Source organism: Curtobacterium sp. MCBA15_005, from assembly GCF_001864855.1.
GTDB classification, from domain to species: Bacteria; Actinomycetota; Actinomycetes; order Actinomycetales; family Microbacteriaceae; genus Curtobacterium; species Curtobacterium flaccumfaciens.
This window is the reverse complement of sequence record NZ_MJGL01000014.1, coordinates 1-56,888: the sequence shown is the minus strand read 5'-3', so window position 1 is coordinate 56,888 and position 56,888 is coordinate 1. Positions and strand designations below refer to the sequence as shown.

At 71.5% G+C, this 56,888-nt stretch carries 52 protein-coding genes (1 of these 52 running past the window's edge); 22 read left to right on the top strand and 30 right to left on the bottom strand.

The genetic code is table 11. The features are described from left to right. From glmU to BIU89_RS09055, 8 genes are all read right to left on the bottom strand, one after another. Nucleotides 1-654 carry the 5' portion of a bifunctional UDP-N-acetylglucosamine diphosphorylase/glucosamine-1-phosphate N-acetyltransferase GlmU gene (gene glmU, locus BIU89_RS09090; protein WP_071245981.1) on the bottom strand. 774 nt of this gene lie to the left of the window's left edge, so 654 of the gene's 1,428 nt are visible here — the first part of the coding sequence; its start codon is at nt 652-654; the stop codon falls past the left edge of the window. 132 nt (nt 655-786) lie between these two features. Next, nucleotides 787-2,169, bottom strand: a complete 1,383-nt coding sequence (locus BIU89_RS09085; RefSeq protein WP_071245980.1) for an MFS transporter — start codon at nt 2,167-2,169, stop codon at nt 787-789. A gap of 234 nt (nt 2,170-2,403) precedes the next feature. Next, complete coding sequence (locus BIU89_RS09080; RefSeq protein WP_071245978.1) at nt 2,404-3,435, bottom strand: NAD(P)-dependent alcohol dehydrogenase; 1,032 nt, start codon at nt 3,433-3,435, stop codon at nt 2,404-2,406. After that, nucleotides 3,432-4,712: an ROK family transcriptional regulator gene (locus BIU89_RS09075; protein ID WP_071245976.1), complete on the bottom strand. Its 1,281-nt coding sequence runs from the start codon at nt 4,710-4,712 to the stop codon at nt 3,432-3,434. The genes BIU89_RS09080 and BIU89_RS09075 overlap by 4 nt, the downstream gene beginning before the upstream one ends. Nucleotides 4,713-4,864: 152 nt before the next feature. Beyond that, on the bottom strand, nt 4,865-5,914 hold the full coding sequence (locus BIU89_RS09070) for a sugar phosphate isomerase/epimerase family protein (protein ID WP_051596489.1): 1,050 nt from the start codon (nt 5,912-5,914) through the stop codon (nt 4,865-4,867). A 34-nt stretch (nt 5,915-5,948) separates the two neighbouring features. After that, nucleotides 5,949-7,061 (bottom strand): Gfo/Idh/MocA family protein, encoded by a 1,113-nt coding sequence (locus tag BIU89_RS09065; protein ID WP_083404277.1) that lies wholly within the window; start codon nt 7,059-7,061, stop codon nt 5,949-5,951. Continuing rightward, on the bottom strand, nt 7,046-7,753 hold the full coding sequence (locus BIU89_RS09060; RefSeq protein WP_071245973.1) for a ThuA domain-containing protein: 708 nt from the start codon (nt 7,751-7,753) through the stop codon (nt 7,046-7,048). Before BIU89_RS09060 ends, BIU89_RS09065 begins: the two co-directional genes overlap by 16 nt. Then, the gene (locus BIU89_RS09055; RefSeq protein ID WP_254791554.1) at nt 7,750-8,946 is read right to left on the bottom strand and encodes a Gfo/Idh/MocA family protein; all 1,197 of its coding nucleotides are present in this window, start codon (nt 8,944-8,946) and stop codon (nt 7,750-7,752) included. The genes BIU89_RS09060 and BIU89_RS09055 overlap by 4 nt, the downstream gene beginning before the upstream one ends. Nucleotides 8,947-9,043: 97 nt before the next feature. Here BIU89_RS09055 and xylA point away from each other — a divergent pair, with 97 nt between their 5' ends. The 3 genes from xylA (at nt 9,044) to BIU89_RS09040 (ending at nt 12,780) form a co-directional block, all read left to right on the top strand. Next, nucleotides 9,044-10,237 (top strand): xylose isomerase, encoded by a 1,194-nt coding sequence (gene xylA / locus BIU89_RS09050; RefSeq protein WP_071245971.1) that lies wholly within the window; start codon nt 9,044-9,046, stop codon nt 10,235-10,237. Then, complete coding sequence (gene xylB, locus BIU89_RS09045; protein ID WP_083404276.1) at nt 10,230-11,708, top strand: xylulokinase; 1,479 nt, start codon at nt 10,230-10,232, stop codon at nt 11,706-11,708. The genes xylA and xylB overlap by 8 nt, the downstream gene beginning before the upstream one ends. Nucleotides 11,709-11,790: 82 nt before the next feature. Further along, entirely contained in the window at nt 11,791-12,780 is a 990-nt protein-coding gene (locus BIU89_RS09040; RefSeq protein ID WP_071245969.1) for an acetylxylan esterase, read from the top strand. 13 nt (nt 12,781-12,793) lie between these two features. On the opposite strand, the gene BIU89_RS18765 is transcribed toward BIU89_RS09040, so the two are convergent. Both BIU89_RS18765 and BIU89_RS18490 read right to left on the bottom strand, forming a co-directional pair. Next, nucleotides 12,794-13,756 (bottom strand): helix-turn-helix transcriptional regulator, encoded by a 963-nt coding sequence (locus BIU89_RS18765; protein WP_071245967.1) that lies wholly within the window; start codon nt 13,754-13,756, stop codon nt 12,794-12,796. After that, a complete protein-coding gene (locus BIU89_RS18490; RefSeq protein WP_163343324.1) occupies nt 13,753-13,920 on the bottom strand; it encodes a hypothetical protein in 168 nt (55 codons plus the stop codon). Before BIU89_RS18490 ends, BIU89_RS18765 begins: the two co-directional genes overlap by 4 nt. Nucleotides 13,921-14,116: 196 nt before the next feature. Between BIU89_RS18490 and BIU89_RS09030 the strand changes: the two genes are divergently transcribed. The 3 genes from BIU89_RS09030 (at nt 14,117) to BIU89_RS09020 (ending at nt 16,393) form a co-directional block, all read left to right on the top strand. Continuing rightward, nucleotides 14,117-14,875, top strand: a complete 759-nt coding sequence (locus BIU89_RS09030; RefSeq protein ID WP_071245965.1) for a helix-turn-helix domain-containing protein — start codon at nt 14,117-14,119, stop codon at nt 14,873-14,875. A 103-nt stretch (nt 14,876-14,978) separates the two neighbouring features. Further along, the gene (locus BIU89_RS09025) at nt 14,979-15,356 is read left to right on the top strand and encodes a DUF7882 family protein (RefSeq protein WP_071245963.1); all 378 of its coding nucleotides are present in this window, start codon (nt 14,979-14,981) and stop codon (nt 15,354-15,356) included. A 110-nt stretch (nt 15,357-15,466) separates the two neighbouring features. Continuing rightward, nucleotides 15,467-16,393: a glycosyl hydrolase family 18 protein gene (locus tag BIU89_RS09020; protein ID WP_083404274.1), complete on the top strand. Its 927-nt coding sequence runs from the start codon at nt 15,467-15,469 to the stop codon at nt 16,391-16,393. Nucleotides 16,394-16,473: 80 nt separating this feature from the next. On the opposite strand, the gene BIU89_RS09015 is transcribed toward BIU89_RS09020, so the two are convergent. Then, nucleotides 16,474-17,097 carry a CGNR zinc finger domain-containing protein gene (locus tag BIU89_RS09015; protein ID WP_051596486.1) on the bottom strand — a complete coding sequence of 208 codons (624 nt, stop codon included), beginning with the start codon at nt 17,095-17,097 and terminating at the stop codon, nt 16,474-16,476. Nucleotides 17,098-17,161: 64 nt separating this feature from the next. Here BIU89_RS09015 and BIU89_RS09010 point away from each other — a divergent pair, with 64 nt between their 5' ends. Then, a complete protein-coding gene (locus BIU89_RS09010) occupies nt 17,162-18,451 on the top strand; it encodes an MFS transporter (protein WP_083404273.1) in 1,290 nt (429 codons plus the stop codon). 40 nt (nt 18,452-18,491) lie between these two features. Here BIU89_RS09010 and BIU89_RS09005 read toward each other — a convergent pair whose 3' ends face one another. Genes BIU89_RS09005 through BIU89_RS08990 form a run of 4 tightly spaced genes read right to left on the bottom strand, consistent with a single transcriptional unit; the run spans nt 18,492 to nt 24,191 of the window. After that, nucleotides 18,492-20,993, bottom strand: coding sequence for a glycoside hydrolase family 3 N-terminal domain-containing protein (locus BIU89_RS09005; protein WP_071245959.1), 2,502 nt, complete (start codon nt 20,991-20,993; stop codon nt 18,492-18,494). Further along, entirely contained in the window at nt 20,990-21,871 is an 882-nt protein-coding gene (locus BIU89_RS09000; RefSeq protein ID WP_017886791.1) for a carbohydrate ABC transporter permease, read from the bottom strand. Before BIU89_RS09000 ends, BIU89_RS09005 begins: the two co-directional genes overlap by 4 nt. Then, nucleotides 21,871-22,893 (bottom strand): carbohydrate ABC transporter permease, encoded by a 1,023-nt coding sequence (locus BIU89_RS08995; RefSeq protein ID WP_027464452.1) that lies wholly within the window; start codon nt 22,891-22,893, stop codon nt 21,871-21,873. The genes BIU89_RS09000 and BIU89_RS08995 overlap by 1 nt, the downstream gene beginning before the upstream one ends. 2 nt (nt 22,894-22,895) lie before the next feature. After that, complete coding sequence (locus BIU89_RS08990) at nt 22,896-24,191, bottom strand: ABC transporter substrate-binding protein (protein ID WP_027464451.1); 1,296 nt, start codon at nt 24,189-24,191, stop codon at nt 22,896-22,898. Between the two features lie 146 nt (nt 24,192-24,337). On the opposite strand from BIU89_RS08990, the gene BIU89_RS08985 reads away from it, so the two are divergent. Then, nucleotides 24,338-25,381: a LacI family DNA-binding transcriptional regulator gene (locus tag BIU89_RS08985; protein ID WP_071246046.1), complete on the top strand. Its 1,044-nt coding sequence runs from the start codon at nt 24,338-24,340 to the stop codon at nt 25,379-25,381. 13 nt (nt 25,382-25,394) lie between these two features. On the opposite strand, the gene BIU89_RS08980 is transcribed toward BIU89_RS08985, so the two are convergent. Next, nucleotides 25,395-26,378 carry an AraC family transcriptional regulator gene (locus BIU89_RS08980; RefSeq protein ID WP_071245958.1) on the bottom strand — a complete coding sequence of 328 codons (984 nt, stop codon included), beginning with the start codon at nt 26,376-26,378 and terminating at the stop codon, nt 25,395-25,397. 121 nt (nt 26,379-26,499) lie between these two features. On the opposite strand from BIU89_RS08980, the gene BIU89_RS08975 reads away from it, so the two are divergent. Beyond that, complete coding sequence (locus BIU89_RS08975) at nt 26,500-26,946, top strand: MarR family winged helix-turn-helix transcriptional regulator (protein WP_071245956.1); 447 nt, start codon at nt 26,500-26,502, stop codon at nt 26,944-26,946. A gap of 95 nt (nt 26,947-27,041) precedes the next feature. On the opposite strand, the gene BIU89_RS08970 is transcribed toward BIU89_RS08975, so the two are convergent. From BIU89_RS08970 to BIU89_RS08955, 4 genes are all read right to left on the bottom strand, one after another. Further along, on the bottom strand, nt 27,042-27,890 hold the full coding sequence (locus tag BIU89_RS08970; protein ID WP_027464448.1) for a carbohydrate ABC transporter permease: 849 nt from the start codon (nt 27,888-27,890) through the stop codon (nt 27,042-27,044). Further along, complete coding sequence (locus BIU89_RS08965) at nt 27,890-28,858, bottom strand: carbohydrate ABC transporter permease (protein WP_175474994.1); 969 nt, start codon at nt 28,856-28,858, stop codon at nt 27,890-27,892. Before BIU89_RS08965 ends, BIU89_RS08970 begins: the two co-directional genes overlap by 1 nt. Continuing rightward, on the bottom strand, nt 28,855-30,174 hold the full coding sequence (locus tag BIU89_RS08960) for an ABC transporter substrate-binding protein (RefSeq protein WP_027464446.1): 1,320 nt from the start codon (nt 30,172-30,174) through the stop codon (nt 28,855-28,857). Before BIU89_RS08960 ends, BIU89_RS08965 begins: the two co-directional genes overlap by 4 nt. Before the next feature lie 229 nt (nt 30,175-30,403). Further along, a complete protein-coding gene (locus BIU89_RS08955; protein WP_254791552.1) occupies nt 30,404-31,420 on the bottom strand; it encodes a LacI family DNA-binding transcriptional regulator in 1,017 nt (338 codons plus the stop codon). A 201-nt stretch (nt 31,421-31,621) separates the two neighbouring features. Here BIU89_RS08955 and BIU89_RS08950 point away from each other — a divergent pair, with 201 nt between their 5' ends. From BIU89_RS08950 to BIU89_RS08930, 5 genes are read left to right on the top strand one after another with little or no spacing between them, the layout of a single operon-like run. Beyond that, entirely contained in the window at nt 31,622-32,857 is a 1,236-nt protein-coding gene (locus BIU89_RS08950; RefSeq protein ID WP_071245954.1) for a sugar ABC transporter substrate-binding protein, read from the top strand. A 2-nt stretch (nt 32,858-32,859) separates the two neighbouring features. Continuing rightward, nucleotides 32,860-33,825 carry a carbohydrate ABC transporter permease gene (locus tag BIU89_RS08945; protein ID WP_071245952.1) on the top strand — a complete coding sequence of 322 codons (966 nt, stop codon included), beginning with the start codon at nt 32,860-32,862 and terminating at the stop codon, nt 33,823-33,825. Further along, entirely contained in the window at nt 33,818-34,705 is an 888-nt protein-coding gene (locus tag BIU89_RS08940) for a carbohydrate ABC transporter permease (RefSeq protein WP_027464442.1), read from the top strand. The genes BIU89_RS08945 and BIU89_RS08940 overlap by 8 nt, the downstream gene beginning before the upstream one ends. A gap of 32 nt (nt 34,706-34,737) precedes the next feature. Next, the gene (locus BIU89_RS08935; protein ID WP_071245950.1) at nt 34,738-35,586 is read left to right on the top strand and encodes a ThuA domain-containing protein; all 849 of its coding nucleotides are present in this window, start codon (nt 34,738-34,740) and stop codon (nt 35,584-35,586) included. Then, nucleotides 35,583-36,686: a Gfo/Idh/MocA family protein gene (locus tag BIU89_RS08930; RefSeq protein ID WP_071245948.1), complete on the top strand. Its 1,104-nt coding sequence runs from the start codon at nt 35,583-35,585 to the stop codon at nt 36,684-36,686. Before BIU89_RS08935 ends, BIU89_RS08930 begins: the two co-directional genes overlap by 4 nt. A gap of 140 nt (nt 36,687-36,826) precedes the next feature. Here the strand turns inward: BIU89_RS08930 and opgC are convergent, their stop codons facing one another. The 4 genes from opgC to BIU89_RS08910 all read right to left on the bottom strand — a co-directional run bounded on the left by opgC (nt 36,827) and on the right by BIU89_RS08910 (nt 42,760). After that, nucleotides 36,827-39,316, bottom strand: coding sequence for an OpgC domain-containing protein (opgC, locus tag BIU89_RS08925; protein WP_139178905.1), 2,490 nt, complete (start codon nt 39,314-39,316; stop codon nt 36,827-36,829). After that, complete coding sequence (locus BIU89_RS08920; RefSeq protein WP_071245946.1) at nt 39,313-39,723, bottom strand: ATP-binding protein; 411 nt, start codon at nt 39,721-39,723, stop codon at nt 39,313-39,315. Before BIU89_RS08920 ends, opgC begins: the two co-directional genes overlap by 4 nt. Further along, a complete protein-coding gene (locus BIU89_RS08915; RefSeq protein WP_254791558.1) occupies nt 39,720-41,675 on the bottom strand; it encodes a glycosyltransferase in 1,956 nt (651 codons plus the stop codon). Before BIU89_RS08915 ends, BIU89_RS08920 begins: the two co-directional genes overlap by 4 nt. Nucleotides 41,676-41,983: 308 nt before the next feature. After that, entirely contained in the window at nt 41,984-42,760 is a 777-nt protein-coding gene (locus BIU89_RS08910) for a TetR/AcrR family transcriptional regulator (RefSeq protein WP_071245943.1), read from the bottom strand. A 122-nt stretch (nt 42,761-42,882) separates the two neighbouring features. Here BIU89_RS08910 and BIU89_RS08905 point away from each other — a divergent pair, with 122 nt between their 5' ends. Next, nucleotides 42,883-43,806: an NAD-dependent epimerase/dehydratase family protein gene (locus tag BIU89_RS08905; protein ID WP_071246031.1), complete on the top strand. Its 924-nt coding sequence runs from the start codon at nt 42,883-42,885 to the stop codon at nt 43,804-43,806. A 73-nt stretch (nt 43,807-43,879) separates the two neighbouring features. Here BIU89_RS08905 and BIU89_RS08900 read toward each other — a convergent pair whose 3' ends face one another. From BIU89_RS08900 to BIU89_RS18485, 3 genes are all read right to left on the bottom strand, one after another. Beyond that, nucleotides 43,880-45,220, bottom strand: a complete 1,341-nt coding sequence (locus tag BIU89_RS08900) for a fibronectin type III domain-containing protein (protein WP_071245941.1) — start codon at nt 45,218-45,220, stop codon at nt 43,880-43,882. 319 nt (nt 45,221-45,539) lie between these two features. Continuing rightward, nucleotides 45,540-47,348 carry a DEAD/DEAH box helicase gene (locus tag BIU89_RS08895; protein ID WP_071245939.1) on the bottom strand — a complete coding sequence of 603 codons (1,809 nt, stop codon included), beginning with the start codon at nt 47,346-47,348 and terminating at the stop codon, nt 45,540-45,542. A gap of 91 nt (nt 47,349-47,439) precedes the next feature. Beyond that, nucleotides 47,440-47,904, bottom strand: a complete 465-nt coding sequence (locus tag BIU89_RS18485; protein WP_071245936.1) for a MarR family winged helix-turn-helix transcriptional regulator — start codon at nt 47,902-47,904, stop codon at nt 47,440-47,442. A gap of 96 nt (nt 47,905-48,000) precedes the next feature. Between BIU89_RS18485 and BIU89_RS08885 the strand changes: the two genes are divergently transcribed. Together BIU89_RS08885 and BIU89_RS08880 are read left to right on the top strand one after the other, a co-directional pair. Beyond that, nucleotides 48,001-50,175 (top strand): MDR family MFS transporter, encoded by a 2,175-nt coding sequence (locus BIU89_RS08885; protein ID WP_071245935.1) that lies wholly within the window; start codon nt 48,001-48,003, stop codon nt 50,173-50,175. 76 nt (nt 50,176-50,251) lie between these two features. Beyond that, nucleotides 50,252-50,839 (top strand): TetR/AcrR family transcriptional regulator, encoded by a 588-nt coding sequence (locus BIU89_RS08880; protein ID WP_051596480.1) that lies wholly within the window; start codon nt 50,252-50,254, stop codon nt 50,837-50,839. A gap of 312 nt (nt 50,840-51,151) precedes the next feature. On the opposite strand, the gene BIU89_RS08875 is transcribed toward BIU89_RS08880, so the two are convergent. Then, nucleotides 51,152-51,910, bottom strand: a complete 759-nt coding sequence (locus BIU89_RS08875; protein ID WP_071245934.1) for an SDR family NAD(P)-dependent oxidoreductase — start codon at nt 51,908-51,910, stop codon at nt 51,152-51,154. Between the two features lie 69 nt (nt 51,911-51,979). On the opposite strand from BIU89_RS08875, the gene BIU89_RS08870 reads away from it, so the two are divergent. Together BIU89_RS08870 and BIU89_RS08865 are read left to right on the top strand one after the other, a co-directional pair. Next, nucleotides 51,980-52,558, top strand: coding sequence for a TetR family transcriptional regulator (locus tag BIU89_RS08870; RefSeq protein ID WP_027464431.1), 579 nt, complete (start codon nt 51,980-51,982; stop codon nt 52,556-52,558). Nucleotides 52,559-52,606: 48 nt separating this feature from the next. Next, on the top strand, nt 52,607-53,017 hold the full coding sequence (locus tag BIU89_RS08865; protein ID WP_071245933.1) for a VOC family protein: 411 nt from the start codon (nt 52,607-52,609) through the stop codon (nt 53,015-53,017). A gap of 19 nt (nt 53,018-53,036) precedes the next feature. Here the strand turns inward: BIU89_RS08865 and BIU89_RS08860 are convergent, their stop codons facing one another. Then, nucleotides 53,037-53,306 carry a hypothetical protein gene (locus BIU89_RS08860; protein ID WP_071245932.1) on the bottom strand — a complete coding sequence of 90 codons (270 nt, stop codon included), beginning with the start codon at nt 53,304-53,306 and terminating at the stop codon, nt 53,037-53,039. A gap of 94 nt (nt 53,307-53,400) precedes the next feature. Between BIU89_RS08860 and BIU89_RS08855 the strand changes: the two genes are divergently transcribed. The 3 genes from BIU89_RS08855 to BIU89_RS08845 all read left to right on the top strand — a co-directional run bounded on the left by BIU89_RS08855 (nt 53,401) and on the right by BIU89_RS08845 (nt 56,213). Continuing rightward, on the top strand, nt 53,401-54,276 hold the full coding sequence (locus BIU89_RS08855; protein WP_035807701.1) for a DUF808 domain-containing protein: 876 nt from the start codon (nt 53,401-53,403) through the stop codon (nt 54,274-54,276). 43 nt (nt 54,277-54,319) lie between these two features. Then, nucleotides 54,320-54,754 (top strand): VOC family protein, encoded by a 435-nt coding sequence (locus tag BIU89_RS08850; RefSeq protein ID WP_027464428.1) that lies wholly within the window; start codon nt 54,320-54,322, stop codon nt 54,752-54,754. Between the two features lie 61 nt (nt 54,755-54,815). Next, nucleotides 54,816-56,213, top strand: coding sequence for an FAD-binding oxidoreductase (locus BIU89_RS08845; RefSeq protein ID WP_071245930.1), 1,398 nt, complete (start codon nt 54,816-54,818; stop codon nt 56,211-56,213). A 120-nt stretch (nt 56,214-56,333) separates the two neighbouring features. On the opposite strand, the gene BIU89_RS08840 is transcribed toward BIU89_RS08845, so the two are convergent. Then, a complete protein-coding gene (locus tag BIU89_RS08840; RefSeq protein ID WP_051596478.1) occupies nt 56,334-56,729 on the bottom strand; it encodes a hypothetical protein in 396 nt (131 codons plus the stop codon). Nucleotides 56,730-56,888 lie beyond the last annotated feature (159 nt).

The following is a 56,888-nucleotide window of genomic DNA, read 5'->3' as shown; positions in this document are numbered from 1 at the left end:
GCGCCCGCCGCGCTCGCTGATCAGCGCGGGGGCGTCGGTGATGTACTTCTCGCCCTGGGCGTTCGCCGTGGTGAGCGACGGCAGGGCCGCCCGGAGGTGTGCCACGTCGAACGCGTAGATGCCCGCGTTCGCCTCGGTGATGGTCAGCTGCTCGGCCGTCGCGTCCTTGTGCTCGACGACGCTGACGAAGGCGCCGGAGGCATCCCGCACGATCCGTCCGAGGCCGGTCGGGTCCGGGGCGATCGCGCTCACGAAGGTCGCCCCGTTGCCGCCACCGACGTGGGCGTCGACGAGGAGCCGGAGCGATGCGGCGTCGAGCAGCGGGACGTCGCCGGACAGCACCACGACGGCGCCGTCGAAGTCGGCGGGCAGTGCTTCGACCGCCACCTCGACCGCGCGGCCGGTGCCGGGGACGTCGTCCTGGTCGACGACGATCGCGTCGGGGGCGCGCTCGACGACCTCGGCCGCGACCAGGTCACGCTCGTGCCGCACGACGACGGCGACGTGCTCGGGGCTGAGCGACGACGCGGTGCGCAGGACGTGCCCGATGAGCGGCAGTCCGGCGAGCCGGTGCAGCACCTTGGGCGTGGACGACTTCATGCGCGTGCCCTGCCCGGCGGCGAGGACGACGACGGCGATGCGCTGGTCGGTCATGGACCCATCCTGGCGCACCGCAGCCCCGGCCGCCCGACGCGACCACGGCACTGTGCGGAACCGTGCGCAGAACCGCAGCCTGTGGACGGACCGGCACCGCGCCTCCAGGCCGCGCCGACGGCCCGCCGTGGATCAGACCCGCGCGCCCTGCGGTTCCCGCTTGACGAACGCCATCAGCACCAGCCCGGCGATGAGCACGACGACCACGCCGAGGATCCCGAACCGGGTCGACCCACCGACGGTCACCGCCACGCCGAACAGCGCCGGCGCGAGGAACGACGCGGCCCGGCCGGTGGTGGCGTAGAGGCCGAAGAGCTCGCCCTCGCGGCCGGGGGTCGCCAGCCGCGCCAGGTAGGCGCGGGACGACGACTGCACCGGGCCGACGAACACGGCGAGGGTCAGCCCGAGCACCCAGAACCACTGCGTCTCGTTGCCGGCGGCGAAGACCCCGACCCCGCACACGGCGAGGCCGACGAGCGAGACCATGATGAGCGCACGCGACCCGAACCGGTCGTCGAGGCGTCCGGAGACGAACGTCGCGATGCCGGCCACGACGTTCGCGGCGATGGCGAACAGGATGACCTGCGACGGCGTGAACCCGAACACCTGCGCGGCGACGATCCCGCCGAACGTGAAGACGGCCCCGACGCCGTCGCGGAACACCGCGCTGGCGAGCAGGAAGGCGAGGACGTTGCGCCGCTCGCGCCACAGCCGCGCGATGTCCCGGCCGAGGTCCGCGTAGGCACTGAACACGCCGCCGCCGCGGGTGCGGTCGGGCACCGCCTCGGGCACGGTGAGGAACAGCGGGATCGAGCTGACGGCCAGCCAGACGGCGGCGATGCCGATCGCGACGCGGACGTCCCACTGCCCGGTGGCGACGGTGGCCGGCAGCTGCAGGAGCCCGCCGACGACCCCGTCGCCACGGAAGTCCTGGATGCAGAGCACGAGCAGCACCACGAGCAGCACGATCCCGCCGAAGTACCCGGCCGCCCACCCGATGGCGGAGACCCGGCCGGTTCGTTCCCCGGAGGCGACCTGCCCGATCATGGCGTTGTAGCCCACGCTCGCGATCTCGTAGGCGACGGTGCCGATGCCGAGCAGGGCTGCGCCGAGCAGCAGGTACGGCTGGCTCGGCGCGACGAAGACCATGCCGCCGATCGACAGCGCGACGCCGATCGTGGCGATGAGGACCGACCGGCGGCGGTGCCCGGACGAGTCCGCGAGCCGCCCCATGGCCGGTGCCACCAGGGCCACGACGATGCCCGCGATGGTCAGTGCGGTGGACACGACGGCCGCGTTGTGCGCGAGCTCCCGCTCCACGATCGCCTTGCCGGCCGAGGACGTGTCGGCGACGAGCGCCGGGTCCACGAACGCCCGGCTGGCCAGGTACGTGCTGAACACGAAGGTGGTGACGACCGCGTTGAACGCGGCGGAACCCCAGTCCCAGAGCGCCCAGGAGACGAGCGCGCGCCGGTCGGTGCGCTGCGGCACGACGGCGGCCGGTGAAGCGGTCATGCGCGAACCGTAGCGCGTCCCGGTGACGCGGCGGTGGCCCCGTTCCGGGTCACGTGCCGGACGGGAGGCGCGGGGCGGCCTGGCCCCGAGCCTCCCGTCCGCCTTGTCCGCGCGCCCGCACCCCGCGTGCGCTTCCGCGGGTTCGCCCGCTCTGGTGCGAGGTCCCGCACTCCGTGCGAGGTCTGCGCGCCGTCACGGAGTACGGAACCTCGCACCGGACGACGCGCAGGTCGCTCAGGCCGGGACGCCGCCGGGGTAGACGACGGACTTGAGCGACTCCGGGTCGGTGTCGCTCTCGAGGGCCTCGCGGACGTCGTCGAGCCCGAAGCGACCGGTGACGAGCGAGTCGAGGTCGACCTGCCCGGACGCGACCAGCTCGATGGCGACCGGCCACGTGTTCGTGTACCGGAAGATCCCGGTGACCGTGACCTCGAGGTTCTGGATGTGCTCGACCGGAAGTGTCATCTCGGAGTTGCCGAGCCCGACCAGCACCGCGGCACCCGCCGGCCCGACCGCCTTGATGCCGTCCGACACCGCTCGGGGTGCACCGCTGGCGTCGATGAACGCGTCGACGGGGACGATGTCGGACGCGACGGACACGGCGGTGGGGTCGACGACCTCGGTGGCGCCGTACTCCAGGGCCCGCGCACGGCGCTCCGGCACCAGGTCGCTGACGACGATGCGCGACGCGCCGAAGGCCTTCGCGACCTGGGCGCAGATGATGCCGATCGGACCGGCGCCGGCGATGAGCACCGACGAACCGGGCACGATGCCCGCCTTGCGGACGGCGGCGATGCCGACGGACAGGGGTTCGAGGAGCGCGCCGGCCTCGAACGACACGGCGTCGGGCAGGACGTGCGCGAACTCGGCCTCGATGGTGACGAACTCGGTGAAGGCCCCGTCGACCGGCGGCGTCGCGTAGAAGCGCATGTGCGGGCAGAGGTTGTAGCGGCCTGCCAGGCACTGCGCGCAGCGGTGGCAGGGGCGCTGCGGCTCGATGGCCACGCGCTCCCCCACGCGGGACGGGTCGACGCCCGCGCCGACGGCCTCGATCGTGCCGGACAGCTCGTGCCCGAGGACGAGGGGCTCCTCGACGACGAAGTCGCCGATGCGGCCGTGGCGGAAGTAGTGCACGTCGGAGCCGCAGACCCCCACGGCGGCGACGCGGACGAGCACGTCGCCGGGGTCGACGGCGGGGACGGGGCGGTCCTCGACGGTGAGGTCCTGGGTGCCGAGCAGGACGCTGGTGCGCTGGGTGGAGGTCATGCGGTTCTCGCTTCCTCGGCCGCGTCTTCGCGGCCGGACGTGTGGGTGGTGGAGGGGTCGGCGGCGGACGCTGCGGGCGTGGTCGCCGGCGCCGGCGCCGGCGTTGGCGCTGGCGCCGCGGGCATGGTGGCGTCGCGCAGCAGCTCCGCGAAGCCGATCTCGGCGGCGCCACGGACCAGGACGTCGCGGCCGAGTGCCGCCGGGACGATGCGGAGCCGGTCGGTCATGGCGGCCATCGTCTGCGCCCGCACGTCGGTGTCGATCCGGTCGCCGACGTGTCCGAGCAGCGCACCGAGGAACCCGCCGAGCACGACGACCTCGGGGTCGACGGTGTGGATGGCGTTCCGCAGTGCGGTCGCGAGTGCGGTGACCTGTCGATCGACGACCCGCTCCAGCTCGGGGCGGCCCTCGGCGAGCGCCGCGGCGAGCGCGTCGAGGTCGTCCGGCGGGGTGCCGGTGACCGCGGTGAGTGCGGAGCGCGAGGCTTCGGTCTCCAGGCAGCCGATCGCACCGCAGTGGCAGCGGATCCCGTTCGCGGCGACGAAGGTGTGCCCGAGCTCGCCCGCGTACCCGTCGGCGCCGCTGAAGGGCCGGCCGGCGCTGACGATCCCGCCGCCGATGCCGCTCGCGCCGCCGTTGAGGTACACGAGGTCGTCGACGCCGCGGGCGCTGCCGTACAGCCGTTCTGCCCAGGCGCCGAGATTGGCGTCGTTCGCGGCCCGGACCGGCAGCCCCAGCCGTTCCGCGAGCGGTGCGGCGAGGGGTTCGTCACGCCATCCGAGGTGTGGGGCGTCGCGCACGGTGCCGTCCTCGACCCGGACGATGCCGGGCACGGCGACGCCGACCCCGACGATCCGGGCCGCGGGCCCGGTGCGGGCGAGGAGTGCTGCGAGGACCCGGGCGACGGCGTCGATCGCCTGCGCCGCGGTGGGCACGGTGGTCTGCGGCTCGACCAGCCGGTCGAGGACGGTGCCGTCGAGGCCGACGAGGGCTACTCCGACGGCGTCGATCTCGACCGTGACCGCGGCGGCGAGGACGTCGCCGGACGCCCGGACGACTCCGCTCGGCCGTCCGACACCGGTGCCGGGGGTCCCCGCGGCGGGGGTCTCCTCGTGCACGAGACCGGCGTCGACGAGTTCCCCGACGAGCGCGAGGATGGTGGAGCGGTTCAGGCCGGTGCGCCGGGTGAGCTCGGCGCGGGTGACGGGGCCGTCCTCGTGGACGAGCCGGAGGACGCGCGCGGCGTTGCCCGGCGTCGCCGTGGGCTGCCGTGCCATGGGTCCTCCTCGTTGGTGGGTGCGGTCGTGGGTGGGATTTCGGGCTGAGCGACGAGTTTCGCACCGGCGGGCCCGTGAACTGTCGCGCAGCGCGAAACCTCCGCGACCGCGACCGCGACCGGCCGCGTCGGCGACCGACCGCGACGGCCCGGTCAGCGCGACTGCGAGAACGCGGCGTCGAACGCGGCGTCCGGCGGCGCGATGGTACCGAGCTGCCGGACGAACGCCAGCGCCTCGGGCCCGCCGACGAGCCGGTCCATGCCGGCGTCCTCCCACTCGACGCTGGTCGGGCCGGCGTACCCGATGTGGTTCAGCACGCGGAACACCCGCTCCCACGGCACGTCCCCGTGGCCGGCGGTGACGAAGTCCCACCCGCGCCGGGGGTCGCCCCACGGCAGGTGCGAGGACAGCCGCCCGTTGCGCCCGTCGAGCTGCTTCACCGACTCCTTGCAGTGCACGTGGTACACCCGGTCGGCGAAGTCGAGCAGGAACGCGGCGGGGTCGAGGTCCTGCCAGACGAAGTGCGACGGGTCGAAGTTGAACCCGAACGCCGGCCGGTCCTGGAACACCTCGAGTGTGCGCTTGGCGGTCCAGTAGTCGTAGGCGATCTCGGACGGGTGCACCTCGAGTGCGAACCGGACCCCGACCTCCTCGAAGACGTCGAGGATCGGTGACCAGCGGTCGTGGAAGTCCTGGTACCCGGCGTCGATCATCCCCGGGGGCACGGGCGGGAACCCGGCGACGGTCTTCCAGATCGACGAGCCGGAGAAGCCGGTGACGGTGTCGACCCCGAGCGCCGCGGCGGCACGGGCGGTCCACTGCAGTTCCTCGGCCGCACGCTGCCGCACACCTTCGGGGTCGCCGTCGCCCCACACGTGCGGCGGGACGATGTCCTCGTGCCGCTGGTCGATCGGGTCGTCGCACACGGCCTGGCCGACCAGGTGGTTGGCGATCGTCCAGACCTGGAGCCCGTGGCGTTCCAGGATCGCCTTGCGCTCGGCGACGTACTCCGGGTCCGTCGCGGCGCGCCGGACGTCCAGGTGGTCGCCCCAGCAGGCGATCTCCAGCCCGTCGTAGCCCCACTCGCCGGCGAGCCGGGCGACCTCTTCGAAGGGCAGGTCGGCCCACTGCCCGGTGAACAGGGTGACCGGCCTGGAGGCCCGGGTCGTCTCCGTCGTGTCGCTCGCGTCCGTCGTCGTCATCGTCGTCGTCCTTCTTCGCGGTGGTCGGGTTCCGTCACCAGGATCCGGGTGCGGACCCGGCGGGGACGGTGGCGGGTCGCTCGACGCGCGAGTGCACGTCGACGACCGAGTGGTCTCGGGCGGCGGCGGAGACCGCCTCCATGACCTCGAGCACGTGGAACGCGAGGTCGCCGGAGGCTCGGTGCGGCCGGTCCGTCCCGATCGCGTGCGCCATGTCGGCGAGGCCGTAACCGCGGCCGGCGTCGGCGTACCCGGCGGCGACGGGCAGGTCGTGCCACGAGCGGTCGTCGGCGGTGGCGATCGACACGGTGTCCGAGAACCGGTTCGGGTCCGGGACGCCCAGGGTGCCGGCGGTGCCGTACACCTCGAACAGCGGGGCGCGGGTGGCCCACACCTCGAACGAGACGGTCACGGTGGAGACCACGCCGTCCTCGTGCTCGAGGATCGCGACGACGTGGGTGTCGATGTCGACCGGGATCGACGTGCCGGCGTTCGGCCCGGTGGCGATCGTCCGTTCGCGGGTGGAGCGGGTGGCGCTGCCGCTGACCCGGACGACCGGCCCGAAGAACGTGACGAGGCTGGTCAGGTAGTACGGCCCCATGTCGAGGAGCGGTCCGCCGCCCGGCTGGTAGTAGAACGCCGGCGCGGGGTGCCAGAGCTCGTGCCCGGGTGCGCTCCAGGCGACGGCGGCACCGACCGGGGTGCCGATCGCGCCGTCGTCGAGGGCTGCCCGTGCGGTCTGGATGCCCGTGCCGAGGACGGTGTCCGGGGCGCTGCCGACGCGCAGGCCGGCGGCGCGGGCGGCGTCGAGCACCGGTGCGGCCTCGGCGGTGGACATCGCGAGCGGCTTCTCGCCGTAGACGTGCTTGCCCGCGGCGAGCGCCCGGGTGGCGATGTCGGCGTGCGCGGCCGGGATCGTCAGGTTGAGCACCACGTCGACGTCGTCGGCGGCGAGCAGGTCGTCCACGGTGGTCCCGCGCACGCCCTGGGCGGCACCGACCTGCTGGGCACGGGCCACGTCGAGGTCGGCGACCGCGGCGAGCTCGAGGCCGGCCAGGGCCGGGAAGTGCTCGAAGTACTGCTGGCTGATGACCCCGACGCCGACCACGCCGACGCGGAGCACCCCCTCGTTCACCGTGCTGCCCACAGGAGTCCCCGTTCGATGATGGTGCGGACCGGCTGCGACTCGACGATCTCGATCCGGTGTCCGGGGGCCGAGACGAAGATCCGTCCCTTCCCCCACTGCCGGGTCCAGATCGCCGGTGCGGTGACCGGCCGGTTCCAGGGGTCCCACGAGCGGGCCTCCTGCGTGGTGGTGGCGAGGACGTCGTCGTACTCGTCGCTCAGCACCCAGTACTGCTCGGTGACGAGGTCGAAGTCGTCGATGCCCTGGGTGATGGGGTGCTCGTGCCCGAGGTCGGTGATGTGCACCGTGTAGGGGATGTAGTTGTCCGACTGCTCCCCGACCCGTTCGTCGGGGTGCTTGCCCGCGTGGTGGGCGAACTGCCCTCCGATCATGTGCAGGTAGTCGGCGTTGTCGCGGTACGAGTCCGCGATGCCGCCGTGCCAGCCGGCCAGGCCGGTGCCGTTCAGGACGGCCCGCTGCAGACCGGCGAACTCGTCGGCGGCGATGGTCGTCATGGTGTTCACCTGGACGATCAGGTCGACTGTGTCCATGTACTCCTGGTCGGCGTACACGGCGGGCGATCCCTCGACCCGGACCGCGAAGCCGTGGTCCTGCAGGAACGGGATGAACAGGTCGGTGGTCTCGACGGGCTGGTGGCCGTCCCACCCGCCGCGGACGACGAGCGCCTGGCGGGTCTGCTCGGCGGCGCTCACGAGGTCGCCGTCCAGGTGCTGCCGGCGGCCGCGCTGCGTTCGACCGCGTCGAGGACCCGCTGCACGTGCAGGCCGTCGGCGAACGACGGCGACGGGTCGGTGCCGGCGACGATCGCGTCGACGAAGTCCTTCACCTGGTGGCTGAAGGTGTGCTCGTACCCGATGAGGTGCCCGGTCGGCCACCAGGCGGCCATGTAGGGGTGCTCGGGCTCGGTGACGAGGATGCGGCGGAACCCCTGCTCCCCCGCCGGGGCGTTCGACTCGTACAGCCGGAGCTCGTTCATCGACTCGAGGTCGAACTGGATCGCGCCCTCGGAACCGCTGATCTCGAGCGTCAGACCGTTCTTCCGCCCGGTCGCGTAGCGCGTCGCCTCGAACGTGCCGATCGCGCCGTGGGCCGCGCCGCCGTCGAGCCGCGCGGTGAAGAACGCGGCGTCGTCGACGGTGACCTGCCCGCGCTCGCTCGACGCGGTGCCGGAGAGCCCGACCCCCTCGGCCATCAGTGGACGCTCGGTCACGAAGGTCTCGAGGGTGCCGGACACGGTGGCGAGCGACGCGCCCGTGACGTGCTCGACCAGGTCGATCGCGTGCGCGCCGATGTCCCCGAGCGCCCCAGAGCCCGCGAGCGACTTGTCGAGGCGCCAGGTCATCGGGCCGTCGGCGTCGGCGAGCCAGTCCTGCAGGTAGAGCGCACGGACCTGGCGCACGGTGCCGATCCGGCCGTCCTGCACCAGCTGCCGGGCGAACGCGATGGCCGGCACCCGGCGGTAGCTGAACCCGACCATCGCCCGGACACCCTGTGCACGGGCGGCGTCGGCGGCGGCGGTCATCGCCTCGGCCTCGGCGACGGTGTTCGCGAGCGGCTTCTCACACAGGACGTGCTTGCCGGCCTGGAGCGCGGCGATCGCGATCTCGACGTGCGAGGACCCCGGGGACACGACGTCGACCACGTCGATGTCCGGATCGGCCACGACGGCACGCCAGTCGGTGGACGCCGCCTGCCAGCCGTACTGCTGCCGAGCGGCCTCGGTGCGTCCGGGATCACGCCCGACGATCACCGCCATCTCCGGCTCGGTGCCGAGGTCGAAGAACCTGGGGGCGGTCCGCCACGCCTGTGAGTGTGCGGCTCCCATGAAGCCGTGCCCCACCATCGCGACCCGCAGTCGTTGCTGCACCGTCGACTCACTTGCCATCCGCTCGCTCCTTTGCGATCACGTGCTTGCCACAGCCAACACTACCGCTTATGTTGGGCGCGGCAACATTTTGTTTCGACGACGAACGGTGACCACCATGGCAACGACGCCCACCCGTGCAGACAAGTTCTCCTTCGGTCTCTGGACCATCGGCTACAACGGCTCCGACCCCTTCGGCGGGCCGACCCGACCCGCGCTCGACGTGGTCGAGGCGGTCGAGAAGCTCGACGAGCTCGGGGCCTACGGCCTGACCTTCCACGACGACGACCTGTTCGCGTTCGGTTCCACCGACGCCGAACGCCAGACCCAGATCGACCGTCTCAAGGGCGCGCTCGAGTCGACCGGGCTCGTCGTGCCGATGGTCACGACGAACCTGTTCTCCGCCCCGGTCTTCAAGGACGGCGGCTTCACCTCGAACGACCGGCAGGTCCGCCGCTTCGCGCTCCGCAAGGTGCTCCGCAACATCGACCTCGCCGCTGAGCTCGGCGCGTCGACGTTCGTGATGTGGGGTGGCCGCGAAGGCTCCGAGTACGACAGCGCCAAGGACGTGCAGGCCGCGCTCGAGCGGTACCGCGAGGCCGTCAACCTGCTCGCCCAGTACGTCACCGACAAGGGCTACGGCATCCGGTTCGCCATCGAGCCGAAGCCGAACGAGCCCCGTGGCGACATCCTCCTGCCGACCCTCGGCCACGCGATCGCCTTCACCGAGACGCTCGAGCGCCCGGAGCTGTTCGGCATCAACCCCGAGGTCGGCCACGAGCAGATGGCGGGCCTGAACTTCACGGCCGGCATCGCCCAGGCCCTCTACCAGGGCAAGCTCTTCCACATCGACCTCAACGGTCAGCGCGGCATCAAGTACGACCAGGACCTGGTGTTCGGTCACGGCGACCTGCAGAACGCGTTCTCGCTCGTCGACCTGCTCGAGCACGGCGCCCCGCAGGGCGGCCCGGCGTACGACGGCCCCCGCCACTTCGACTACAAGCCGAGCCGCACCGAGGACATCACCGGCGTCTGGGACTCCGCGTCGGCCAACATGCGCATGTACCTGCTCCTCAAGGAGCGTGCTCAGGCGTTCCGCGCCGACCCCGAGGTGCAGGCGGCGCTCGAGACCTCGAAGGTCGGCGAGCTGTCGACGCCGACGCTCAACGACGGCGAGTCGTACGACGCGTTCCTCGCCGACCGCTCCGCCTACGAGGACTTCGACGCCGACGCCTACTTCGGCGGCAAGGGCTTCGGCTTCGTCCGCCTGCAGCAGCTCGCGATGGAGCACCTCATGGGCGCTCGTGGTTGAGCGCGCGACCGCACTCGTGGCGGGAGTCGACTCGTCGACCCAGTCCTGCAAGGTCACCATCCGTGACGCCGCGACCGGTGCGGTCGTTCGCGAGGGACGCGCGTCCCACCCGGACGGCACCTCCGTCGACCCCCGCCACTGGTGGGACGCCCTCGGTGCCGCCGTCGCGGACGCCGGCGGCCTCGACGACGTCGGTGCCGTCGCCATCGCCGGGCAGCAGCACGGCATGGTCGCGCTCGACGCCGACGGTCGCGTGGTCCGCGACGCCCTGCTCTGGAACGACGTGCGCAGTGCGGACGCGGCCGCGCAGATGGTCGACGAGCTCGGCCAGGAGGCGTGGGTCGCCCGGACGGGGCTGGTGCCGGTCGCGTCGTTCACCGGTACCAAGCTGCGGTGGCTCCGCGATGCGGAGCCCGAGAACGCGGCCCGCGTCGCGGCCGTGGCGCTCCCCCACGACTGGCTGTCGTGGCGGCTCCGCGGCCACGGCCCGGCGGACGAGAGCCCGCTCGGCCCCGACCTCGACGCCCTGGCGACGGACGCATCCGACGCCAGCGGTACGGGGTACTGGGACCCGGTGCGCCGCGAGTACGACCCGGAGCTGTTCGAGCTCGCGCTCGGGCGACCGATGCGTCCGGCGTCGATGGGTGACGACGACGCCGTGGTCGTGCCCCGCGTGGTCGCTCCCGACGAGGCCATGGGCACCCTGTCCACCGATGTCGAGCTGCCCGGCGGCGCGATCGCGCGGACCGGCCTCGTCGTCGGCGCCGGACTCGGTGACAACGCCGGGGCAGCGCTCGGCCTGGGTCTCGGCCCGGGCGACGTCGCGGTGTCCCTCGGCACCAGCGGCACGGTCTTCGGGGTCAGCGACGCCGAGGTGCGTGACCCGAGCGGGACCGTGGCGGGCTTCGCCGACGGGACCGGGTCGCGCCTCCCGATCGTCACGACGCTCAACGCGGCCCGCGTGCTCGAGGTGATCGGCGGCCTGCTCGGCGTCGACCACGACGCACTCGGCGAGCTGGCGCTGCAGGCGCCGGCCGGGGCCGACGGCCTCGTCCTGGTGCCGTACTTCGTCGGCGAGCGCACGCCCAACCGGCCGGACGCGACCGCGTCGCTGTTCGGCATGACGCCGGCGACCACCGACCGGGCGCACCTGGCCCGGGCGGCCGTCGAGGGGATGCTCTGCGCCCTCGCCGACGGACTGGCCGCGGTGCAGGACACCGGGGTGTCCGTCGAGCGGCTGCTGCTCATCGGCGGTGCTGCGCGGAACCCGGCGGTCCGCACCGTCGCCGCACAGGTGTTCGGCCGTGACGTCCTGGTGCCGGAGCCCGGCGAGTACGTCGCCGCGGGTGCTGCGAAGCAGGCCGCGTGGGCGCTGACCGGCGCACTGCCGACGTGGGACACCGCGACGACCACCGTGCTGTCCGACCCGCACCCCGAGGTGCTCGAGCAGTACCGCGCCGCGGCGCGCTGACCGACGCACCGGATCCGACACTCCCCGCCCCCGGCGCCCTCCACCAGGGCGCCGGGGGCATCATCGTCCCCGGAGGACCCCCATGCCACTGACCGACCTGCCCCTCGACGCGCTCCGCGCCCACCGCTCGGACGTCCGTCGTCCCGCCGACTTCGACGCCTTCTGGGCGGACACGATCGCCGCCGCCCGGACCGCCGGCGAGGGGTTCGAGACGACCCTCGTGCCCGCCGAGACCCCGGTGACGGGTCTCGTCGTCGAGGACCTGACGTTCCCCGGGTTCGCCGGCGACCCGGTGCGCGCCTGGGTCAACCGTCCGGTGGTCGACGACCGGGGCGCGCTGCCGGTCGTCGTCGAGTTCCTCGGCTACGGCGGTGGCCGTGGTCGCCCGGGCGAGCGCGTGCACTGGGCCCTCGCCGGGTACGTGCACGTCGTGATGGACACCCGCGGCCAGGGCTCCGGGTGGGCCGGCGGTGACACCCCGGACCCGCACGGCTCCGCCCCGCACGCCAGCGGCTGGATGACGAGCGGCATCGGCTCACCGGCCGACCACTACTACCGCCGCGTCTACACCGACGCCGTGCGGCTCGTCGAGGCGGTGCGGACGCTGCCCGGGATCGACCCCGAGCGCATCGCCCTGACCGGCGGCAGCCAGGGCGGCGGCATCACGATCGCCGCGGCGGCCCTGGTCGAGGCACACGTCGGGCCGGTCGCCGCGGTGCTGCCCGACGTGGCGTTCCTGGCCGACTGGCGGAACGGCACCGACGTCGCGGTCGGGGGTCCGTACCTGGAGCTCGCGCAGTACCTCGCCGTCCACCGCGACGCGGCCGAGCGCGTGTGGGAGACCGCCGCGTACCTGGACGGGGTGAACCACGCCGCCGGCATCACCGCCCCGGCCCTGTTCTCGGTCGCGCTGATGGACGACGTCGTGCCGCCCCGCACGACCTTCGCCGCGTTCAACGCCCTCGGCTCCTCCGACCGCGAGATCGTCGTGTACCCGTACAACGGGCACGAGGGTGGCGGCTTCCGGCACTGGGAGCGTCAGGCGGCGTTCCTGGCGGACCGGCTGCGCTGACGGGTGTCGGGGGTCAGGTGCTCGTCTGGAGCGTCTTCTTCGGGTACTCGTCGAAGCGTTGGAAGTACGTGCTCGAGAACCGCCCCATGTGGCGGAAACCCCACCGGTGCGCGACCTCGGCCACCGTCGTCTGCGCCCGGTCGGCGAGCTGGAGCGCGATCCGGACCCGGTCGAGGCGGACCTGCAGCAGGTACGTCATGGGGCTCACGCCGACGTGCTGCACGAAGTTCTCCTGGAGCGTGCGGGGGCTGACCCCGACGGCCCCGCAGACGTCCGCGAGCTGGAGCGGCCGGTCGCAGTGCTCCGCGAGCCAGGCCTGTGCGAGCTGCACGGTGTTCACCGTCCGGCGCACCGGCCGGGCGTCAAGTCCGGCGTCCGTCCCGCCGAAGGCCCGCAGGACGGCCTCGGCCAGCAGCACCTGTGCGGACAGGTGGCCGCCCGGGTTGCGGTCGGGGTGCAGCGCGTTGACCGCGACCGCGTCGATGCGGGCGAGCAGCTGGGACACCTCGGCCTCGGTCGGGCGGGATCGCAGTCGGCCGGCGAAGCGGTGGTCGAACACGACCCCGTTCACGGCGTCGAGGAAGCCACCGTCCACCCGCAGCACCTGGACGGTCCCCGCCGGCACGATCAGCGTGAACGGTCGGTCCGTCGGCAGGAGCACCGGCACGCCGGGCCGGGTGGGCGCGTCGTCGTCGACCCGCAGGCACCCCGCGGTCGACCACGCCAGCACCGGCGTGCCGTCCGGCGTGAACGAAGCGGCGGTGGTCGTCGACACCGCCGACGACAGCAGTGCGACGTTGTGGTGGCGCACCGTCCGGTGGCGGAACGCGAACCGGTCGGTGGGTGCGAACCGGACGTCGCGACCGTCGTACACGGCACGCACCGTCCGGACGGCGTCCGCGGGGGTCCGGCCGCACCGCTCGGCCGTCCGGGGCGCGTGGCCGACGGCAGCCCGCGGGACGGTGTCGCTGCTCACTGGCCCGATCCTCGCCGGGCGCGGAGGTCCGCGAAGGTGAACCGCTCGCGGTCGACGTCGTCCTCGGACTGCACGATCCACCCGCGTCGGGCAGCGCGTGCCCGAGCCCGGTAGGAGGTGATGTGGACCGGGGCGACCCCCGGTGCACGCTCGTAACCACTCATCAGATCCTCCGATCTGTCCCCGTGCCTCCGACCCTGTTCGGAGGGGGACAGTTTGAGTACCTCTTGGACGATAAGCGCCCTCACCGGGGTCCACAATGGCCCCCGAACGGGTGCGATCCACATCCGCGCACCCCGGATAACGGCGGCGTCGTGGCGTCGGAGGCCGATCCGCCCGACCGACTCGTACGCTCCACGTATGGACCAGGCACCGACCACGGCGAGTGGTCCCGAGCACGGCGGAGCACGGCTGTCCCGCACCGTGCACGAGGCGCTGCGGTTCGTGCATGCCCACGCCCGCGACGCGATCTCCGTACCGGACATCGCCGCCGCCGCACACCTGTCGACCCGCGGCCTGCAGAGCGCGTTCCGGCGGGAGCTGCAGACCTCGCCCGCGTCGTACCTGCGCGGGGTACGGCTCGAGGGCGTCCGCCGCGACCTGCTGTCGATGACACCGGCCGACCGCCGCACCATCGCGGACGTCGCGAAGCACTGGCACTTCAGCAACGCCGGCCGGATGGCGGCCGAGTACCGTGCCGCCTTCGGCACCGCACCGTCGGCCGCGCTCCGGTCGTTCGACCCGGAGGACCCGGACCCCCGCGCCACGTCGGACCTCGCCGGGTCCCCGGGTGAGGGATCACGCTTCCGGATCGTGCTCGACTGCGAGGTGGAGGTCGACGACGCCGACGCGACGTTCGCCAGCGCCCTGCGCCGTGCCCAGGGCGACGACCGCCCCTGGCACGGCTACGACCCCGACGGCAGCGCGGCCGACGTCGTCGCGTTCCTGCTGGCGAGCGCCGTCCGCGGGGCCGCCGGGGACACCTCCGGCATCCGGCTGCGCGCGGTCAACCCGATGCTGCGGGCGCCCGACGAGCACGGCGGGTACCCGTCGGCCGAGCTCCCGCCGTGGTCGGCACCGGCCGTCCCGCCGTCGGCCGCCGGCACGGAACGGGACTGATCACGCCGTCGATGGACGAAAAGCGCCAAAGGCCGAGGAACCGAGGGAGGATGGACGCGGGTCCGGCACGTGCGGCGGGCCCCATCCGACGGAAGGCAGCGCCATGGGCCAGCTCATCTACGACTCGCAACCCCTCGAGCTCCGCCTCGACGACCGTGCGCTCACGCACCTGCAGATCGTCATCGTGAACCTCATCCGCCGCGGGGAGAGCTTCGTCTTCTCGTGGAAGGACGACCCCGCCGTCGGCGGCGGCCGCAGCAGCATCTGGATCCACCCGTACTGCGGACTGCACTTCAAGTTCGCCGGCGGCAAGTCCCCGAGCGTGAACCGCTCCTGGCTCGACGAACTCTACGCCAGCGCGGCGAGCGGTTCCGGCCTCGTCCTGAGCCCGGAGCCGACGGACGCCGAGGGCCCGGTCTCCGCCGACGACGTCGCCGGGGCCCCGCCGGCACGCCCCACCACGACCATCAGCGCCTCCTGACCGGAGCGCCGCGTCGACGCCGCTCCGCGCTGCTCGCCGTCGTCCTCTCCGCAGGACTCGCACTCGCCGGCTGCACGACCCCGACCGCTGCCCGGGCCGACGGGTTCGACGTGACCGGCTTCCAGCCCGAGAACGCCGACACCGCCCTGGTGGACGCGAACGCCGCCACGATGGACGTGGTCGGCGTCGACGGGCTGCTGCTGAACCGCACGGGCACGAAGGTCACCGCCCCCTCGCGTTCTGCCGAGGCCCAGCGCAACCGGGCACACGCCGACGGGCTCACCGCGCAGCTGCTCGTCAGCAACTACTCCGAGGCCGACGGCGACTTCAGCGAGCCGATCGCGCGGGAGCTCCTGACCTCGCCCGCGAACCGCGCCCGGGTCGTCCGATCACTCGCCGCCGACGTGTCCACGGGCGGCTGGGACTCGATCATGATCGACCTCGAGGCGCTGACCTCGGCCGAGAAGCCCGGTCTCACCGCCTTCGCCCGTGAGCTCCGGGCCGTCGTCGGCGACGACGTCCGGCTCGACATCGCCCTGTCCGCGTCGACCACCGCCGCCGGGTACGCCCGCCTGGGCTACGACGTGCGCGCCCTCCGCGCCCCGCTCGACCACCTGACGCTCATGGCCTACGACCAGCACGGCCCCTGGGAACCGGACGCGCCCGGCCCGGTCGGGTCGCTCGCGTGGTCGTCCAAGGCCGCCCGCGCGCTCGCGACCCTCGCCCCCCGCGACCAGATCGTGCTCGGTGTCGCCGGGTACGGCTACCACTGGAAGGGGAAACGTCCGGCCGGTCAGCTCTCCGACGCCCAGGCCCGGCTCCGGGTCCGGAAGGCGGGCGCGACCGCCCGGTGGGACGCGGCGGCCGGCGAGTGGACCGCGACCCTGCCGAGCGGCGAGGTGCTCTGGTGGTCCGACGCACGCTCGCTGCGCGAGCGGGTCGCGCTGGCGGAGCGGCTCGGCCTGACGGGCGTCGCCGTCTGGTCACTGGACCTGTCCGACCGGATCGAACCGCCTCGGGTGACCGCGACCCGCTGACGGACGGGAGGCGTGGTTCGAGCCCGCACCGCGCCTCCTGTCCGTCACCCGGTCACATCCAGGGCACGTGGTGCGCGCTGTCAGTCCTGACGGCCGCCCTGTGGCGTCGTGGCTCCGCGACGCTTCGCCTGGTGCCGCGCGACCCGGTTGCGGTTGCCGCACCCCGCGGCCGTGCACCAGACGCGGTTGTGCCGGGGCGACGTGTCCAGGTAGACCCAGCCGCACGCGTCGTCGCCGCACTGCCGTGCCGCGCTGAGGTCGGACGTCAGCAGTTCCTGGGCGAGCAGGGCGATCGCGCCCCTCGGCCCGGAGAGGTCGGCCGGTATTCGCCACGACCACGACGCCCCGTCCGTGCCCCGCTCGATCGTCGCGCGCTCGAGAGCAGCGACGTACTCGGAAGCGATGTGGGCGGCAGCGCGTGGTGACGACTTGAACACCGCTTCGTAGACCGCCTCGCGGAGCGCCAGCACCGCGGCGTGCTCCCGCGCCGCGACGGCGGGCGCGGCCTCGGCGAGCCGGACGGTCTCCGTCGCGTTCCCGGGCAGGACCCCCATCTGCTCGCACCACGCCACGACGGCGTCGAAGCTGCTCAGGGTGTCGATCGAACGTCGGGGATCGAGTCGCCAGTGCACGGTGTCGACGAGGTCGAGCGCAGTGTGTCCGCCCACTTCCGGGAACGTCGAGTGCGCATCGGGGGCCACCATGCTCCGAGACTAATGCGTGATCAGCCGTTGTGCCATGTGCATCGCCTGTGCCAGGGTCTAATGCATGACCAGCGTTCCACGCGTTAGCGCAGCACGGACCGGCCTCGGCCCGGACTTCACGCGGTTCTGGGTGGCGCAAGGCGCCTCGGCCGTCGGCGGGCAGGTGAGCGAACTGGCGGTGCCGTTGCTCGCCGTCGTCGTCCTGCACGCGTCCGCCGGCGAGGTCGGGGTGCTGAACGCAGCGCGGTGGTTCCCGTTCCTCCTGCTCGCGCTGCCCCTCGGCGTCCTGGTCGACCGCCGTCGCCGACGCCCGGTCCTCGTCGTGTCCGACCTCGCCCGTGCCGCCATCACCGTGGTCGTCGTCGTGGTGGCGTTCAGCGGGACGCTGACCCTGCCGGTACTCGTCGTCCTGGTCGGGCTCCTCGGCGCTTTCACCGTCGCGTTCGAGGTGAGCTACCAGTCGTTCCTGCCGACGGTCGCCGGACGCCGGCAGCTCGAACGCGCGAACGGGCGGCTGGAGGCGACGGCGGCGGCGGCCGAGGTCGGCGGCCCAGGACTCGGGGGGCTGCTCGTCCAGGTGCTGTCGGCACCGTGGGCCCTCGCGCTCCACGCCGTGACGTACGTGGTGTCGGCGGTCGCGCTGCTCGGCATCCGGGCGCCCGAGGCCCGCCCGACCCCGACCGGACGGAGCGCACTGCGGGACCTCGGCGAGGGCCTGCGGTTCGTCGGTCGCGACCGGTACCTGGTCTCGCTGGTCGGCTTCGCCGGGATCTACAACCTCTTCGCGCAGTGGGTGATGGTGCTCTTCACCGTGCACGCCGTGCGGCAGCTCGGACTGAACGCGGGGCTGCTCGGCCTCGTCTTCAGCCTCGGCGCGATCGGCGCCGTGGTCGGCGCCTCCGCGGCACCGTCGAGTGTCCGCCGGTTCGGTGCCGGGCCCGTCCTGGTCGCCTGCGCCACCGCCGAGTGCGTCGCGCTCGCAGTGCTCCCCCTGATCGATCCGTCGTGGTCGACGCCGGTCACGGTCACCGTCCTGATCGGGGTCTTCGCCGTGAACGGCACGGGGACCTCGCTGTCGAGCGTCGTCGCACTCACGCTCCGTCAGCTGCGTTCGCCGGACCGGGTGCTCGGGCGCGTCAACGCCACGATGCGCTGGCTGTCCTACGGCGTCATCGCGATCGGGGCTGGGCTCGGCGGCCTGGTCGGAGAGCTGCTCGGCACGCGGACCGGCCTCGCCCTGGGGTGCGCGGGGATCTTGCTCACCGTCGTCTGGGTCGTCGCCTCACCGCTCCGCGGCGTCCGCGACCCGGCCGCACTGGCCACCGACCCCGGGGGCGGTCGACGAGCGACGTGAGGGGAGGCATCGGTCGTGCCGACGCCTCCCCGCACTGCCGTCAGACGAGCGACCACTCCACCAGCCGGGGGTCGCCAGGGGTGACCTCGTGGACTGCGCCGGTGACCGCGACGGTGGCGCGCTCCGTGGCGGTGCCGGGCACGGGGTGTCGGACCGGACCGTCGCCCGAGGCGACGATCCCACCCGCTGCCACCGGGCCTCCCGGCCGGGACGCCGCCGCGTGCGACGCGACCCAGACCTGCACGTCGCCGGGCTCGACCACCTTGCGCATCCGACGGTCGGTGAACGCGAAGCGCTGCACCGGGACGCGGAAGCGGACCCGCGCGGACTCCCCCGCGGCGAGCGCGACCCGCGCGTACCCGAGGAGCTGCACCTCGGGCCTGGTGACGCTGCCGTGCACGTCGTGCCCGTAGAGCTGCACGACGTCCTCGCCGTCACGGGACCCGGTGTTCCGGACCGTCACCGACGCGGTGAAGACGCCGTCGGAGCGGACGTCCTGGTCGACGACGAGCTCGTCGTAGGCGAAGTCGGTGTAGCCGAGGCCGAAGCCGAAGGGCCGCACCGGCGTGGAGTCGGCGGCGGTGACGTCGGACGGACCGCCGAGCCGCGGGTGCAGGTACGTGAACGGCTGCGCACCGGCGGACCGGGGCAGGGACAGCGGCAGGCGGCCCGAGGGCGAGGCCTCGCCGGTGAGCAGGTCGGCGATCGCCAGCCCGCCGCCCTCGCCCGGGAAGAACGCCTGCACGACCGCGGCCGGACGCGGTTGGTCGCCGTCGAGCGCCCAGCCGATCGCGTACGGCCGGCCGGTGAGCAGCACCATCACGGTGGGGGTCCCGGTCGCGACGACGGCCTCGACCAGCTCGCGCTGCACGCCGGGCAGGTCGAGCGACTCGGTGTCGTTGCCCTCGCCGACCGTGCCGCGGCCGAAGAGTCCGGCCTGGTCGCCGACGACGACCACCGCGACGTCCGAGGCGGCGGCCACGGCGACCGCGTCGGCGAAGCCGGCCCGGTCGTCGCCCGTGACGGCGCAGCCCGCTGCGAAGCGGACCGCCGACGGGCCGAGGGCCCGGGCGACGGCTTCGCGGACGGTCGGGATCGCGAAGCCGAGCGGCAGGTCGGGGTGCGAGGCGAGCACGTGGTTGGCGAACGAGTAGCAGCCCTGCAAGGCCTCGGCGCGGTCGGCGTTCGGGCCGATGACCGCGACCGAGGCCCCCGGTGCGAGCGGGAGGACGGGGGTGGCACTGTCGACGGTGCTGCCGTCGACGGTGGCGTGATCGCTGCCGCTGTCGTTCGACAGCAGCACGAGCGACTTCGCCGCCAGCTGCCGTGCGAGCGCCTGGTGCAGCGGGGTGTCGAGGTCGATCCCGGTGGGGGCGTCCTCGGCGAACGCGTCCGGTTCGAGCAGGCCGAGCCGCTCCTTCTGCCGGAGCACCCGGAGCACGGCGCGGTCGACGAGTGCCTCGTCCACCTGCCCGTTGCGGACCCGCTCGACCAGCGGCGCGAGGTACGCGTCACCGGTCGGGAGCTCGACGTCGATGCCGGCCTCGAGCGCCAGCGCCGCGGCCTCGCCACGGTCGGCGGCGATGCCGTGCATGACCTCGAGGAACGCCACCGAGAAGTAGTCCGCGACGACGGTGCCGTCGAAGCCGAGCCGGTCGCGGAGCAGGTCGGTGAGCAGTTCGCCGTTCGCCGCGACGGGCACGCCGTCGATCTCGGCGTACGAGTTCATGACGCTCCGGGCGCCGCCGTCGCGCAGCGCCATCTCGAACGGCGGCAGGTACACGTCGGCCACCTCGCGGGCCCCGGCGTGCACGGGGGCGTGGTTCCGCCCCGCCTGCGAGGCCGAGTACCCGAGGAAGTGCTTCAGGGTCGCGTCGACCCCGGCGGACTGCAACCCGCGCACGTACGCGGTGCCGACCGTGCCGACCAGGTACGGGTCCTCGGCGATGCACTCGTCGACGCGGCCCCAGCGGGGGTCACGGATCACGTCGAGCACGGGTGCGAGCCCCTGGTGGACGCCGAGCTGGCGCATGGACGCACCGATCGCGGCGCCGACCTGCTCGACGAGTTCCGGGTCGAACGACGCGCCCCACGCCAGCGGGGTCGGGAACGTCGCGGCCTTCCACGCGGCGAGCCCCGTCAGGCACTCCTCGTGGACGAGCGCCGGGATCCCGAGCCGGGTCTCGCGCTGCAGGCGGCGCTGTTCGGCCCAGAGCCAGGCAGCACGCTCGTCGGGTTCGACGGGACGGGTGCCGTAGACGCGGGTGAACTGCCCGATGCCGTCGCGGGTGATGTCCGCCAGGGTGCTGCCCTGCTGCACGGCCGCCATCTCGCCCTGCATGGGCGCGACCACGCCGTTCTGGTCGAGCCAGTAGCCGACGAGCTGCGCGACCTTCTCGTCGAGGGTCATCACGGCGAGCAGGGCGTCGGCGCGGGGTCCGGCAGTGGTCGCGGTCGCGTCCGTCGCGGTCGCGTCCGTCGCGCTGTCGGCCTGGAGGCGCGGGTCGCGTCCGGCGGTCTGCGTCGCGTCCGTCGCGGTCACCCCTTCACCGCCCCGGTCAGGCCACCGACGATGCGGCGCTGAAAGATCGTGAAGAACACGAGCGCCGGGATCATCGACATCGAGGTGAACGCGAGCACCTTGGCGGTGTCGACGGAGTACTGCGACGAGAACGACTGGACCCCGAGCGGCAGCGTGTACGCGGCCTCGTTGTTCAGGATGAACAGCGGCAGGATGTAGCTGTTCCAGCTGGCGATGAACGCCAGGATGCCGACCGTGACGACGCCGGGCAGCGACAGCGGCACGACCATCCGGAAGAAGAACCCGAGACGGCTCGCTCCGTCGATCGACGCGGCCTCCTCGAGCTCGTCGGGGATCGCCCGCAGGAACGGCACCAGGATGATGACGGTGGTCGGCAGCGCGAACGCGATCTGCGGCAGGATCACGCCGGCCAGGCTGTTCGTCAGACCGAGGTCCTTGACGAGCAGGTACAGCGGGGTGATCGCGACGGTGATCGGGAACATCAGACCAGCGGCGAACAGGGCGTAGAGCGCCCCACGGCCGGCGAACCGGTAGCGGGCGAGCACGAAGCTCACCATCAGCCCGAGCACGACGACCCCGAGGGTGGTCGTGACGGCGCTGATCGTGGAGTTGCCGAGCTGCTGCCAGAAGATGCCGCTGGACAGCACGGACCCGTAGTTGCCGAACTCGAACGGTGCCGGCAGTCCGGCGGGGCTCGTGGTGATCTGCGAGTTGGTCCGGAAGCCGCCCAGCACGATGTAGAGCACGGGTGCCAGGTTGGCGGCGACGAACAGGATCGCGACGACGTAGGTCAGCGGGTTCGCGCGTCCGATCGCGGCACTGGACCGGCGCTCCCGCACGGCCCGGCGCCCGGGGGCGACGATGCTCGTGGTGGCCATCAGTTCTTCCTCTCGGTGAGTGCACCCGCGGTGTCGCGGCGGAGCACGAAGCGCTGGTAGATCAGGGCGACCACGAGCGAGATCACGAACATCACGACCGCGACGGCGCTGCCGAAGCCGAAGTTGCCCGAGGTCCGGCCGTTGGCGACCATGTACGTCGCCATCGTCGAGGTGCCCGCGGTCGACGCGATGTACTGCCCCCAGATGATGTAGACGAGGTCGAACAGCTGCAGCGAGCCGATGATCGACAGGAACGCCCAGATGCGGATGGTCGGACCGAGCAGCGGCAGCGTGATGCGCCGCTGGATCTGCCAGTAGCCGGCGCCGTCGATGGCGGCGGCCTCGAACAGTTCCTCGGGGATGCTCTGCAGGCCGGCGAGGAACAGGATCACCGCGAAGCCGATGTACTTCCACGAGATGATCACGAGCAGCGTCCAGATGGCGATGTCGGGGTTCGACAGCCAGTCCGCACGGAGGCCGCCCAGGCCGATGCTCTGGAACAGGTCGTTCACGGCGCCGTTCGACTGGAGCATCAGGCTCCACCCGGTGCCGACGATCACCTCGGAGATGACGTACGGCACGAAGACGAGCACGCGGACGAGTCCTCGGCCGTGCATCTTCTGGTTGAGCAGCAGTGCGAGCACGATCGCGATCGGCCCCTGCAGCACCAGGGAGAGCACGACGATGAAGCCGTTGTGCATCAGGACCGCGTGGAACGCCTTGTCCTGGAAGATGATCAGGTAGTTCTGCAGCCCGACGAAGTCGGTGGGCGGGCCGTAGCCCTGCCACTTGAAGAACCCGTAGTAGGCGGCGAGCGCCACGGGCAGGATCACGAACGTGACGAAGACGATGACCGCGGGTCCGGCGAGGACCGCGATCTCGACGCGCTTCCGCCAGTCCGCGATGCGGCGCTTGGTCCGCCGACCGGCGGGGAGCGGCGAACCGCTCCCCGCCGGGGACGTCCCCGCGGCCGTGTCCGACCCGGTGGTCGGAGTCGTACCGAGCGAGGTGTCGAGGGTCATGCTCAGCCCTTGGCCGCAGCCTGGTTGGTGGTCTCGACGATGTCTTTCGCGCTGCCCTTGTCGGCGAGCAGGTCGACGACGCTGGTGTTCAGCGCGTTGCCGACGTTCTGGCCGTACAGGGTGTCGAGGTACTGCGAGACGAACGGGGCCTCCTGGTAGGCGGCCAGGGCCGTCTTCAGGTAGTCCGAGTCGACGACCGACTGGGCTTCCTTGTTCACCGGGATGGCGTTGAAGGCCTTGTAGTAGCCCTCCTGGTTGTCCTTCTGCACGATGAAGTTCAGGAAGTCGGTGCACGCCTTCTTCGGGGCCTGCGCCGAGCAGGAGTTGCCGTCGACACCACCCATCATCGACTTCGGGTCACCCTTGCCACCGTCGATCGCGGGGAACGGGAACCAGCCGAGGTCGGGCAGCGGCTTGGCGTCCGGCGTCAGCGACGCGATCACGCCCGGGTCCCACGCGCCCATGAGCTCCATGGCGGCCTTGTGGTTTGCGAGGAGACCGGCGGAGCTGCCGGCGCCCTGCTGTGCGGCGGTGGTCAGGAAGCCGTTGTTGAAGGGCTTGGTGGCGTTGAAGTCCTCGAGCTGCTCGCCAGCCTTCGTCCAGCAGGCGTTGTCGAACTTCAGCGACTTCGCCGTGTCCTCGAGGGTCTTCTGGCTGCACTCGCGGAGCGCGAAGTTGTAGTACCAGTGGGCGGCCGGCCAGGCGTCCTTCGCGCCGACGGCGACCGGGTCGATGTCCTTGGCCTTGAGCTTCGTGATCGCGTCGTTCAGCTCGTCCATGGTCGTGGGCGTGCCCTCGATGCCGGCTTCCTTGAACAGGTCCTTCGAGTACCAGATGCCCTCGGGGAGCACCGCGCCCGGCATGGCGTAGGTCTTGCCGTCCTTCTCGTACCCGGCGAACGTGCCCGCGCTGATGGACTTCTTCGCGTCGGCGCTGATGGAGTCGGAGATGTCCATGAGCTGCCCGGCAGCGATCATCGCGTCCATCTTGCCGCCGCCGCGCTGCAGGAACACGTCGGGGGCGTCGCCGGAGTTGAGGGCGGTCTGGAGCTTGCCGTCCAGGTCCTCGTTCTGGATCGCCTGGGTCTTGATGGTGACGTTCGGGTACTTCTCCTCGAACGCCTTGACCGTCGAGGCCCAGTAGGCCTTGCCCGGTCCGGTGGTCGAGTTGTGCCAGAAGGTCATCGTGACCTTCCCGCCGTCCTCGGAGGCATCGCTGCCCGCCGAGCACCCACTGGCCACCAGTGCTGTGGCCCCGATCAGCGCGATGGCTGCCGCGGCACGGATCTTCCTCGTCATCGTGGAACTCCTGAAGTGTCGTCGTTGACATGCGCGACATCGACTGCCGCTGCGGAGAGCATGCCTGCTGCTCCAGGTCGATGTCAATCGATATCGATAACGTTTTCTTTACCGATGGCATGGTGCCGCAGCGGTACGGTGTGCACATGGACTCGGCACTCGGCGCGCGTCCCGGTGCCGGCCGGGTGACGATCGGCGACGTGGCGCGGGTGGCCGGGGTCTCGATCCCGACGGTGTCCAAGGTGATCAACCAGCGCGACGGGGTCGCACCCGCCACGATGCTCCGCGTGCAGCAGGTGGTCGACGACCTGGGGTACGAGACCTCGCTGGTCGCCCGGAGCCTGCGGAGCTCGCGGACCGGGGTCGTCGGCATCCTGGTACCCGAGTTCGAGCCCTTCTCGACGGAGCTGCTCCGCGGCATCTCGCGGGCGGCCACCGGCACCGGCTACGAGCTCCTCGCCTACGCCGGCCTGATGACCGGCGCCGACCGACCCGGGTGGGAGCGCCGGTCGCTGTCCCGCCTGTCCGGCACCCTGATCGACGGCGCGATCGTCGTCACCCCGACCACGGCACTGTCGAGCTCGTCGATCCCCGTCGTGGCGATCGACCCGCACACCGGGCCGGAGGGGCACGCCACCGTCGACGCCGACAACGAGGCCGGCGCGGTGCAGGCGGTCGAACACCTGCTGTCACTCGGACACACCCGCATCGCGCACCTGCAGGGACGCGCCGACCTGGCCTCCGCCCAGCTGCGTGCCGCCGGGTACCGCTCGGCCCTGACGGCCGCGGGCATCACGGTCGACGAGTGCCTGCTGCGTGACGGCGGCTACCAGGAGGACCAGTCCGCGGCCGTCGCCCGCGAGCTCCTGACCCTCGCCGACCGCCCCACCGCGGTGTTCGCCGCGAACGACTCGTCGGCGATCGGCGTGCTCCGCGCCGCGGCCGAGGTCGGGCTCCGCGTCCCCCAGGACCTGTCCGTCGTGGGCTTCGACGACGTGCCACAGGCGTCCACCACGACCCCGCCGCTCACCACGGTGTCGCAGCCGCTCGCCGAGCTCGGGTCGCACGCCGTGCAGATGCTCCTGACGATGCTCCGTGGCGAACCGACCACGGACCACGTCCGGCTCCCCACGACCCTGCGGGTGCGGGCGAGCACGGGCCCCGCGCCGCGGCCGGCGTCCGGCCGCTGAGCACCCGCCGCCGTCAGCGCCGCAGGGTCTGCTTCGGGTACTCGCCGAACCGGGCCGCGTACGCCGCCGAGAACCGGCCGAGGTGGGCGAACCCCCACCGTCGGGCGACGTCGCCGACGACCCCGGCCTGCGGGTCGAGCTCGAGCAGTTCCCCGCGCACGCGGTCGAGCCGGACCTCGCGCAGGTAGGTCAGCGGCGACACGTCGAAGACCCGGCGGAACGACTCCTGCACCGACCGCACGCTCAGGCCGGCGACCTCGGACAGCTCCTGGACCGTGACGGGCTCGGCGGCGTGCGCGTGGATGTACTGCACCGCGGCGCGCAGTCGGGCGTTCCGGGGCAGGCCGAGCACCGCGGGCAGGTCGTCGGCCTGCGGCGGGAAGGTGTCGAGGAACGCGGTGGCCGCCGACCGCTTGGCCTCGTGCCACGCGTCCGAGTCGGGGCCCTCGGCGCGCAGGGCCCGGGACAGCGCCACGAGCGCCCCCTGCCAGCGCTCGGCGGTCTCCGGTTCGGGCATGCGGGTCGGGTCGAACCGCAGTGGTGCCGCTTCGACCTCCAGGTGTTCGAACGCGACGCGGTGCACGTACTCCCGCCCGAAGTGCACCAGCCGCTGGTCGTGGTCCTCGGCCGTGAACACGAAGTCGTCCTCGGGCGGCAGGAGCACGGGGACGTCCCGGCGCAACTCCATCCGGACGCGCCCGGAGTCCAGGTGCGCGGTCCCGCTGGTGATCCACGTCACCACGTAGTCGGCACCGACGGGCACCGAGCCGCGGACGGCACCGCGGAGCTGCGAACGCCGGATGCTCACGTCGGAGTCCCCGACGGCCGTGTACCGGTACGAGAAGTCGTCGTCGAGGCGCCGGACGGACCACCGATCGGCGCCGTGGACGGCGGCGAGGTCGCGCTCGGCCGAGTCGGGGTCCCCGCCGGAGACCTCGAAACGGACCGGTTCCCCGGCGCGTGCAGCGGACTGTGGAGTCGGGACGGGGTCAGCCACGGTGCCCCGAATCCGTCATCGCCACCCGCACCGTTCCACGCTCCGCGTTATGTGGATACGCTGGGGCGGTGACTGCGGCGTATCGTGACCCGGACGAGACCCGTGCGAAGGGGGCATTGTCGTGAGCGATGTCGACCTGGACGCGGCGCTGACCCGGCTCGAGGCCGCGGTCTCCGAACTGCGCGGTCGGCTGCGCGACGAGCTCGGTGTCTCCGGCGGCGACCTGACGCTGCTGCAGTTCGTCTCGCGCGCCGAGGAAGCGGGCCGGACGGTGCGCGTGAAGGACCTGTCGAAGCACCTGGGGCTCACCGGCCCGGCGATCACCGGCATGGTGGACCGACTCGAGCACAGCGGACACATCAGCCGTGTCCCCAACCCCGACGACGGCCGCAGCCGGTACATCGAGCTGACCGATGCTGCCCGCCGCGACTACGCGCGCGCGATGGACGGCACGAACAAGCACCTGCACGACCTGATGGCCTCCTTCTCGGAACGGGAGCGGGCCAGGTTCGTGCGGATCATCGACCGCATCGTCGCAGCCGTCGATCTCGGCGCACCGAGCCCCTGACGGCAGGGTACGGGCGGTCAGGACGCCGCCCGGACGAATGTCCAGCATGCGCAGCTAGGTAAGTTCCCTACCTATCTCCGCATGCCGGACACCGGTCACCCCTTGACGGCTCCGGAGGTCAGGCCGGACACGATCGAGCGGCGGAACACGAGCACCAGGATGACGATCGGCACCGTCGCAGCGACGCTCGCGGCGAAGATCTGCGCGAACGGCACCGTGAACTGCGTCCCGAAGAGCGCGATGCCGACCGGGATCGTCCGGAACGAGTTCTCACTGTTGAAGGTCAGCGCCATCAGGAACTCGCTCCACGACGCCGTGAAGGTGAAGACGCCGACCGTGAACAGGCCCGGCTTCGCCATCGGCAGGATCACCGACAGCACGGTCCGCCACGCCCCGGCGCCGTCGATCTCGGACGCCTCCTCGATCGTCGACGGGATCCCCTGCAGGTAGTTCCGCATGATCCAGATGGCGAACGGCAGGTTGAAGGCCACGTACGGCACGATCAGGCCCGGGTACGAGTTGAGCAGCCCGAGGTTGCGCTCGAGCAGGTACAGCGGCGTCAGCACCGCGATCGCGGGGAACACCGACAGCATGAGCAGCGAGGTCATGATCGCCGTGCGCCCCCGGATGAACCGGCCGGCCAGGGCGTACCCGGCGAGGAACGCCAGCGCGAGCACGATCACCGTGGTCGACACCGACACGATGACACTGTTCACCATGTACTGGCCGAGCGCGTTGTCGCGGAAGGCCACCACGAAGTTGTCGAAGGTGAACGACTGCGGCCAGACGGTGGGCGGCGACTGCCCGATCTCGGACGCCGGCTTGAGCGACGTCGTGACGAGCCAGTAGAGCGGCAGTGCGGTGAGCACCGCGATGACGACACCGCTGACGTTGACGGTGTTGACCCACTTCCGCCAGCCCTTGCGCACACGTTGACGGGGCATCAGTCGTCCCCTCCCTTCGCCTGGTTCCGGAACGCCCGGAGGAACAGCAGACACCCCGCCGCGACGATGACCGCGGTGGAGGTCGCGATCGCCGCGCCCGGTCCGATGTTGATGTCCTGGAAGAGCACCTTGTAACCCATGATCGCGAGCGACTGGGTGGCGGTGCCCGGGCCGCCGTTCGTCAGCACGAACGGCAGGTCGAAGACGCCGAACGCCTGCAGGATGCGGAACAGCACCGCGATCGTCAGGGTCGGGGTGAGCTGTGGCAGCACCACGCGCCAGAACGTCTGCCAGGTGCTCGCGCCGTCGAGCTCGGCGGCCTCGTAGTGGTCCTCGGAGATCTGCACGAGTCCGGCGAGCAGGATGATCGCGACGAACGGCGTCGTCTTCCAGATGTCCGCGACCATCAGCCCGGTGATCGCGGGCACCGGTTCACCGAGGATCACCGGGGCGTCCCCGAACAACCCGAAGAACCACGTCGCGACGCCGTAGGTGCTGTCGTAGATGTACTTCCACAGCTGCGCGTTCACGATGGTGACGAGCGACCACGGGATGAGCATGAGCGCGAGCATCCAGCCGCGGGTGGCCCCGAGTCGCTCGAGCACCAGCGCGACGAGCATGCCGAGCACGAGCTCGACCGACACCGTCACCACCGTGTAGAGCACCGTGAAGCCGAGCGCCCGGTACCAGTCGGCGCTCTGCAGCAGGGCCGCGTAGTTGTCGAGCCCGAACGACTGGATCGTGAAGCCCTCGTAGCCGACCTCGACGTCCGCGAAGCTCAGGACGACCGAGTACACGACCGGGAAGATCGTCACCGCCGCGACCACCAGGAGCGCCGGGGCCGCGAAGCCCCACGCGCCCCGCGAGCGGATGCGGTCGAGACGCGACCGCCCCGTCGGCCGGGGCGGCGGATCGACGCGACCCGGGCCTCCAGGCCGTGCCGGTCGTGTCGCCGTGCCGGCGCTCACAGCGCCGCCCCCTGCAGGGCGAGCGAGATGGCGGAGGCCATCGCGCTGGTGCCGCCGTCGACGGACGCCTGTCCGCCGAGGATGCTGTTGCCGTTCTGGTAGACGCCCTGCGAGACCTTCGGGTAGTAGGCGGTCGAGGTCGGACGGGGCACGAGCGTGATGCCCGCCGCCGTGTCGTAGGTCGGACGCTCCTGGCGCTTCGCGTCCGCGCTGACGAGGCTCGCCGACCGGGCCGGCAGGACCCCGCCCTCGCGGGTCAGGAACTGCTGCGCGGTCTCGCTCGACATCCACCGCGCGAAGGTCAGTGCCGCCGCGGGTTCCTGGGTGTGCGGGTTGATGTAGTTCCCCCACCCGCCGATCGTCGAGTGGTGCTCGTCCATGCCGTCGAACGTCGGCCGGGCGGCGAGGCCCACCTTGCCGGCGACCCGGCTGTCCGGGCCGTTCGCGATCCCCCACGCGTACGACCAGTTGCGGAGGAACGCCGCGCGGCCGCCGGAGAAGGCGTCGTTGGTGTCCTGCTCCTGGTACGTCAGGGTGGCCCGTGGCGACGCTCCCGAGGTCACCAGCGACCGCATGAACTCGAACGCGCGCTTGGTCTCCGAGCTGGTCGTCTCCGGCTTCGTCAGATCGTCGTTGAGCAGGGACCCGCCGGCGTCGGCGACGAACTCGGTGACGTTGCAGGTCAGTCCCTCGTACACGTCGCCCTGGAACGCGAACCCGTACGACACGTCGCCGGTGTCGACGAGCTTCGCGGCGGTCTCGCGCACTTCCTCCCACGACCCCGGCACCTGCAGGGAGTGCTTCGCGAGCAGGTCCTTCCGGTACAGGAAGAACGACTCGTCGATGTACAGCGGGAACATGTAGTAGGTCCCGTCGACGCTCGCCGCCAGCCGCAGGCCCTCGGGGAACTGGTCGAAGAAGTCCTCGCCGACGAGCTGGTTCACGGGGGTCGCGAGCTTGTTCTTCGCGAACTGCCCGGGCCAGGCGACGTCACCGAGGTAGACGTCCGGCGTGCTGCTGCCGGCCGCGATCTGGGTCGTCAGGCTGGTCCGGTTCGTGTCGGTGTCGCTCGGGGCGCTGACGATCCGGACCCGGATGTTCGGGTGCTCCCTCTGGAACTCCGCGATGAGCCTCCGCCGCAGGTCACCGCCGTCCTTCGAGGCGACCTGACCGGCCCACCAGCTGATCGTCGCCTCGCCCTCGGGCGGTTCGGTGGGCCAGTCCTCGACCCGTGTGCGCTCGGGTCGGGTGGAGCAACCGGCGAGCAGCAGCACCCCCGCTCCCCCGAGCATGAACGTCCTCCGGTCGATTGCCATCCGTCCTCCTCGACGTGTGGTGCTGCGAACCTGTACGTCCACACAACCAGGCGGAGCCTGGTCTGTCCGCCAGGGGGCGGTGGCGGCGCGGCCGCGCCGCGCACCTTTCGGGGTGGACGACACCTCACGCGCTCGGGGATCCGTGGACTGTCGCGCAGCCCGAAAACGGGCCGGCGGCGGCCTGGAGGCCCGTGGCGGGGCCGACCCGCGCCTCCAGGCCGACAGGGGGTCAGGCGGGGGCGGGGGCCGTCGAATCGGCCAGGTGCAGGGCGCACGGGATGAGCGTGCGGGTGCGCTCGGTGCTGCCGCCCTCGAGGCGGTCGACCAGCGACTCGACCGCCAGGCGGCCGAGCTCCGGACCGGGGGCGTTCAGCGTCGTGAGCACCGGCTCGGTCGCGGCACCGGCGCCGTCGGAGGACACGATCGCGATGACCGAGACGTCCTCGGGCACCCGCCGACCGCCGGCCCGCAACCCGCTGACGAGCCCGAAGTTCGAGTCGTCCTTCATGATGATCGCGGCCGTGACGTCGGGGTCGTGCGCCAGCAGGTCCGCCGCCGCACGACGCCCGCCCTCGGCCGAGGCGCCGGCGGCGACCACGGTGCCGGTCAGGCCGCGGCGCTCGATGCCGGCGTGGAACGCCGCCTCGGAGCGGACCTTCGGCCCGTAGTCGGCCATGGTGGTGCCGTCGAGGTCCTCGACCACGAGCCCGATCCGACGGTGCCCGAGCCCGGTGAGGTGGTCGAGGGCGTCCTCGACGGTGCGCTCGAAGTCGATGTCGACGTACGAGATGCCCGAGGGGTCGGCGGTGCGGCCGATCGCGACGAACGGGACCTCGAGCTCGGTCAGACGGGCGATCCGGGGGTCGTGCATCGTGACCTCCATCACCACGACCCCGTCGGCGAGACCGCCCGAGATGAGGTCCTGCACGTCGTCCGCCGTCGTCACCGCCGGCCAGAGCACCAGGTGGTACCCGAGCTCCGAGGCGCGGCTCGCGGCACTCGTGAAGAACTGCAGCGCGGTCTGGCCGAGCCGGTGCTCGAGCACCGGGAACACGAGCGCGAGGATCCGGGTGCGGCGCGACGCCAGCGCCCGGGCGACCACGTTGTTCCGGTAGCCGAGCTCGCGCATCGCTGCCGTGACCCGGGCACGGGTGTCGGCGGACACGCGCTTGTTGCCGTTCACGACGAAGGACACCGTCGCGATCGAGACGCCCGCCCGGTCGGCGACCTGCTGCATCGTCGCCATGCCGCTCCCTCACCCTGTTGCGCTCACTGTAGCGGGGGCCGTGCCCGAAAAAGTTCGTCTAAGCGCTTTACCATCTAACCGCTTCGATGCTAGCTTCGACCCCACTCGGGACGCGACGGAGCGGTTCTGGTCCGGTCGTCCCCGATCCACGAGCGACACGTTCGACTCGTGTCCGGCAACCATCCAGAGAAGAGCGAAGCAATGAAGCCTCGACACCGCAGGATCGCTCCGGTCCTCAGCGCGGTCGCCATGCTGGCGACCGTCCCCCTCGTCCTCGCCGGCTGTTCCGGCGGCTCGTCCGCGAGCTCCGGCGGCAAGGTGGACTCCATCACCGTGCTCGACTACTACAACCAGGGCAACGACAAGAAGGTCATCGGCGAGTACCTCGACAAGTGCGGGGCCGAGAACGACGTCACCATCAAGCGCAGCCTGGTGCCCGGCTCGTCGCTCATCCAGAAGGTCCTGCAGCAGGCGTCGTCGAAGACCCTGCCGGACGTCCTGATGCTCGACAACCCCGATCTGCAGCAGATCGCCGAGACCGGTGCGCTGTCGCCGCTGTCCGACTACGACATCTCGACCGACGGCTACGCCAAGGGCGTGCTGCAGGCCGGGACCTACGAGGACAAGGTCTACGGCCTCGCCCCCACCGTGAACACCATCGCGCTCTTCTACAACAAGAAGGTGCTGTCCGAGGCCGGTGTCACCCCGCCGAAGACGTGGGACGAGCTGCAGTCCGCCGCGGCGAAGCTCACCAAGGGCGACCAGTACGGGTTCGCCGTCGACGCCAACGCCACCTACGAGGGCACCTGGCAGTTCCTGCCGTTCATGTGGTCGAACGGCGGCGACGAGAAGGACATCGCGACCCCGGAGACCGAGGAAGCACTGTCGCTCTGGAAGGGCCTGGTCGACGACGGCTCGATGTCGAAGAGCGTCGTGAACTGGACCCAGGCCGACGTGAACGACCAGTTCATGGCCGGCAAGGCCGCGATGATGATCAACGGCCCGTGGCAGATCCCCGGTCTGAAGGAGTCGAAGGTCGACTACGGGATCGCCCAGATCCCCGTGCAGTCCGCCGGCGACAAGGCCGTGGCCCCGCTCGGTGGCGAGGTCTGGACCGTCCCGAACACCGGTGACAAGGCGAAGCAGGCCGTCGCGGCGAAGATCGTCGACTGCATGAACAGCGACGCGAACCAGCTCGCGATGGCGAAGCTGCGGTACACGATCCCCTCGAAGACCGACGTCGCGCAGCAGTTCGGCAAGGACGTCCCCGAGGAGCAGGTGTTCGTCGACCTCGTCGCCGACGCCCGCGCCCGCACCGGCGAACTCGGTGCCGACTGGCCCAAGGCCGCGACGAAGATCTACACGGCCGTACAGTCGGCGCTGACCGGGCAGGACTCCCCGGCCGACGCCCTGCAGAACGCGCAGTCGAGCAACTGAGCATGACGAGCACCGCGACCCCCGTCGCCCCACGGCGGGCCGCCGGGGACGGAGCACCCGCTCCGTCCCGGCGGCCCCGCCCGGGCCGCTCGCTGCGCTTCGAACGGATCGCGCAGCTGCTGTTCCTGCTGCCGGCCGTCCTGTTCCTGCTGCTGTTCTTCGGCTACCCGGTGGTCAAGAACATCGTCATGAGCTTCCAGGCGTACACGACGTCGACGTTCTACACGGGCGAGGCACCCTGGGTCGGCCTGGCGAACTACGCCTCGATCGTGTCGTCCCAGCTGTTCGGCACGGCTATGCTCAACACCGCGCTGTTCACGATCGGGTCGATCGTCGGCCAGTTCGTCCTCGGTCTGCTGCTCGCCCTGTTCTTCCGACGGAACTTCCCGCTCTCCGGTCTCCTGCGCTCGCTGCTCCTGCTGCCCTGGCTGCTGCCGCTCATCGTCTCGAGCGCGGTCTGGAAGTGGATGCTCGACCAGGACTCGGGCGTCGTCAACCAGTTCCTCGGCACCTTCGGCATCCCGTCGGTCCCGTGGCTGACGAGCCCCGCCGTGGCGCTCATCACCGTCATCGCGGTGAACATCTGGATCGGGATCCCCTTCAACACCACGATCCTGTACGGCGGTCTGCAGGACATCCCCACCGAGCTGTACGAGGCCGCGGCACTCGACGGCGCGACCGGGTGGAAGGCCTTCTGGGCGATCACCTGGCCGATGCTCCGCCCCGTCGTGAGCGTCACGCTCGTGCTCGGCGTCGTCTACACGATCAAGGTGCTCGACATCATCCTCGGGTTGACGAACGGCGGGCCGGCGAACGCCACCCAGACCATCGCGACCCAGTCCTACGACCTGTCGTTCAAGCAGTTCGACTTCGGGCAGGGCGCCGCGCTGAGCAACATCCTCATCGTGATCTCCGCCCTGTTCGCGATCGTCTACCTCCGCCTCAACAGGAAGGCCGTCGATGACTGACGCAGCGTCCACCAACGACGTCCTCCGGACCCGCGCGGTGGTCACCCGCGGCACCCGGCGACCCGTCCGTCCCACGAGCGCGAAGCAGTGGGTGCTGTCCGGCGTCGGGATCCTGATCCTCGCCGTGATGCTGTTCCCCGTCTACTGGATGATCAACATCTCGCTGCAGCCGGCCGGTTCCGCGATCGAGGCCGCCTGGTTCCCGATCAACGCGCAGCTCGGCGGTTACGCGCAGGCCATCGCCGACCAGGGCGGCGCCCTGGTCACGAGCCTGGTGATCGCCCTGGGCAGCGTCGTCGTCAGCCTGCTCATCGCGACGCCGGCGTCGTACGCGCTCGCCCAGTTCAAGGTCAAGGGCATCAACGCGGTGCTGTTCGGCATCCTCATCTCGCAGATGATCCCGGGCATCGTCGTCGCGAACGCCCTGTACGCGGCGTACAACGACCTCGGGCTGCTCAACACCGTGCCGGGGCTGATCCTGGCCGACAGCACCGCGGGCGTGCCCTTCGCGATCCTGATCATGCGGGCGTTCATGCAGAACATCCCGCCGTCGATCATCGAGGCCGCCAAGGTCGACGGTGCCGGCAACTTCCGGGCCTTCCGCTCGGTCGTCGTGCCGATCAGCGCCAACGCCCTGATCACCGCCGGACTGTTCACGTTCCTGTTCACCTGGAGCGACTTCCTGTTCGCCCTGACCCTCACCACCACCGAGGACGTCCGGCCGATCACGCTCGGCATCTACAACTACATCGGCACCTTCACCGCCGACTGGTCGACCGTCATGGCCGCCGCGGTGATGGCCTCGATCCCCGCCATCGTGCTGCTGCTCGTGGCGCAGAAGTTCATCGCCGCCGGGGCCACCGGCGGCGCAGTCAAGTGACCGGGTCTCACCACCCCCGAAAGGCACACACCATGACCAGCACCCCGCTCCGCATCACCGTCTGGGGCGAGAACGTCCACGAACAGGTCGAGCAGCACGTCGCCGAGCGGTACCCCGACGGCATGCACGGCGCGATCGCGGACGGCATCCGCGAGCACCTGCCCGAGGCCGTCGTCCGGACCACCACCATGCAGGAGCCCGAGCACGGCCTCACCGACGAGGTCCTCGCGAACACCGACGTCCTCACCTGGTGGGGGCACGCCGCACACCAGGACGTCGACGACGCCGTGGTCGACCGGGTGCACCGGCACGTGCTCTCCGGCATGGGGCTGCTCGTCCTGCACTCCGGCCACTGGTCGAAGATCTTCGGCAAGCTGATGGGCACCACCTGCACCCTCCGCTGGCGCAGCGAGCACGACCAGGAGCTCGTCTGGACCGTCAACCCGCAGCACCCGATCACCCGCGGGGTGCCGAACCCGATCGTCATCCCCGAGCAGGAGATGTACGGCGAGTACTTCGACGTCCCGACGCCCGACGAGCTCGTGTTCATCTCGGGCTTCACCGGCGGTGAGGTGTTCCGGAGCGGCATGACGTACCGTCGCGGCCTCGGGAAGATCTTCTACTTCTCCCCCGGTGACCAGGACTTCCCCGTCTACCACCACCCGGACGTCCGCCGCGTGATCGCGAACGGCGCCGAGTGGGCCCGGCCCGAGCGGGAGCGGGAGATCCCGACGCTCCGCCGCTACGACCTGGGCGAGTACTTCGACGGGCAGCACTACCGCGGTCCGTTCGACGACGCCGAGCCCGAGACCGCCGAGCCGGCGGCCAGCGAGCCGGCGGCCAGCGAGCCGGCGGCCGAGCGCGACGGGGTGCAGGCGTGAGCCCCCTCCGCGTCCTGCAGGTCGGCGCCGGCGGGATGGGGCGGGCCTGGCTCGCCACCGTCGCCGCCGACCCCGAGGTCGAGCTGGTCGGCATCGTCGACCTCGACCTCGACGCCGCCCGCGCCGGGGCCGAGCACGCCGGCGACCCGTCGATCCCGGTCGGCACGGACCTGACCGTGCTGGCCGCCGAGACCGGTGCCGAGGCCGTCCTCGACATCACCGTGCCGGTCGCGCACCACCCGGTCACGCTGCAGGCGCTCCGGGCCGGGCTCCCCGTGCTCGGCGAGAAACCGGCCGCACAGACCGTCGCCGAGGCGCTGTCGCTCGCCGCCGCCGCCGAGGCCACCGGCAAGCTGTTCATGGTGTCGCAGTCCCGCCGCTACAACGACCAGCTCGTCGCGTTCCGGCAGCACGTCCGCGACCTCGGTGTCGTGGGCGGGCTGAGCACCCGGTTCGCGAAGGCGCCGCACTTCGGTGGTTTCCGCGAGGAGATGGACGACGTCCTGCTGCTCGACATGGCCATCCACGCCTTCGACTCCGCCCGGTACGTGCTCGAACGCGACCCGGTGTCGATGTACTGCGAGTCGTGGAACCCGTCGTGGTCCTGGTACCGGGGCGACGCGGCCGCCGCAGCCGTCTTCACGTTCGAGGACGACGTCCGCTACGTCTACGACGGCTCGTGGTGCGCGCCGGGTGCCGAGACCTCGTGGAACGGCGACTGGCGTGCCTCCGGAGCGGCCGGCACGGCACTCTGGGACGGCGACCACGACCCCTCGAGCGACCTCGACGGCACCCCCGGTTCCCCTGCCGCTGCGCCGTCGGTCGGGCACGAGATCGCCGGGTCGCTGGCGTCCTTCGTCCGGGCGGTCCGCTCCGGCGAGGTGCCGGACGGCGAGGTGCACGGCAACGTGATGAGCCTCACGATGGTCGACGCGGCCATCACCTCGGCCCGCAGCGGGCGCCGGGTCGTCATCGACGAGGTGCTCGAACAGGCGCACCGGGACGCCCTGGCCGCCGAGCAGGACGACGCGATCCGCGACCGTCTGGCCGGGTGGGAGTCGGTCCGCGGGGCCCTGCGCGAGCGGCTGCCCGCGTCCTGAGACGCGACCGCATGACGGACGGGAGGCCCGTGGCGACGCCGCCACGGGCCTCCCGTCCGTCTACCCTCGCTTCGTGAGCAGGAATGGTCGGGTCCGCACGTCGGACCCGACCATTCCTGCTCACCATCCGCGCGCCGCGATCAGCGCGGGATGACGGAGAACAGGAACTTCTTGCGGACCATGTACCAGGCCAGCAGGATCAGCGCCGTGTGCACCACGAACCCGATCCAGAAGTTGCCCCACGGCACACCGGGGATCGACGCGATCGCCAGGGCGAAGAACACCTGCCAGACGAACACGTACAGGCTCGCCTGCCCGAGCGGGATCCAGAGCCAGCCGATGGCGGCGGCGATGGGCTTCCAGAACACCGTGAGGATCGCGTAGGACACGACCGCGAAGAACGCGATGTCCACCAGACGGCCCCACTGCAGGTCCACCCGCTGGTACGCCGTGTTGTACAGGGACTCGTACATCGTCGCCGGGAACGGCACCGGGGTGAACCCGAAGTGGTCGCCGGCCCACACGTAGACCAGGAACGCCGCGTACCCGCCGACGGCGACGCCGACCAGGACCTTGCCGAGCCGCCCGGTGAGCGCGCCGACGATCTGCCGCCGGTAGTACCCGAGCACGAGCCCGTGGGTGAACACCACCTGCCAGGTGAACAGGGGGAACACCGCCTCGAACTGGGAGTTCAGCGGACGGAAGTCTGGGTTGAGCGCCTGGAACACGTACAGCGCCCAGCTGGCGGCGAGGAGCGCCCACCAGAACCCGCGGCGGATCACCCAGATGAGCACCGGGATGAACAGGCTCAGCACCACGAACAGGCCCATGATGTTGAACGGCCACGGCCCCATCTCGAGCAGCAGGAACTGCCGGATCGCGTACCAGGGCGGCGGGTAGGCGAGCAGCTGCATCGCGTTCGGGTACAGGTCGTAGACCCGGCCCTCGGCATCGACACCGCCGGTGCCCGTGCCGCGGTCGGTGAACGTGGTGATGGCGTCGGTGTTCAGGAACGGGACGAAGCTCAGCGCGAAGACCACCAGGATCACCACGAGCGTGACGACGTACTGCTTGCGCGCGCGCTTCCACGCCCCGACGGCCGCCGCCCACTCGCCGAACTTCTTCACGGCGAAGGGGTACGTCATGCCGAGGACCATGCCGGACAGGAACACGAACATCTCGGCGCCGGTGATCGCACCGACGGCGTGCAGCGTGAGGTACGAGTACGGCCCGCCGATCTCGATGTGGGTGATCACGACGGCGAGGATGATGAACCCGCGGAACAGGTCGAGCCGCAGGTCACGGCCGGGCTTGCCGTCGTCGGGGTAGCGCCAGCTCGGCAGGAGCCGGCCGAACACCCCGCTCAGCAGGAAGACGATCGCCAGGCCTGCGGCCAGCCAGACGATCCACGCCATCTGCTCGCCGCCGGTCTCGTACTCCTGGGAGATCGCGGCGTTGCCCTGCTGCACGGTCACGCGGTCGGTGACCGGACCGAAGGCGAAGTCCCCGGACCGCTCGAGGTCGGTGCGGAAGGACTCCGCGACGCCCGGGTCCGCGGTGAGTCGCCAGTCGGCCACGCGGTTGCCGGCCTCGGGTTCGCGTCGCTCGGCCTCGAGCACGGTCATGCCCCGGATCAGCGGACGCTCCTGCACCGCGGCGAGCACCTGCCGCCACCAGCTCTGCTTGACCTGGAGCTCGGCGTCGCCCTGCAGCTCGCGGTTGTACAGGGCGCCGGTGTCGAGGAGCATCGGGCGGTCGTCGGCGGCCGCGAACCGGTCGTAGAACGTGCCCGACTGGGGTTGGTCGTACCCCCAGTCCTCGTCGAACCGGGACTCGACCTCACCGCTGCGGGTGAGCGGCACGGCGCGACCGGCGGCCTCGGTCGGGTCACCCTTGCCGTACGAGAACATCGACAGCCCGACCCAGTCGACCGCTTCCGCCCCCGGCCAGTACGGCCCGTACGGGTCGTCGGCGCCGGTGAGCTGTCCGTCGCCGTTCGTGTCCGCCTTGGCGACGTCGACCGGGGACAGGTTCCGCAGCCGCCCGGCGGACTCGCCGAACGGGTAGCCGGCACCGTACCCGGGCGACCACACCATGAGCGCGTCCGACGTGCCCGCGTGCACGGTCGTCCCGAGCGCCCGGAACGCCCGGACGAACTCCGTCGGCTGCTGGCCCCAGCGGACCCACGTGCCGTTCATCTGCGGTGCGAACCGGACGAGCACCTGGGTGTCGTACTGGTCGTGCAGGTCCTCGAACACGGTGTTGACGGCGCGGGTGTCCGCGGTCTCAAGCGACCGCAGTTCACGGTCGGGTTCGAGGCTCACGACGAGCACCGCGCCCTGGGTCGCCGCCGCACGCGCCGAGCGGAGGAGCTCCTGCTTCGCCGTGCGGTCGAGCGGGTAGTCGACGGAGACCCCGTACATCGACGGCGTCGCGCCGAGCCGCCCCTCGTACCCTTCGGGCGAATCGCTGGCCCAGTCGAGGTCGGGGCCGAACCACGTCGACCCCTCGGCCGGCTGCACGGCGGCCGCCGGGTGCACGGACGCAGCCGACGCCGGCAGCGCACCACCGAGCAGGAGCGTGGCGATCGTGACGAGGAGGGCGACCGCGCGGGCCACCGGCTGCTTCACCGGTCGCACGCAAGCGTCCAGACGTTGTGGCCGGGCTCGTGCCGGTGCTCCAACCGGTCGAGCGCCGCGATGGCGAGGGCGAGACCGCGCCCGCTCTCCTGTTCGACGTCGGCCATGGTGACGGCACTCAGGTCGATGTCGGCGGGCATCCCGTTGTCGGTCAGCACCGCGGTCAGGGCCTGGTCGGTGGCCTCGAGGTGCACGGTGTAGCGGCGCCCGGTCCCCCGGTCGGCGCGGACGGTGTGCTCGACGATGTTCGCGGCGACCTCGGCCAGGGCGGTCTCGAGTGCGAAGCGGAGCCGCACGTCGTCGATGCCCAGACCGTCCCACCATGCGGCGAAGCGGTCCTGCACCTCGTCGAGGGAGTCGGGCGTCGCGGCGACCTCGAACGTGGTCTCGGTGCTCACAGGGGTCCTCCGGCGGTGCTCGACTCGTGTTCGGACTGGGCTGGGGTGGCGGGGCCGCGGTACCGGACGGCCCGGATCACGATGCTGAAGATGAACAGGTCGAAGACGACCCACGCGGTGTTCACGAGCGGTGCGATCCCCTCGGCCTGGCCGGTGAGGTAGCGGATGCCGATCATGACCAGGGCGGCGACCAGGGCACCCATCGCGTACAGCTGCGGCTTGACCAGGTCCCACCGCGGCTTCTGCTCGGTCTCGTCCCGCACCTTCGGGGTGACGCGGAACCCGAGCGGCTTGCCCCGGTAGACGTTCTGGAACGCGCTGGTCACCGACTCGATCCAGACCGGGAAGAGCGCGAGCGAGTACTGCTGCCCGCGCCAGGTCGGTCTGCCGGCGGCCACCACCCAGAACAGCAGCTGGTTGAACACCAGGAACGGGATGAGCCGGGCGAAGAAGTCGACGCTGTAGGCCTGCACGGGGATGACCCCGAACGACAGGCAGAGCACCGGGGCGGCGATGTAGACGATCGCGGCGAACCCGGACAGGTAGCTCCACATCGTCGAGAAGTACATGAGCCGTTGCCCCCACGACAGCCCCTTCTGCACCAGGGGGTTCTCGCGGAAGAACACCTGCATGGTGCCCTGCGCCCAGCGGAGTCGCTGCACGAGCATCGTCGGCAGGTCCTCGGGGGCCAGGCCCTTCGCCAGGATCTCGTCGTGGTAGGCCGACTTCCAGCCGAGGCCGTGCAGGCGCATCGCGGTCGCCATGTCCTCGGTCACCGAGATCGTCGCCAGCGGCATGATCGGCTGCGCCTCGTCGTCACGGTTCACGTCGAGGGCACGGGCGAGCACGGCGATGGACTCGATGGCGGCGACCGGTGAGGCCTCGCGCCGGCCGAGCACGTCGAGGGCGGCGTCGTCGAGACCCGCGAACGTGTTGGCGTCGGTGGACATCGCCGCGAGCTCCTGCAGGTCGTTCCGCACGGACTCGAGGTCGGCGGCGGCGAACCGGAACGCGATGGCGTCGATGCCCCGCTGGAACGCGTACGTCACGTCGCCGAGCGGCTCACCGGCGCGGACCTGCTCGCGCGCCTGGTCCACCACGGCCTCGGCGTCGTCGAGGGCGGCGAGCACCCGCGGGTCGGTCTCGGTCTCGCGGGAGCGGGCGAGGAGCTTGCGCGAGGTGGCGAGGGTGCGCTGCACGGACGCCTCGACCTCGGCCACGTAGCGCGAGATGCCGAGCTGCATGAGCGCTTCGCGCCGAAGGATGGCGTTCGACCCGCAGAAGAACGCGGCGTTCCAGCCGTCCTTCGACTGCTGGATCGGACCGTAGAACAGCGGCGCCTGGCTGCCGAGGGGGTCGTCGTCCGGCACGTTCTCGAACCACTGCGGGGTCTGCACGAGCGCCATCCGCGGGTCCTTGAAGTACCCGAGGGTGCGGTCGAGGATCGCCGGGTCGGGCACCTGGTCGGCGTCGAGGATGAGCAGGAACTCGCCCTGCGTCGCGAGCAGGGCGTTGTTGAGGTTGCCGGCCTTGGCGTGCCGGGGCCGGTCCACCCAGTCGGCGCCGCGCGTGATGACGCCGATGCCGAGCGCCTCGGCCGCCGCACGCATCTCGGGTCGGTTGCCGTCGTCGAGGATCCAGGTGGTGTGCGGGTGCGTGATCGCCTTCGCCGCGCGGGCGGTGCGCTCGACCAGGTCGATCGGCTCGTTGTAGGTCGTGATGAAGACGTCGACGGTGACGTCGGTGGACGGCTTAGTCGGTGGTTCGCCGCGCTCCCGGAGCCGCCAGGCCCCGAGGGCGAAGAGCAGGGAGTCGATGACGCTGTAGGTCTCGGCGAGGATCAGCGGCACCGCGATCCACCACGAGTGCCAGTTCACCGAGGCCGCCCAGCGCCACACGATGTAGTTGACACCGGCGAGGGACGCCAGGAGCGCCACCGTCCGCACGGCCACCAGGCGTCGGCGGGCGGTGCCGGTGGTCAGGCGGCGGCGGTCCTGTCGGCTGACGTCGAGCGCGGTCACCGGGTCTCCCCGTCCGCGGCGTCGCCGGACGTGCTGCGTCGCAAGCGTTCCTCCTGATCCCCGCGCGGGCCCCGGCCGCGTCGCACGCCCGAGTGTGGTTCCGTCCGGCAGCTGACCCGGAGGGCACCGTGCCGGTCGTCCGCTCCGGTCATCGGGCACGACCTCGGCGTGACGACCTGTCTACCGCACGGGCGGGTGCTCTGTCAGGCAGCGCACCCGATCTGGGGACAGCACCCGCGTCAGAACGTGGCGGTGAACCCCAGGTCATCCGCCAGACGCACGATGACCTGGTCGAAGTAGGCGGCCGGGTCGGACACGGAACCGACGAAGTGTCCGAAGAGCTCGAACGAGATCGTCCCGAACACCGTCGTCCAGGCCATCAGGGTGCGGACGAGGACCTCGTCGGGCAGGGTGATACCGAACGAGCGCAGGGTGGCGACCCCGTCCGCGACGGCGGGACCGGCCACCCCGGGAGCCGCCGGAGGAGCGGTGGGTGATCCGGGCCTCCCGGCCGCCGCCGGCGTCGACGTGACGGACGAGCCCGACGCGCCAGGCGCACCGGACACACCTGGCGCACCGGACCCGACGGCGTCCGCGACCACGCGCACCAGCGCCAGCGTCGTCCGCGTCGCGGGCACGACGGTCTCCCGCGGCGCCGCGTAGCCGGGCACGGGCGAACCGAACAGCAGCGCGAAGTCCCCCGGGTGCGCGATGGACCAGTCCCGGATCGCCCGGCACATCGCCACCCAGCGCGCACCGGGAGTCGGTCCGGCCGCGACACCGGCGGCCTCGACCGCGGCGCCGAGCTCGTCGTAGTCGGTGATGAGCAGGGCCGTCAGCAGGTCGTCGCGGCTCGGGAAGTACCGGTACACGGCCGACGAGACCATCCCGACGTCACGGGCGACGGCACGCAGGCTGAGGGCAGCGGGACCCTCGCCGGTCAGGCGGGTTCGCGCTGCGGCCAGGATCTCCGCGGTGACCGTCTGCCGTGCCAGTGCTCGGGCGGTGGGTGCCATCCGACGATCCTGGCACGGGAGAGCAGCGCACACAAAGGAGAGCACTGCTCTTGCTTTCGCGTCGACGAACCGTCATGCTCGGTTCCGAGAGCGGTGCTCTCGCAACCAGGAAGCAGGAGACCATGACCCACCACCTCGTCGTCGGTGCCGGCCCCGTCGGCCGACACGTCGCGGACCTGTTGACCGTCCGGGGCGACCGCGTCACCGTCGTCTCCCGCTCCGGTCGCAGCACGGGCATCGCCGGGGTCGAGCACCTCGCGCTCGACGCCTCCGATGCCGATGCCCTCTCCCGCGCCGCCGAGGGAGCAGCCGTCCTCCACAACTGCGCGAACCCCGGCGACTACACGCAGTGGGAGCGCACCTGGCCCCCGCTCGCCGCAGCACTGCTCACCGCGGCCGAACGCACCGGGGCCACCTACGCCATCACCGGGAACCTGTACCCGTACGGCCCGGTGGACGGGCCGATGCACGAGGGACTGCCGGACGCTGCCACCGACCACAAGGGGGCGCTCCGCGCGACCCTGTGGGCCGATGCCCTCGCCGCGCACGACGCCGGCCGTGTCCGGGTCGTCGAGGTCCGCGCCTCGGACTACCTCGGCCCCGGGATCGGCGCGAACGGGCACGTCACACGCGTGCTGCCGGCGGCGCTGCGGGGACGGACGGTGTCGATGGTCGGTCGCACGGACCTGCCGCACACCTTCACCGACGTGTTCGACGTCGCCCGGACCCTCGTCGCCGCTGCCGAGGACCAGGGCGCACACGGCCGCACGTGGATGGTGCCCAGCAACGCCCCGCGGACGCAGCGCCAGGCCCTCACCGACGTCCTCGCGGCGGCGGGGAAGCCCGCGGTGCCGGTGCACCGGATGCCCGCGGCCCTGTTCCGCGTCGGCGGGCTCGTGTCGCCGATGATGCGCGAGCTGGCCGACCTGACCTACCAGTGGACCGCGCCGTACGTGGTCGACGACCGCGAGAGCCGGGCACGCTTCGGCATCGAACCGTCCCCGTGGGACGAGGTCTGCTGCCGCACGGCCGCCGGCGCGGTCTGATCCACGCACCACACACGGAAGGGGGACAGGACGCGCCGTTGCGCCCTGTCCCCCTTCCGCCTCGCACCGCCGGTCAGATCACCAGCAGCCTCGAGTACTGCGCCGCGTCGAGCTGCTGGGCAGCTCCACCCGCGGCGGGGACCTTCCACAGCCCGACCGAGGGGCCGCTGTCGATGGACACGAACACGTCCCCGTCGGCGGAGGCGGCACCCAGGTGCTCGCCACGCGAACCGGCGGTCAGCCCGGTCACCGGCACGGTGGACGTGCCACCGCTGCCGACCACGAGCTTGTCCGGGATGCCGCGGTCGATCTTGCAACCGGTCGGGCTGGTCGGGTACTCCGCCGGGGCGGGGCAGAACTCCGCCGACTGCAGGAGCGAGAAGCCGTCCGCGTTCGCGGCAGCGTACTCGAACGCGTTCCGCGGTTCGATCTTCGTCAGTTCGGTCGCCCCGGGCTTCAGCTGGTACCAGGTCCACGCCCCGGCGGCACCGGGCGAGCGGATGTCGACGTAGACGTTGCCCTGCGAGTCCGCGAGCACGCCGGCGGGGTAGCCGACGGTCGAGCCGCCCGGCCCGGTGAACGTGCGGGCGGCGATGCCAGTGCCCTTGACGTACGGCCGGCTGACCGTTCCGCCGAGCACGACGACCTTGCCGTCCGGGGTGACCGTCCAGAAACGCTCATCGCTCCCGACGGCCTTGCCACCCAGGTCCAGCACGACCTTCGGGGTCGAGGTTCCGACGGACAGCTTCTGCACCGCGCCGGTCACCGAGTCCACCCAGTACAGGTTGCCCTCGGCGTCGGAGCGCAGGTCCGGGGTCAGGTGCAGGCCGGACGCGATGATCGAGATCCCACTGCCGTCGGCCGGGTCGCGAAGGATCTCGGTGCCGTCCGCCGACGGGGTGAACACGTCACCGTCGGCGTTCGCGGCGAAGCCTTCGCCGTGCGTCGCGACGACGGTCTTCGCACCGCTGCCGGAGTCCGCGAACCGCACGACGGCACCGTTGCCGTCGAGGGCGAACAGCGACTGCGTCGTCTCCGGCTCGGGCACCGACGGTGACGTCCAGCGCAGCGTGACCGTGCGACCGGTCCCCCGGTGGCCGAGGGCACGCACCGAGAAGCGGTAGGTGGTCGCGGGCGAGAGCTCGTCGAAGCGGTCGGAGCGGGCGCGCGGGAGGAGTCGGTGGACCTGGTGGTCGTGCCGGTTCGCGACGGCGTCGACGTCGACCTTCCAGCCGGTCACCTTGGCGCCACGGTCCGGGCCGCGCCACGTCAGCGTGGCACTGTCCGCGTCGCCGGTGACGCGGACAGCGGTCGGTGCTCCCGGCACCGACGGAGAGGTGTGCGCCGTCGCCGGCACCGCACCTCCGAAGACGAGCGCCGCGGCGGCGACCGCGGTGATGAGTGCTCGGTACACGATGGTTCCCCTGCCTTCTCCGCGGCTCCCTGCGTCACGGCTCCGGTCATCACAGCACCGTGCGGACTCCAGGGGAACGCCTGCGGGCGGGATCTGCGGTTCCCCGCACCGCAAGATGCGAAGGGCCCGTACCGGCAGACGCCGTCGTGTTCCCGAGACACCGCCGAATCCGACGGCGTCTCGCCGACTCGGCGGCGTGGAACCGACACGACGGCGTCTCGCGGGCCCGGGACCCGCACCGACGACGGACGGGAGGCCCGGTGCCAGCTGGCACCGGGCCTCCCGTCCGAAGGGGGTCGCGTCTCGGACGCGGCGCGTCTCAGTAGCGCGGCTTGCGCTCCGGACGGTCGTCGCGGTCGTCGCGGCGGCCACCGCCACGGCGGTCCGCACGGATCTCGATGAGCTTGCCGCTGATCCGGGTGTCGGTCAGGCGGTCGAGCACACCGGGGTCCATGTCGGCCGGCAGTTCGACGATCGAGAAGTCCGGACGGATCTGGATCGCACCGAAGTCGTCGCGACGCAGGCCACCCTCGTTGGCCAGGGCACCGACGATCTGGCGCGGCTCGACGCGGTGACGACGGCCGACCTCGATGCGGTACGGGGACATCGGCTGCGAACGGCGCGGGCCACGGTCGCCGCGGTCACCACGGTCGCGGTCGCCACCACGGTCGCCGCGGTCGTTGCGGCCGCCACGGTCATCGCGGGCACCGCGCTCGTCGCGCTCGCTGCGGCGGGCGTCGCGCTCCATCTGGCTGCGGAGGGCGTCGTCGGCTGCGGTGAGGAGCAGCGGCGAGTCGCCCTGCGCCACGACGGCCAGGGCGGCGGCGACGTCGTCCGAGGGGACGTCGTGGTGCTCGACGTAGTGCGCGATGACGTCGCGGAAGGCGGCGATCCGGCCCTGGTCCTCGAGCGCCGCGGTGATGGCGTCGTCGAAGCGGGTCAGGCGCGTCTCGTTGACGTCGTCGATGGTCGGCAGCTGCATCTGCGTGAGCGGCTGCTTGGTGTGGCGCTCGATCGCGGACAGCAGGCGACGCTCACGCGGGGTGACGAAGCTGATCGAGTCGCCCGAGCGGCCGGCACGACCGGTCCGGCCGATGCGGTGCACGTAGGACTCGATGTCGACCGGGATGTCGAAGTTCACGACGTGCGTGATGCGGTCGACGTCCAGGCCACGGGCGGCGACGTCGGTCGCGACCAGGATGTCGAGCTTGCCCGACTTCAGCTGGTTGACCGTGCGCTCGCGCTGGGCCTGGGCGACGTCACCGCTGATCGCGGCGGCGGCGTACCCGCGGGCACGGAGCTTCTCGGCCAGGGTCTCGGTCTCGCTCTTGGTGCGGACGAAGATGATCATGCCCTCGAAGTCCTCGACCTCGAGGATGCGGGTGAGCGCGTCGACCTTCTGCGGGTACGAGACCATCAGGTAGCGCTGCGTGATGTTCGCGGCGGTCTTCGTCTTGGTCTTGACGGTGATCTCGGCCGGGTCGGTCAGGTACTGCTGCGAGATGCGGCGGATCTGCGCGGGCATGGTCGCCGAGAAGAGCGCGACCTGCTTGTCATCCGGGGTGTCGGCGAGGATCGTCTCGACGTCCTCGGCGAAGCCCATCTTGAGCATCTCGTCGGCCTCGTCGAGCACCAGGTACTTCAGCTCGGACAGGTCGAGCGTGCCCTTCGCCAGGTGGTCCATGATGCGACCGGGGGTGCCGACGATCACGTCGACGCCGCGGCGCAGGGCGGAGAGCTGCACGCCGTAGGCCTGGCCGCCGTAGACCGGCAGGACGTGGACGTTCTTCATGTGGGACGCGAACTGCTCGAACGCCTCGCACACCTGCAGGGCGAGCTCGCGCGTCGGGGACAGCACGAGCGCCTGCGGCTTCTTGCTGCCGGACTCCATGCGGGACAGGATCGGCAGCGCGAAGGCCGCGGTCTTGCCGGTACCGGTCTGCGCCAGGCCGACGACGTCGCGCCCGGCGAGGAGCGTGGGGATGGTGGCTTCCTGGATGGCGGAAGGGGTCTCGTAACCGATGTCCTTGACGGCCTTGAGCACAGCGTCGCTCAGGCCGAGATCGGCGAACGTCACCACGGGCCCGTCGTCGAGGGTCTCAGTGGTGGGGGTGGTGTCCGTGCTCATACCACCAACGGTATCTCGAATGCGCGCTCCGCAGGGACGGGAGGCCCGTGGCGACGCCGCCACGGGCCTCCCGTCCATCCTGTTGGTCGCGTCAGGAGCGCGCGGTGCCGATCCCCAGGACCGCGTCCGCCCGGTCGTTCAGTCGCGTCAGCATCTCGGCGAGCGAGCGCAGCTCGTCGGAGGCGAACTCCTCCGTCAGGTCGTCGAACACCTCGGCGCCGGCGGCGTCCAGCTCGTGGAGCAGTCGTCGGCCGGCGGGGGCGAGCGTGACGAGCGTGGCACGGCCGTCCGCGGGGTCCGGCGACCCGATCAGGTGCTCGGCCTCGATCAGCGAGGCGACCCGGCGGCTGATCACCGGGCGCGACAACCCGGTCGCGTCGGCGATCGCGGTCGCCCGGACCGGCCCGTGCCCGGCGACGGCTCGCAGGATCACGCGGGCCGTCGGGTCGAGGCCGCCACGGGACTCGATGAGCGAGGAGCGCAGGGTCTGCCGGACCCACAGCCGGTCGAGCTGGGATCGCAGGAGTCGCTCGGCGGCACGCCGGTCGTCGGTCACGGGCTCAGCGTAGCGGGCACATTTAGTTGCTTGCCGGAAGCAACAGATGTATCGTTGCGCGGTCTGCAAAGTTTCACAGCCAGAAAAAGGAGTTCGATGACCGCCACCGCACCCGTCCCGGTGCAGCACGGTCGGCACACCGCCGAGGCCCCCGCGGCCTCCGGAGGCGCCGGCCAGCAGCCGCTGATGACCCACCGTCAGATCCTCCTGGTGATCTACGGCCTGATGGCGGGCATGTTCCTGTCCTCGCTCGGCCAGACGGTGTTCGGCACGGCGATCCGCACGATCGGCGACGACCTGCACGGGCTCGACCAGCAGGCCTGGGTGACGACCGCGTACCTCATCACCTCGACGATCGCGACGCCGATCTACGGCAAGCTCTCCGACATCTTCGGCCGCCGTCCGCTGTACATCTTCGGCATCGTCGTCTTCATCCTCGGCGCCGTCCTGTCGTCGATGTCGACCTCGATGCTCATGCTCGCCGCCTTCCGCGCGGTGCAGGGCATCGGTGCCGGCGCGCTGATGTCGCTGCCGCTCGCGATCATGGGCGACATCCTCGCCCCGCGTGAGCGCGCCAAGTACCAGGGGTACTTCCTCGCCGTCTTCGGAATCTCGTCCGTCATCGGCCCGCTCATCGGCGGTCTGCTCGCCGGTTCCTCCGAGATCCTGTGGATCACGGGCTGGCGCTGGGTGCTCCTGATCAACGTGCCGATCGGTGTCGCGGCGCTCCTCATGGTCATCGTGTTCCTGCACCTGCCGAAGGTGCACGGCACCGGCGACGCGAAGCCGAAGGTCGACTGGTGGGGCGCGACCGCCGTCATCGTCACCCTCGTGCCGCTCCTGCTCGTCGCCGAACAGGGCCGCATCTGGGGCTGGGGCTCCCCCGCCGCCATCGCCTGCTACGTCGTCGGTGTCGTCGGCCTGATCGGCCTGCTGCTCATCGAGTCGAAGATGGGCGACGCGGCGATCATCCCGCTCAAGCTGTTCCGCTCGGGCACGTTCTCGATGGCGACCGTCATCGGCTTCCTGGTCGGCTTCGCGATGTTCGGCGCGATGCTGACCATCCCGCTCTACCTGCAGATCGTCGTCGGACTGACCCCGACCGAGTCCGGCTTCGCGACGCTGCCGCTCGTCGGTGGTCTGATGATCGCCTCGATCACCTCGGGGCAGATCGTCGCCCGCGTCGGCCGGTACCGGATCTTCCCGGTCATCGGCACCGCGCTCGTCTCCGCCGGCTACGTCGTCCTGACGTTCATGTCGATCGACAAGCCGCTCTGGTTCCTGATGATCGGCATGTTCCTCATCGGTCTCGGTCTCGGCTCGGTCATGCAGTCGCTGACCCTGGCGTCGCAGGGCTCCGTCGAGGCCCGTGACATGGGCGTCGCCACGTCGTCCGCCACGTTCTTCCGCCAGATCGGTGGCACGCTCGGCACCGCCGTGCTGCTGTCCATCCTGTTCTCGGTGATGCCGGCGAACATCCTGACCGCGACCGCGAACCAGAAGGACCTCGGTCCGGCGCTCGACGCCGCGCTCAACCCGACCGTCGCCAGCGCGAAGGCGAACCAGGGCGCCATGGACAAGATCTGGACGCCCGTCGTCACCCCGCTGACGAAGACCGTGCAGTCGCAGCTCGACGCCGCCTCGGCGAAGGCGAAGCAGGCCGCCGACGCCGCGGTCACCGAGCAGGTCACCGCGGCCGTGCAGCAGCAGGTCACCGCCGGTGCCGTGCCCGCAGCAGCAGCGCAGACCGTCATCGACCAGCAGGTGGCCGCGGCCACGCCGGCCGCCGAACAGTCGGCACTCGAGCAGGTCGCCGAACAGGCGCACGCCAGCGTGCAGGACGGCACCGTGTCCGTCGACTGGGCGGACGCCGACCAGCGCTCCTACTGGGTCGACGAGCTCACCCCGGAGCTGGCGAAGAAGATCGACGACGGCAACACCACGAGCGACAGCGCCACCAGCACGAACGACACCTCGTTCCTGACCGGTGCCGACAGCCGCCTGACCCGGCCGTTCATGGCGGGCTTCAACGCCTCGTCCGTGACGATCTACTGGGTCGGCCTCGGCGTCATCCTGCTCGCGTTCGTGCTGACCTGGTTCTTCCGGGTGCCGCCGCTGCGCCAGCGGTCGGCCCTGCAGGAGCAGGCCGACATGTCCGCCGAAGCACAGCTCGAGGCCGAGGCGGGCGCCGCCGCAGCCGAGGCCGGCTCGTTCACCGGCCCGATGACCGGGTCCGTGCCGACCGGTTCCACGCCGACGCACCGTCGGTGACCGACCGGGGCGTCCGTCCGTGCCCCCTTTCCGGGCGGGCGCCCCTCCCACACACACCAACCCAGCAGGAGTCCACGTGATCACCACCCCGGCAGCGGCTGCGGCAACGGAGCCGTGCACGCTGCGTGAACGGAAGAAGCAGCAGACCCGGCAGGCACTGCACGACGCAGCGCTCACGCTGGTGTCCGCGCACGGACTCGACGGCGTCACGGTCGAACAGATCTGCGCCGACGCCGACGTCTCCCCCCGCACCTTCTTCAACTACTTCTCGTCGAAGGCGCACGCGGCGCTCGGGCTCGACTCCGTCGAGGTCCCGGAGCGCTCAGCGGCCTGGTTCGCCGAGGCCGACGGTGCCCTGGTCGACGACCTGTGCGCCCTGGTCGCGGCCACCGTCCCGCTCTCACAGGACCGCCGCCGGATGAAGGAGCTGCTCGTGCTCCGGCCGGAGATGTCCTCGATGGTGATGCAGTGGATGGCCGAGTCGCGCCAGTCCCTGCTCAGCGTCGTCGGCACCCGCACGGACGCGCAGACCGCCCGAACCGCGGTGACCCTGGTGATGTCGGCGCTCAGCGAGGTGGCGCACCGCGAGACCGTGCGGAGCAACGACGAGCTCGCGGATCGGCTCCGTGCCGTCGTGCGGGAGATGGCGGCGCTCGTCTCCTGAGCCGCCGGCCGTCGGCTCGCCGTGTCGAATCGGGCGTACCGGGTCGAATCGGGCGTACCGGGTAGGAACTTCCTGCCCGGTACGCCCGATTCCGCTTTCCAGCGCACGTGCTCTGGGAAGGAACCGCACGTCGTCGACGTGGCCGGAGGCGGACGGGAGGCCCGTGGCGGTGTCGCCACGGGCCTCCCGTCCGTCAGGTGGCCGGGTGGCGAACACGCCGTCGTGTCTGCCCGACGCCGCGAAGTCGTCGAGACGCCCCCGTTTCCGGAGGCGTCTCAACGTGACGACGGCGTCTCGTGCCGCAGCAACGGGTCAGACGACGGACCAGCCACCGTCGCTCGGCAGCACCGCGCCGTTGACGTTCGCCGAGTCGTCGCTCAGCAGCCAGGTGATGGCGGCGGCGAGCTGCTCGGGCTGGGCGACCGGCGGGATGGTGGTCTGCATGATCGGACCGACCCGGCGGGCCGCGTACTCGCTGCGCATCGGCGCCTCGATGTTCGTGGCGACCGCACCCGGTGCCACGGCGTTCGCCCGGATGCCCTGCGGCCCGTGGAAGAAGGCGACGCTCTTGGTGTACCCGGCGATGGCGTGCTTCGACGAGGTGTAGGCAGCACCGGCGGCCGAGGCCTTCAACGCAGCCTCGGACGCGACGTTCACGACGGACCCCTTGCCGGCGGCGATCATCAGCGGCAGCACGGCGCGGGTCAGGCGCATCGGGCCCGTGACGTTGACGCTGAAGACACGCTCCCAGGTGGCGTCGTCGACCTCGTCCGGCGGCAGGAACGCGTCCATGATGCCGGCGACGTTGGCGAGCCCGTCCACCCGGTCGCCGGCGGTGGCGATGAGTGCGTCGATGGTCTCGCTCGCGGCGACGTCACCGACGACGGTCTCCACGGCGAAGCCCTCGAGCTCCGTGCGGAGTGCGTCGAGCCGCTCGGCCACGACGTCGGTCGCGATGACGCGCCCACCCTCGTTCGCGATGCGCGTCGCCGTGGCGCGTCCGATGCCGGAACCCGCTCCGGTGACGATGATGGTCCTGCCGGTGAACCGTCCGGCGGTGGTGTCGGTCATGTGGTCTCCTCGATGCGGGGCGCTCGCTGCGCCACACCCGGTTATAGCACTCAGTGCCGAAAGGTCCCCATGAGCTCGACGAACGACCGTCCGACGGGGCGCCCACGCACCATCGACCCCGACGCCGTGTCCCTCGTCGCACTCCGGCTGTTCGACGACCAGGGCTTCGACGCCGTGTCGATGGACGACGTCGCCGCGGCGGCCGGGGTCAGTCGCCGATCGCTCTTCCGGCTGTTCCCGAACAAGGCGGCGCTGGTCTGGGGCGGTCTCGACGAGTTCGCCGCACGGTTCCGCGAAGCCCTGCGGTCACGGCCGGCCGACGAGCCCTCGGCGGTGGCGCTCCGGGCGGCCTACCGGATCGGTGCGACGTTCCCGGACGACGCGGTCGAGGTCACCCGGCACCGACTCCGGGTCATCCGCGCGAACCCGTCGCTCGAGCACGTCGGCGCCGCCACGGTCACAGCCCTGACCGACGAGATCCTGCGGTACGTGGCCGAGCGGGACGGGGTCACCGCCGACGACCTCGCCGTCGCCGTCCGCGCCCACACGCTGGCCGCCGCCGCGAGCGCCGCACTCACCTGGTGGGCACTGCACGGCGACGGACGACCGGAGGACGTCCTGGAGCGCGCACTCGCCCTGCTCGACTGACGAGCCCCGGGGTTCCCCCACGCCGCACGCCGGAGTACCTTGCCGGGCATGCACACGACCGGACCCGCGCCGTACTTCCAGTTCGCCGGCACCGCCAGGCAGGCCCTCGAGCACTGGCAGCGGGTGTTCGGTGGCGACGTGCAGATCGCGACCTACGCGGACTTCTCCCGCACGGACGGTCCGGCCGACGCCGTCGCGCACGGCCAGCTCACCGGCGAGCTGCAGCTGTTCGCCGCGGACACGAGCGAGGGCGACACCCCGTTCTCGGCGACCGGGCTGCTCTTCTCACTGCTCGGCGCCGCGGAACCGGACGTCCTGCGCCGGTGGTTCGACCAGCTCGCCGAGGGCGGCACGGTCGTCGACCCGCTGCAGCAGCGCCCGTGGGGCGACTGGGACGGCACCGTCCGTGACGCGTACGGGGCCACCTGGCTGATCGGGTTCGAGGACTCGGCGCGCTGAGTCCCGCGCGCTGCAGCGCCTACTGCTGGTCGGACGGCAGCAGCGGCGCCCAGAAGGCATCGGGACCGTCGGCCTGCACGGCGTCGCGCTCGAACCGGAACCCGTAGTCGCGGACGAAGTCGAGGGCCGCGGCCTGCTCGTCCTCGGCGTCGTCGTGGTCCGCGTCGAACAGGTACACCCCGTGTCCCATCGCGACACCGGCGTCGCTGATGACGGAGAGGTCCCAGCGCCCCTGCTCGGAACGCTCGATCCGGACGACGGCGGCCTGGGATGCGGTGAAGTCAGCCATGCCGCGAGCCTACGGACGCACCGCGGCTGGCGTTCAGGATGCTCCGCGGCCACTACGCTGTGCACGGTCACAGGTCAGACGAGTGGAGAACGAATTGTCAGTCGGATTGCTCGCCGTGGTGGACGACATCCTCTCCGCAGCCCTCAAGGCCAGCGCGAAGACCGCCGGGGTCGTCATCGACGACGCCGCCGTCACGCCCCAGTACGTGCAGGGTCTCGAGCCCGCTCGTGAACTCCCGGTCGTCGGGCGCATCGCCCTCGGCAGCCTGTTCAACAAGTTCATCATCATCATCCCGCTGGCGTTGCTGCTCACGGCCTTCGCACCCGGGGTGCTGCCGTGGCTGCTGCTGCTCGGCGGCACGTACCTGTGCTTCGAGGGCGCCGAGAAGGTCACCGAGTGGTTCGGCGTCCACCACGAGGGCGGGTCCGACGAGGCCGTCACCGAACCGAAGCTCGTCTTCGGCGCCATCCGCACCGACCTCATCCTGAGCACCGAGATCATGCTCATCGCGCTGGCGGGCCTCGACCCCGACCTGGGGCTCTGGCCGACGCTCGGCGCCCTGATCGTGATCGGCCTGGTCATGACCGCCGTCGTCTACGGCGCCGTGGCACTGCTCGTGAAGGTCGACGACATCGGCCTGCAGATGATGAAGAACTCCGTCCGCCGCACCCGCCGGATCGGTGCCCGCATCGTGCGCGCGATGCCGATGGTCTTCCGGGTCATCAGCGTCATCGGCACGGTCGCGATGCTGTGGGTCGGTGGACACCTGGTCATCGCGAACCTCGCCGAGACCTTCTGGCACGGGCCGTACGACCTGCTGCACGTGATCGAGCACGCGCTCGAGGCCGCAGGCCCCGTCGTCGTCTGGATCGCCGACACGGCCGTGTCGGCCGTGGTCGGCCTCGCGCTGGGCATGGTCGTCGTCGGCATCGTGCTGGGCATCGGCCGCCTGCGCGGCAAGCAGCACTGACGCGGCTGCGGCGAGGCTCGGCACCCGCGCGTACCGTGACCGCATGGCAACGGTGCGACAGGTCCAGGTGACGTTCGACTGCGCCGAGCCGGAGCGTGTCGCCCGGTTCTGGTGCGAGGTCCTCGGGTACGTGGTGCCACCGCCCCCACCGGGGTTCGCCGACTGGGACGCGTTCGACCGGTCGCTGCCGCCGGAGCACCAGGGCTCGGCCTTCGCGTGCGTCGACCCGACCGGTGCCGGTCCCCGCCTGTTCTTCCAGCGCGTCCCCGAGGGCAAGACGGTGAAGAACCGCGTGCACCTGGACGTCCGGGTCGGCACCGGGATGACCGGTGCCGAACGGCTCGCGGCCCTCGACGCCGAGAGCGCCCGACTGGTCGGGCTCGGCGCCACCCAGGTCCGTCGGATGACGGCGGACCAGGTGAACGAGTCGTGCATCGTCATGCAGGACGTCGAGGGCAACGAGTTCTGCCTGGACTGACCGGCGTATCGTCGATGCACCCGAACCGCACCGCCGCGCCCCGGAAGGACCCCCACCCCGCATGACCGTCACCGCCGCATCCGCCACCGCAGCCGACGCCACCGCCCTCGAACACCTGCTGGGGTCCGACCAGGCGCTCCGCGACCCGGAGTCCCTCGAGCGCTACCGCCACGACGACGCCGAGTGGGCGGACTCCACGGCACCGCTCGCCGTGGTCCTGGCACGCAGCACCGACGACGTCGTCACCGCCGTCTGCTGGGCCGTCGCAGCCGGTCTCCGGGTCGTCCCCCGCGGTGCCGGCACCGGTCTGTCCGGCGGCGCCAACGCGATGGCCGACTCGATCGTCGTGTCGCTCGAGCGGATGAACCGGGTGCTCGAGGTGAACACCGACGAGCGCTACGCGGTCACCGAACCCGGCGTCATCAACGACGCACTCCGCGCCGCGGTCGCCGAGCACGGCCTCTGGTACCCGCCGGACCCCGCGAGCTCGGCGATCTCGACGATCGGCGGCAACGTCGCGACGAACGCCGGCGGCATCTGCTGCGTCAAGTACGGGGTCACCCGCGACTACGTGCTCGGCATGACCGTCGTGCTGGCTGACGGGTCGGTCGTGGAGCTCGGCCGCCGGACTGCGAAGGGCGTCGCCGGGTACGACCTCACCGGACTGCTGGTCGGTTCCGAGGGCACGCTCGGCATCGTCGTGTCGATCACCGTGAAGCTGCTCCCCCTGGCCGGCCGTGACGAACGGGCGGTGATCGGGTACTTCCCCTCGCTGACCGCAGCGGGCGACGCCGTGGCCGCGATCTCGCGCGCGGGGATCGTCCCCGCGGCACTCGAGATCGTCGACCGCACCTGTCTGCGCGCCGTCGACGACTGGATGCACCTCGGGCTGCCGACGGACGTCGACACCCTGTTGCTCGCGCGGGTCGACGAGCGCGGTGCGGCCGGTGACGAGATCGCCGACCACGTCGCGGACGTGTTCGCCGAGGCCGGTGGGACGGACGTCGAGCGGGCCACCGACCCCGGGGACATCGACCGGCTGTTCCAGGCCCGCCGACTCGCCTACCCGGCACTCGAACGGCTCGGCCCGGTGCTGACCGAGGACATCTGCGTGCCGCGGAGCGCGGTGCCCGAGATGCTCCGGCGGATCCAGGTGACCGCGGACGCGCAGGACGTCACGATCGCCAACATCGCGCACGCCGGCGACGGCAACCTGCACCCGCTGATCATCGCGCCCGAGGGCGACGACGCCGCGAAGGCCCGCGCGAAGACCGCGTTCGACCAGATCGTGGCGGACTGCCTGGCGCTCGGCGGGACCGTGACCGGTGAGCACGGCGTCGGGCTGCTGAAGCTGCCGGGCCTGCGGGTCGAGCTCGGCGACCGCGTGCTCGCGATGCACCGCTCCGTCAAGGACGCGCTCGACCCGGCGGGGACCCTGAACCCGGGCAAGGCGTTCTGACCCGGCCAGACGACGGACGGGAGGCCCGGTGCCAGCTGGCACCGGGCCTCCCGTCCGTCAGGTGGTCGCGTTCAGCGACCGGTGTGCGTCACGCAGGAGCGCATCCGCACGCACGCGTGCTCAGTGGCGACGGAAGTACCCGTTCGCGCCACCGACGTACATCAGGATCGTCGCGATGAGCACCGCGACGCCACCGATCCAGCCGAAGGCGTTGCCACCCGAGGCCGCGCCGACGCCGACGCCGATGAGCTGCAGGACCGCAAGGACCGTCAGCACGATGCGGGCCCAGTTGCGGCCGTCGCGCATCTTGAAGACGATGATGAGCTCGATCACGGCCAGGATGAACGCGAAGATCGCGCCGCCGACGAGCGGGGCGGTGCCGACGTCCTGGGCGGCGGAGGAGCTGCCACCCGAGACCAGACCGATGATGCCCTGCAGGATGTTCGCCAGGACCACCACCAGCCAGATGACGAACGACACGGTGACGGAGGTGGGACGACTGGACGTCGATGCCATGGGGAATGCCTTTCTCGATGGACCACGTTCAGCGGCCTCTCAGAGAACGTACTTGCGGGCGTGACCGCTGTCCGGATGAGCCCGAAGGTCACAGAGCGGTAACGACGGCAGATCCGTCCAAACCCTTCGCCGGAGGGTGCCGAATCACCTGCAACGACC

Bases quoted from the DNA above. Each gene is read 5' to 3' on its own strand.
- BIU89_RS09030 (WP_071245965.1), top strand. From the start codon at position 14,117: ATGGACCAGGCACCGACCACGGCGAGTGGTCCCGAGCACGGCGGAGCA.
- BIU89_RS08935 (WP_071245950.1), top strand. From the start codon at position 34,738: ATGACCAGCACCCCGCTCCGCATCACCGTCTGGGGCGAGAACGTCCAC.
- xylA (WP_071245971.1), top strand. From the start codon at position 9,044: ATGGCAACGACGCCCACCCGTGCAGACAAGTTCTCCTTCGGTCTCTGG.
- BIU89_RS08895 (WP_071245939.1), bottom strand. From the start codon at position 47,348: ATGAGCACGGACACCACCCCCACCACTGAGACCCTCGACGACGGGCCC.
- BIU89_RS08945 (WP_071245952.1), top strand. From the start codon at position 32,860: ATGACGAGCACCGCGACCCCCGTCGCCCCACGGCGGGCCGCCGGGGAC.
- BIU89_RS08885 (WP_071245935.1), top strand. From the start codon at position 48,001: ATGACCGCCACCGCACCCGTCCCGGTGCAGCACGGTCGGCACACCGCC.
- BIU89_RS09010 (WP_083404273.1), top strand. From the start codon at position 17,162: ATGACCAGCGTTCCACGCGTTAGCGCAGCACGGACCGGCCTCGGCCCG.
- BIU89_RS18490 (WP_163343324.1), bottom strand. From the start codon at position 13,920: ATGAGTGGTTACGAGCGTGCACCGGGGGTCGCCCCGGTCCACATCACC.
- BIU89_RS09075 (WP_071245976.1), bottom strand. From the start codon at position 4,712: ATGGCACGGCAGCCCACGGCGACGCCGGGCAACGCCGCGCGCGTCCTC.
- BIU89_RS08950 (WP_071245954.1), top strand. From the start codon at position 31,622: ATGAAGCCTCGACACCGCAGGATCGCTCCGGTCCTCAGCGCGGTCGCC.
- BIU89_RS08870 (WP_027464431.1), top strand. From the start codon at position 51,980: ATGAGCTCGACGAACGACCGTCCGACGGGGCGCCCACGCACCATCGAC.
- BIU89_RS08845 (WP_071245930.1), top strand. From the start codon at position 54,816: ATGACCGTCACCGCCGCATCCGCCACCGCAGCCGACGCCACCGCCCTC.
- BIU89_RS08990 (WP_027464451.1), bottom strand. From the start codon at position 24,191: ATGACGAGGAAGATCCGTGCCGCGGCAGCCATCGCGCTGATCGGGGCC.
- BIU89_RS09040 (WP_071245969.1), top strand. From the start codon at position 11,791: ATGCCACTGACCGACCTGCCCCTCGACGCGCTCCGCGCCCACCGCTCG.
- BIU89_RS08955 (WP_254791552.1), bottom strand. From the start codon at position 31,420: ATGGCGACGATGCAGCAGGTCGCCGACCGGGCGGGCGTCTCGATCGCG.
- BIU89_RS08985 (WP_071246046.1), top strand. From the start codon at position 24,338: ATGGACTCGGCACTCGGCGCGCGTCCCGGTGCCGGCCGGGTGACGATC.
- BIU89_RS09070 (WP_051596489.1), bottom strand. From the start codon at position 5,914: ATGACGACGACGGACGCGAGCGACACGACGGAGACGACCCGGGCCTCC.
- BIU89_RS09000 (WP_017886791.1), bottom strand. From the start codon at position 21,871: ATGGCCACCACGAGCATCGTCGCCCCCGGGCGCCGGGCCGTGCGGGAG.
- BIU89_RS08960 (WP_027464446.1), bottom strand. From the start codon at position 30,174: ATGGCAATCGACCGGAGGACGTTCATGCTCGGGGGAGCGGGGGTGCTG.
- BIU89_RS08840 (WP_051596478.1), bottom strand. From the start codon at position 56,729: ATGGCATCGACGTCCAGTCGTCCCACCTCCGTCACCGTGTCGTTCGTC.
- BIU89_RS09015 (WP_051596486.1), bottom strand. From the start codon at position 17,097: ATGGTGGCCCCCGATGCGCACTCGACGTTCCCGGAAGTGGGCGGACAC.
- BIU89_RS08860 (WP_071245932.1), bottom strand. From the start codon at position 53,306: ATGGCTGACTTCACCGCATCCCAGGCCGCCGTCGTCCGGATCGAGCGT.
- BIU89_RS08970 (WP_027464448.1), bottom strand. From the start codon at position 27,890: ATGCCCCGTCAACGTGTGCGCAAGGGCTGGCGGAAGTGGGTCAACACC.
- BIU89_RS08905 (WP_071246031.1), top strand. From the start codon at position 42,883: ATGACCCACCACCTCGTCGTCGGTGCCGGCCCCGTCGGCCGACACGTC.
- BIU89_RS08910 (WP_071245943.1), bottom strand. From the start codon at position 42,760: ATGGCACCCACCGCCCGAGCACTGGCACGGCAGACGGTCACCGCGGAG.
- BIU89_RS09080 (WP_071245978.1), bottom strand. From the start codon at position 3,435: ATGACCTCCACCCAGCGCACCAGCGTCCTGCTCGGCACCCAGGACCTC.
- BIU89_RS08865 (WP_071245933.1), top strand. From the start codon at position 52,607: ATGCACACGACCGGACCCGCGCCGTACTTCCAGTTCGCCGGCACCGCC.
- BIU89_RS09055 (WP_254791554.1), bottom strand. From the start codon at position 8,946: ATGGCAAGTGAGTCGACGGTGCAGCAACGACTGCGGGTCGCGATGGTG.
- BIU89_RS08995 (WP_027464452.1), bottom strand. From the start codon at position 22,893: ATGACCCTCGACACCTCGCTCGGTACGACTCCGACCACCGGGTCGGAC.
- BIU89_RS08875 (WP_071245934.1), bottom strand. From the start codon at position 51,910: ATGACCGACACCACCGCCGGACGGTTCACCGGCAGGACCATCATCGTC.
- BIU89_RS08850 (WP_027464428.1), top strand. From the start codon at position 54,320: ATGGCAACGGTGCGACAGGTCCAGGTGACGTTCGACTGCGCCGAGCCG.
- BIU89_RS09025 (WP_071245963.1), top strand. From the start codon at position 14,979: ATGGGCCAGCTCATCTACGACTCGCAACCCCTCGAGCTCCGCCTCGAC.
- BIU89_RS09085 (WP_071245980.1), bottom strand. From the start codon at position 2,169: ATGACCGCTTCACCGGCCGCCGTCGTGCCGCAGCGCACCGACCGGCGC.
- BIU89_RS08940 (WP_027464442.1), top strand. From the start codon at position 33,818: ATGACTGACGCAGCGTCCACCAACGACGTCCTCCGGACCCGCGCGGTG.